Source organism: Promicromonospora sp. NPDC057138 (assembly GCF_042670845.1).
Lineage (GTDB): Bacteria > Actinomycetota > Actinomycetes > Actinomycetales > Cellulomonadaceae > Promicromonospora.
Map to the genome: position 1 here is coordinate 1 of NZ_JBHUUX010000008.1, position 57,671 is coordinate 57,671.

The following is a 57,671-nucleotide window of genomic DNA, read 5'->3' on the forward strand; positions in this document are numbered from 1 at the left end:
GTCGCACTCTGAGCGCTCAGAGTGCGACTACTCCTACGTTCGGCCACCTCGGACGCCCGCGGCGCCTGCCCGTGCGCAGCACGTGGACGGCGCGGCACCGCGGCGCGCCGCTCCGGCAGACTGGTGCCCGTGAAGCGACTCATCGTGACCGACGTGGACTCGACCTTCTTCCGCCAGGAGGTCATCGAGCTCATCGCCGAGCATGCCGGCACCCGCGACGAGGTCGCCGCCGTCACCGAGCGGGCCATGCGCGGCGAGCTGGACTTCGCGGCGTCGTTGCGCGAACGGGTGGCGACCCTCGCGGGCGTGCCCGTCGCGGCCCTGGACAAGGTGCGCGCCGCCGTCGAGCTGACGCCGGGCGCCCGCGAGCTGGTGGCCGAGTGCCAGGCGCGCGGCTGGGCGTTCGGGCTGGTGTCGGGCGGTTTCGCCGAGATCGTCGAGCCCATCGCGGCTGAGCTCGGGATCGAGCTGGTTCGGGCCAACCGGCTGGAGGTCGCCGACGGCGTGCTGACCGGCCGCACCGTCGGACCGGTGATCGACCGCGCGGCCAAGGCCGCGACGCTGCGCGAGTGGGCCGCAGCGCTGGACATCCCGCTGGAGCACACGGTCGCCGTGGGCGACGGTGCGAACGACCTCGGCATGATCGAGATCGCGGGCGTCGGCGTAGCGTTCAACGCCAAGCCGATAGTCCGGAAACAGGCCCCCCACTCGATAGAGACCCGCCTGGACAAGGTCCTGGATCTCCTCTGAAGCCACCTGTCAGACGCCGACGGACGTGTCAGACGCTCAGATCACTCAAGTGACCTGTACGTCTGACACGTCCGTCGGGGTCTGACACTTCCGGTCAGGCGGGGCGGGTTACCTCTCTGAGGCGTGCACTCTTGCGGTCCCAGTCCGACCAGTCGAGGTCGGACTCCAGGACGGAGTACGTCGCCGTCGGGACGCCCACGCGGACCTGCGCGAGCGCGCCGTCCTCCGAGCCCGGACCGGCCAGGAGCTCGGCCGTGCCCGCCATCGCAGGCTCGTGGCCGATCACCAGGACGGTCCGGGTGGCGGGGTCGAGCCCGCGGACCAGCGCGAGGACGCCACGCGGCATCGCCCCCAGCAGGTCGTCGGTGAAGGCCACCGGCGGCTCGCCCAGGTGCTTGCGCGCGAGGTCCCACGTCTGACGCGTGCGTACCGCCCCGGAGACGAGGACGGCGTCGGGCACGAGGCCGGCCGCGACCAGCGCCGCGCCGACCTTCACTGCCTGGTCCCGGCCACGCAGGGCGAGTGGCCGCTTCTCGTCGGGAAGTTCCGACGGCGGCTCCGCCTTCGCGTGCCGGAGCAACACAAGACGGCGCCGCACTGGCTCCGTTGTGGGCTCCGTGCCCGACGCTCTGCCCATCAGTGCCTCCTGCCCATCTATTGACCCATGGCGTGCACGCCGCCGTCGACGTGCACGATCTCGCCGGTGGTCGCCGGGAACCAGTCCGACAGCAGGGCGCACACGGCACGCGCCGCCGGCTCCGCGGTGGTCTGGTCCCAGCCGAGCGGGGCTCGGGTCGGCCAGGCGTCCTCCATCGTCGCGAAGCCCGGGATGGACTTGGCGGCGGTGGTCCGGATCGGCCCTGCCGAGACGAGGTTGCAGCGGATTCCTTCAGGACCGAGGTCGCGCGCCAGGTAGCGGTTCGCGGACTCGAGGCCTGCCTTGGCCACGCCCATCCAGTCGTACACGGGCCAGGCGAACTGCGCGTCGAACGTCAGGCCGACGACGGCGCCGCCGTCCGTCATCAGGGGCTTGGCCGCCACGGCGATCGACTTGTACGAGAACGTGGAGACGTGCAGCGCGGTGGCGACGTCCTCCCAGGTGCCCGTGAGGAAGTTGCCGCCCATGACGGACTGCGGCGCGAACCCGATCGAGTGCACGACGCCGTCGAGCCGGTCGAAGCCCGCCGCGCGCACGGCGTCGGCCAGACCGTCGAGGTTCTCCTGGCTGGTCGCGTCCAGCTCGACCACCGGCGCCTCGACCGGAAGCCGCTTCGCGAAGGCCTGCGTCAGCTTCATCTGCCGCCCGAAGGACGAGAGAACCACCTCGGCGCCCTCCTCCTGAGCGAGGCGGGCGGCGTGGAATGCGATCGACGAGTCCGTCAGCACGCCCGTGATGAGCAGCTTCTTACCTTCGAGGAGACCCATGTTGTCCTTCCGATCGGGCGCAGGCGTGCCAAGGCAACCCCTGCGCTGGGTGTGAGCGTAATGCGGATGACGGCGTGGAACGAAACTCCGCGCCGTGTTGGATGTCGTGAATGTTAGATATGTTCGGGCAAAACCGCTGGTAGCGGCGCCAGAGTACGGCTCAGTGCCCCATCCCGAGGCCACCGTCGACCGGGATGACCGCGCCGGTGACGTAGCCCGCGGCGTCGGACGCGACGAACGACACCACCGCCGCCACCTCGTCCGGCGAGGCGAAGCGGGCCGCCGGGATCGTCTTCAGGTAGCCGTTGCGCACGCCCTCGGGCAGCTTGGCGGTCATGTCGGTCTCGACGTAGCCCGGCGCGACGACGTTCGCCGTGATGCCGCGCGCGCCCAGCTCACGGGTGATCGAGCGGGCCATGCCCACCAAGGCGGCCTTCGACGAGGAGTAGTTCACCTGGCCGGCCCCGCCGGACATGCCCACGATCGAGCCGACCAGCACGATGCGGCCCTTGCGCGCCCGGATCATGCTCTTCGACGCGCGGCGCACACAGCGGAACGTGCCGGTGAGGTTCACGTTCACCACCGACTCGAAGTCCTCGTCGCTCATGCGCATGAGGAGCTGGTCCTTGGTCACGCCGGCGTTGGCCACGAGCACCTCGACGGGACCCATGTCCTTCTCGATCGCGGCGAACGCGGCGTCGACCGCGTCGGAGTCGGTGACGTCCGCCACGTAGGCCTCGACACCCTTGGGCAGGTCGCCGCCGCGGTAGATGGTGGCGACGCGGTCGCCGTCGGCCACGAAACGCTCGGCGATGGCGCGGCCGATGCCGCGGGCGGCCCCCGTCACGACGACTACACGGCCGGTGGGACCTGCTGCGATGCTCTGAGTGGCGGGCATAGTGGTCACCTGAACTCCTCGATGCTGGGATGGCGTAAGTTCGCATGAGGCCGCTCGAGGCTGGGGGGCAGCGGCCGGTACCTGGGTCGATCCGGGTCCGCTGCGACGCTACCCCGCGCGTCGGGTGCGCGCCGCGCGCGCCGGGCCACAGGGATCCACCGGTCCTTGTCGGTTTTCTACAACAACCACCCGCGGCTCGCCACCGTGGGCGGACGCCGGAGCGGTGCCGGAGGGCGTGCCCGACGGCGTCCGGGCGGACGTAGACTGACGGAATGAGCGAGCCGGTCCCGTCCATCACCTCGGCCCCCGAGCCGTTGGCGGTCGACCAGGCACGCCGCACGCGCAGCTACTTCATCCAGATGTCGATCCGCGTGGTCTGCATCATCGGCGCCGTGCTGGTGGACGGCTGGGTCCGGTGGGCGCTCGTCGCCGCCGCGGTGGTGCTGCCGTACTCGGCGGTGCTCATCGCCAACGCCGGGCGGGACCATTCCGAGCACGACACCTCCCCCGTGACGCCCGTGGCCGCGCCTGAGCTTACCGAGCTGCCCGCCCCCGACTCCCCGGACGTGGTGGACGAGGTCCCCGATGCCCCGACCGCCCCCGCCACCCCCGGTGCGTCCGGTGCGCCCGGCGCGCCCGGCGCGCCCGGTGTGCCCGGTGCCGGCCGCGTCATCGACCACGTGGACGACTGAGAGAACGCCAGATGGACCTCCTCGGCCTCTCCGGCCCCGCGCCCGACCCCGTGCCCGACGGCGAGCTGATCTGCAGCGCCAAGGGCTGCCGCGCGCAGGCGGCGTGGGGCCTGCTCTGGAACAACCCGAAGCTGCACACGCCCGAGCGGCGGAAGGTATGGCTCGCGTGCGACGACCACCGCGAGCACCTCGAGCAGTTCCTGGCGTCGCGGGCGTTCTGGAAGCAGACGGTGGCGGTGGCCGAGCTGGACCGGGTGTCGTGAGCGGCAGCGCTGTGTCCGGCTCCTCACACGCGGCCGACGAGTCCCGCGGCCCCCGCACCACCCGGCAGTGGGTGATCCTCGCGGTAGCCGCCGTGGTCCTCGCCGCGCTGTGCCTCGTTGCCGGGCGCTGGCAGTGGAACCGGTCCGAGGCCCGCAACGCCGAGATCGACCTCGTCAACGCCAACTGGTCGGCGCCGGCCGTGCCCGTGGACGAGGTCCTGGACGGTCCCGGCGCGGTCGTGCCGGGCAACGAGATCTGGCAGCAGGTGGAGCTCGAGGGCCAGTACGTCACCGACGCGACAGTGCTGCTGCGCAACCGGCCCGTCGGCGGGCAGGGCGGGTACCACGTGCTCGTCCCGTTCGAGGCGCGGCTGCCCGGGCAGGACATCGTCATGGTCATCGACCGCGGGTTCGTGCCGCTCGGCGCCGACGCGTCCCGACCCGACGCCGTCCCGGCGCCGCCGTCGGGCACCGTGACCGTCACGGCGTCCCTGCGGGCCGACGAGCCCGCCTCCGACCGCCACGCGCCGCCCGGGCAGGTGCAGGCCATCTCGACCGAGCAGGTGCTCGCTGCGGGGCCCGACGGCGGCGCGTGGGCCGAGGGCCGCACCGTCGGCGCGTACGGCGCGCTGCGCGCCGAGGATCCCGCGCCCGGGACCATGCTCGCCGCCCTGCCCAAGCCGGACACCGACCCGGGGTCGCACCTGTCCTATGCGTTCCAGTGGTGCATCTTCGCGATCGGCTCGATCGGCGGATACATCCTGCTGTGGCGCCGGGAGCGCGGGGCGCTCCGCGGCGAGACGGTGTCGGCGGGCGACCTGCTCCTCGCGTCCGGCGACGGTTCGGACGCCGACGGCGTGCGGGCGCGTCGTCCGGCCCGCGACCGCCGTCCGACCGCGGAGGACGAAGAAGACGCCCTCATCGAGGCGCAGCTCCGCTGACACCCGTCGCCGAAGTAGAGCGTGTGTCCGGACGCGCGCTCTACTTCGGCGACGCGCGGCACGCGAGATAGAGCGTGTGTCCGGCTTCGGCGAAGCCGGGGTCAGGCGAGGGAGACGAGCTCCTGGTAGCTGTCGTTCCAGAGGTCCTCGTCGCCGTCGGGCAGCAGCAGGACGCGCTCGGGCTCCAGGGCCTCGACGGCGCCGTCGTCGTGGGTCACCATCACGACCGCGCCCTCATACGTCTTGAGCGCCCCGAGGATCTCGGCGCGGGAGGCGGGGTCGAGGTTGTTGGTGGGCTCGTCGAGCAGCAGCACGTTCGCGCCCGAGACCACGATCGTGGCCAGCGCCAGGCGCGTCTTCTCGCCGCCGGAGAGCACGTTGGCGGGCTTGTCGGCGTCGTCCCCGCTGAACAGGAACGAGCCGAGCACCGAGCGGACCTGCGTGTCCGTGAGGTCGGGCGCGGCGTGCCGCAGGTTCTCGACGACGGTCGCGTCCATGTCGAGCGTGTCGTGCTCCTGGGCGTAGTAGCCGAGCTTGAGGCCGTGGCCGGGCTCGACCTCGCCGGTGTCCGCCGCCTCGACGCCCGCCAGGATGCGCAGGAGGGTCGTCTTGCCGGCGCCGTTGAAGCCGAGGATCACGACGCGTGACCCGCGGTCGATCGCCAGGTCGACCCCGGCGAACACCTCCTGCGACCCGTACGCCTTGGACAGCCCGCTCGCGGTCAGGGGCGTGCGCCCGCAGGGCGCCGGCGTCGGGAAGCGGAGCTTGGCCACGCGGTCGGAGACGCGCTCGGCCTCCAGGCCGGACATCATCTTCTCGGCGCGCTTGATCATGTTCTGCGCGGCGGTCGCCTTGGTCGCCTTGGCGCGCATCTTCTCGGCCTGGGCGAGCAGCGTGCCCGCCTTCTTCTCGGCGTTCGCCCGCTCCCGCCGACGACGCCGCTCGTCCGTCTCGCGCTGCTCGAGATAGCCGTCCCAGCCCAGGTTGTACTGGTCGAGCTCGCCCCGGTTCGCGTCCAGGTGGAACACCTTGTTCACGATGGCGCGCAGCAGGTCGGTGTCGTGGCTGATCACGATGAACCCGCCGTTGTACGCCCGCAGGTAGTCGCGCAGCCAGATGATGGAGTCGGCGTCCAGGTGGTTGGTGGGCTCGTCCAGGAGCAGCGTCTCGACGCCGCTGAACAGGATCCGCGCCAGCTCGATCCGGCGGCGCTGGCCACCGGAGAGCGTGCCGAGCGGCTGGGCCAGCACGCGCTCGTCCAGGCCCAGGTTCGCCGTGATGATCTGCGCCTCCGACTCGGCGGCGTACCCGCCGGCGGCCAGGAAGCGCGTCTCCAGCTTCGGGTAGCGCTCCATCGCGGCCTCGTGCGTCGCGGGGTCCGCCGACGCCATCTCGGCCTCGGCCTGGCGCATCTTCGCGATGATCTTGTCCAGGCCGCGCGCGGACAGCACGCGGTCCATCGCGAGGATCTCGAGGTCGCCCGTGCGGGGGTCCTGCGGCAGGTAGCCGATGTCGGTGCCGCGCACGATCTGCCCGCCCGTCGGCTGGGTCTCGCCCGCGAGGGTCTTGGTCAGCGTGGTCTTGCCGGCGCCGTTACGACCCACCAGGCCGATCCGGTCGCCCGAGGCGACGCGGAAGGTCGCCTCGCTCAGCAGCACGCGCGCGCCGACGCGCAGCTCGACGCCATGGGCAGTGATCACGCAGGTGTTCCTCACGGTCAGGGGGGTGGGTGCTTCGTCGTCCGGCCCACGGCGGCGGGGGCCGCTCCAGTCTAGTGCCCCTCGTCCAGGGATTACGGTGCGTTGCCTCACGTCGTCCCAGCCGGTACCTTCGCGTCTGGTACTACGTTGTACCACCACGCACCACTCCGTCAGCGACGACGCGGAGGCCACGTCACCGACGACGTGGCCCGACCGCCCGAAGGGATGAGACACATGGAGATACGGTTCGTCGCCGTGCTCGCCTCGCTCGCACTGGTCCTCGGCGCCACCGCCCTGCCCGACGGCGGGAGCACCGCCCACGCCGCGGCCGCACCGCCGCCGTCGGACAGGACATCGCCGTCCGGCACCACCTTCACCAACCCCATCACCGAGCCGTTCGCCGACACCTACGCCGACCCCGCGGTGATCCGCGGCAAGGACGGCTGGTGGTACCTGTACGCGACGAGCGACCCGCTGGTCTCGGGCGGGCCGTTCGGGAACATGCACGTGTCCAGGTCGCGGGACCTGGAGTCGTGGGAGTACGTGGGCACGATCTTCGACGGCGGGAACCGGCCGTCCTGGGCCACGAGCGCCTCGTACTTCTGGGCGCCGGACATCCGGTACGTGGACGGCCAGTACGTCATGTACTACACGGTGACGGACACCGCGGCGAACCCCGACGCGTGGGACTACACGATCGGGGTGGCGACGGCGCCGACGCCGACCGGGCCGTGGACGGACTCCGGCGGGCCGGTCCTTCAGCCCCGCCCGGCGAGCGGCGGCGGGTACCTCAACACGATCGACCCGGCGCTGTTCGCGGATGCCGACGGGTCGCGCTACCTGTACTTCGGCGGCTTCAACGGCGGCATCTGGGTGACCCGGCTGGACGAGACGGGGACCCGGGCGGTGGGCGAGCCGACCCGGGTGACGGTCGCCGACCGGTACGAGGGCGCGTTCGTGGTGAAGCGGGACGGCTGGTACTACCTGATGGGGTCGTCGGCCAACTGCTGCTCCGGCCCCGTGACGGGGTACAGCGTGTACGCGGGGCGGTCGCGTTCGCCGCTGGGACCGTTCGTCGACCACGAGGGCGTGAGCCTGAACGAGTCCCGGGTGGGCGGCACGCAGGTCGTGGCGCAGAACGGGAACCGGTGGATCGGGGTGGGGCACCACGCGGTGCTCACCGACGTCGCCGGGCAGGACTGGATGGTCTACCACGCCATCGACAAGGACGACGCGTGGCTGAACGAGCCGGGCGGGGTGAACCGGCGGCCGACCCTGATGGACCGGCTGGACTGGATCGACGGGTGGCCGGTCGTCAACGCGGGCGCGGGGCCGAGCGAGGGCCCGCGGCCGGGGCCGGTGTCCGCGAGCGGGCTCGGCATCGTGAGCGGGGACCCGGCGTCCGGGTCGGGTCTGCGGCGGGTGTCGGGGACGCTCGCCCGGGGTTCCGACGGCTCGGGCGACGCGGGCGCCATAGCGCGGCTGGTGCCGGGCGGGCGGGACGCCGCCCTGGCGCGGACGGCGCCCGCCCCGCGGGACGTGCGCGTCGAGGCCGACGTGCGGCTGCCCGACGCCGACGGGTCGTTCACGGCCACGCTCGGCGGGCCTGGCCCGGCCACCGTGTCGGTGCGGCTGGACGCGAAGGCGCGCGAGCTCGTCGTCGGGCAGGGGCGGCAGCAGCGGCGGACGGCGCTGCCGGCGAACGCCGACCTGACCACCTGGCACGTCCTGAGCGTCGAGGCGCGGGACGGGGTGGTCGCCGCGCGGCTGTCGTCGAGCGGCCTGGGCGACGTCGACGCCGAGGTGTATCTGGAACCGCGCGTCCCGCTGCCGTGGCAGGCGCCGGTGAGCCTCATGGCCGACGGCGGCGAGGCGCAGCTCGACAACCTGACCGTCGTGCCGGCGCACGAGCCGGTGACCCAGGGCATGCCCGAGCCGCGGGCCGGCGCCGTGACGTTCGCCGAGGAGTTCGACGGCGACCTGGACCCGGGCTGGCGCTGGCTGCACGGGCCGGCCGACGTCGAGGTGTCGGGCGGCGCACTGTCCTGGCCGCTGACGGGCCACGACCTGGTCGGGGCCGCCAACGACGCCCCGGCCCTGCTGCGCGACGCGCCGGACGGGGACTTCGTGCTCGAGGCCACCGTCACCCTGCCGCTGGGCGATTTCGCCGTGCGCAACTACCAGCAGGCGGGCCTGCTGGTGCACGCGGGCGACGACGACTTCCTGCGGCTCGCGCCCGTGTCGATCTGGCGGACGCGGCAGGTCGAGTTCGGCAAGGAGCTCACTGCCGACGGCCGCACGTGGTTCGGCGGCCACGTCTCCGGGCCGGTCGCGGACACGATGCACCTGCGCCTGTTCCACACCACGGATCCGGCCACGGGCGAGCACCGGTACCGGTCGGCGACGTCGCGCGACGGCCGGAGCTGGCGCTTCGGCGCCACCTGGACGCTGCCCGCGGACGCCGACCCGTCGGTAGGCATCTACGCGGGCGGCGGCGCCACGCCGTCGACCACGGCGACCTTCGAGCGTTTCCTCCTCCGCACCCTCAACTAGCCGCCAGTCAGACCGTTGAGTGCTGGATATTTGCGCCGTCGGAACGTTTCGACGGCGCAAATATCCAGCACTCAACGAAGACGGCGGGTGTCAGGATGGGGGCCATGTCCGTATCGAGCCAGCCGTCCGCGCCCTGGCAGCCCGGCGGGGTTCGCGACGCCGGCGGTGGGCTGTTCGCGCTCGCCCTCGCGACGTTCGTCGCGATCACCACGGAGCTGGTCCCGGTCGGCCTGCTCCCCCTGATCAGCGACGACCTCACCGTCTCGGAGTCCGTCGCGGGGCTGCTCGTGACCGCGTACGCGTTCATGGTCGCGGCGCTCGCCCTCCCGCTGACGTCGGCCACCCGGCGGCTGCCGCGCAAGGCCGTGCTGCTCGGCGCGCTCGCGATCTACACCCTGAGCAACGTGATCGTCGCCGTCGCGCCCACGTTCACCCTCGTCGCGACGGCCCGCGCGCTGGGCGGGGCGTCCCATGCCGTCTTCTTCTCGGTGAGCATCGGGTACGCGTCGCGCCTCGTGCGCCCGCACCTCGCCGGGCGCGCCCTCGCGCTGGTCACGCTCGGCGCGTCGGCCGGGTTCGTCCTCGGCGTCCCGCTGTCGACGTCGCTCGGCACCGCCGTCGGCTGGCGGACGGCGTTCCTCGTGCTGGCCGGGGCGTGCGCGCTCGCCGGGGTGCTGACGGCGCTGCTGCTGCCGGCCGTGCCCGGCGGCGGCGCTCCCCCGGACGACGCCGCCCGCAGCGCTCGCCGCACCGCCCTGGCCGGCGTCACGACGGCGAACGCGCTGGCCTACCTCGGCCACTACACCGTCTACACCTACGTGTCCGTGCTGCTCCTGGCGGCCGGGCTCGCCACCGCCGCCCTCGGCCCGGCGCTGCTGCTGATCGGCGCGCTCGGCCTCATCGGGGCCTGGTACGCCGCCGCCCGCCTCGACGTGCGGCCCCGACAGACCACGATCGTCACCCTGGCCGTCGTCGCCGGCGGCGTCCTGGCGCTCGGCCTCGCGTTCCCCGGCACCATGGGCACGCTCGCCGCCGCGGCCGTCTGGAGCATCGGCTTCGGCGCGGTCGCCGCCGTCTTCCAGACGGCGGCCATCCGGACGCGCGGCGCCTCGCCCGACGTCGTCGGGGCGCTCGTCAACGCCACCGCCAACATCGGGATCGGCGGCGGCGCGGCGCTCGGGGCCCTCGTGCTCGACGCCGCGGGAGCCGGCGCCGTGCCCTACACCGGGGCGGCGCTGGTCGTGGCGGCGCTGGTCGTGGTAGTTGTGGGGCGCCGGGCGTTCCCGGCGACGCCCGAGTGAGGCTGCCGTGACTTCTTTGCCGCCTGAACCTTCAATGCCGGAGCCCTCCATGTCGGAACCCTCGATGCCGGAACCGTCCGCGCCAGAACAGTCCGCGCCAGAGCAGTCGCCGTCAGAACCGCCGTCGCCGGAGCCTTCACCGCCAGAACGCGCGGGGCACCGCGGTCCGACGTACGGTCCGCACATGGGTACCGACTCACCGAGCGTTCCCGTCACCGTCGCCGACGCGCTGCCGAATCTCCGTACCGGCCGGCTGGCCCGCGGTGACGACCTGACCAACAACCGGCCCGCCATGCACCTGCTCGCCGAGCGGCGCGCGTACCGGCGGCAGCACTTCGCGTCGCTGGTGCGCGGGCGGCTGCGCGGGCGGTACGACCCGCAGCACCGCGCACTCAGCCGCCGCATCGCCGGGGCGCGCGCGTCCGCCAGGGAGCTCTGGGACCTCGTGGCCCAGCGCCCGGTGTGGCGCGTCATCCATTCGGTCCGGTCCGAGCCGCCGGCGCCGGCCCCGGGCCAGCGCCCGACGGCGAACTCCGGGCAGACCGTCGGCCCGCTGGAGCTCGACCAGCTCGTGATCGGGCCGGCCGGCGTCTTCATCGTCCAGGCCGTGTACCGCCCCACGCAGGACGTGACCGCCGACGCCGCCCGGGACGCCGCCCGCCGCACCCAGGAGATCCTGGGCCGGGCCACCCGGGTGCCTATCACCGTGCAGGCGCTGATCGTGTTCGTCCGGGCCGACCAGCCGCGGGTCGTGGGCCCGCGCGACGACGTCGAGGTGCTCACCGCCGACGAGCTCGTGCCCTGGCTCGAGAGCCGGCGGCCGATGCTCACCGAGCGCGAGCTGGAGGTCGTGCACCTGGCGGCCCGCGACCACCGCACCTGGGCGGCCTGACTCCCACCCCCGCTGGTCGAGCCTGTCGAGACCCCGCCCGCCGCCCGCTGGTCGAGCCCGTCGAGCCCCCGCTCACAACGCCACGCGCAGCACCCGGCCCTTCGCCGCGGCCGCGAGCCGGTCGCCCAGCTCCGCGAGCGGCACCGCGGCCTTCGCGCCCGACGCCGGATCGGTCACCGCGAGCACGCCCGCCTCGATCTCGCGCTGGCCCAGCACGCCGAGCAGCGCGTCCCGCCGCTGCCGGGACAGCCGGATCCGGTTGCCCAGCGACCCGTCCCGCTCGACGCGAACCCGCAGGCCACGGCCGCGCAGGTCGGCCGCCAGCTCGTCGACCTCCTGACCGTCCGCCGCGGCGCGCCGTCCCGAGCCTGTCGAAGGATCCGACACCGGAAGCAGGCAGACCTGCACCGGCGCGAGCCAGAACGGCAGGCGCCCGCCGTGCCGCTCCAGGAGGAACGCGACCATCCGCTCCATCGCCCCGAGGGTGCCGCGGTGGATCATGACCACGCGCTCCCGCTCGCCGGAGGCGGCCACGTAGGTCAGGTCGAACCGCTCCGGCTGGTTGAAGTCGATCTGCACGGTCGCCAAGGTCTCCTCGTGGCCGCGCGCGTCGAGCACCTGGACGTCGATCTTGGGCCCGTAGAACGCGGCCTCGCCCGCCTCGGCGTGCCAGTCCACGCCGCGGGGCGCCGCGACGTCCGCCAGGACCGCGCGCAGCGCCTCCTCCGCCGCGGCCCACTGCTCGGGCGCGCCGAGCCACTTGTCCGAGTCGTCCCGGCCGGAAAGACGCAGGTACGACACCTCGATGCCCAGGGTGTCGAGCACCTCCAGCACGGCGACGACGGCGGTGCGCACCTCCGCCTCGACCTGGTCCGGCCGGCAGAAGACGTGCACGTCGTCGAGGTTGATCTGCCGCACGCGGCTCAGCCCGGACAGCACGCCCGACCGCTCCGCGCGGAACATCGACCCGAGCTCGGAGTACCGCACGGGCAGGTCCCGGTACGAACGCGGCTCGGACGCGTAGATCTGCGCGTGGTGCGGGCAGTTGGCGGGGCGCAGCACGAGCGGGTCGGCGTCGGGCGCGCCGTCCGACCCGGCGCCGTCGGCCCCGCCCATGGACCCGCCCAGGGACAGGGGCGGGAACATGTCGTCGGCGAACTTGGCCCAGTGGCCCGACCGCTCGTACAGCGAGCGCTTGCCGAGCACCGGCGAGTACACGGGCTCGCAGCCGGTGCGCAGCGCGACCTCGCGCGCGTACTGCTCCAGCTCGTACCGGACGGCGGCGCCCGCGGGCAGCCACAGCGGCAGACCGGGCCCGACGAGCGGGCTCGAGTCGAAGATCCGCATCTCGCGGCCGAGCTCGCGATGATCGAGGACCGGCGCATCGGCAGGCTCGGGACGCTGCGGCGCCTCGGCCGGGCGGTTCGGTGCGGGGACGTTCATGGTGACTCCTTCGTTCAAGGAGCTGCCCCGGGGCCGAACACGGCAAAGGCCCCGGAGCGAGCTCCGGGGCCTGGTTGCTGAGTGCAGGGTCAGCGCGCGCCGGAGGGGTCCGGCGTCGTCGTGCGTGCGCTGAGGTGCATGCCGTCCACCTTAAGGTCAGAGGCTGGACGCGTCCAGCGCGTTGCAGTCCTGGATGGTGCCGCCCTCGTAGCCGGTCGAGAACCACCGGACGCGCTGCTCGCTGGAGCCGTGGGAGAACGCCTCGGGGTTCACGTCGCCGCCGGAGCGCCGCTGGATGTTGTCGTCGCCGACAGCGGCCGCGGCCGACAGCGCCTGCTCCAGCTGGGCGCGCGTGATCGGTTCGAGGAACGTGACGCCCGTGTCCGGGTCCTTCGTGGTGGCCGCATTGCCGGCCCACATCCCGGCGAGGCAGTCGGCCATCAGCTCGATGCGCACCGAGTCGGACTCCGGACCGGTGCCCGACCGGTCCGCCCGCTCGAACAGCCCGAGCTGGTTCTCGATGTGGTGCCCGAACTCGTGCGCCGTCACGTACATCTCGGCCAACGGCCCGCCCTCGGCGCCGAACTGGCTGGAGAGCTGGTCGTAGAACGCGAGGTCCTCGTACACGGTGGTGTCGGCCGGGCAGTAGAACGGCCCCGTGGCCGACGTCGCCGAGCCGCACCCGGTGTCGACGGCGTCGGTGAAGCTCACGACCTCGGGCAGCTCGTACTTGACGCTGCCCTGCTCCGGGAGGGTGGCCGCCCAGTACGCGTCGAGCGACTGGACCGCCCCGTTCAGGCGGCACTCGGGGTCGGTGTTGGCCTCCTCGGCCGTGCAGTCGCCGATGTAGCCCGCATCGCCCTGGCTGCCGCCGTCGGACGTCGTGCCGCCGAGGATGTCCTGCGGGCTGTTGCCCGTCAGCAGCATGTACGCCAGCGCGATCACGATGATGACGGCGCCTCCGCCGCCCACGGCCACCCCGCCGCGGCGTCCGCCACCCTTGCGGACCCGGCCGCCCTCGAACTGCCCGCCTTCGTTGAAAGTCACGCCGCAACGTTACCGGGGGCCGAGGCGCCCCCGGCGCGGCCGGTCAGCGCAGAATTTTCGCCCGCGCCCGGCGCTCGACCCCGGCCGGCAAAGGCCTGGACAGGGTCGGGCGCCGGGTTGCCGGCCCGGGCCCGACCCTGTGTTGGTTCAGCTCTTGCCGGCCAGGCGCCAGACCTGGTTCTTCTTGGTGGCCAGGGTACTGGCGGAGTCACAGGTCCACTGGTGGACCAGTGCTCCGACGGCGGTGGAGATCCCGCTGACGTCCACGCACTTGCCGCTGTGCATCGCGACGAGCTGGTAGTCGTTGCCGGCGACCTGCCGCAGCGTGAACTGCTGGTTCGTGCCGCCGTGGCAGGTCCACTGGTGGACCGCTGCGCCGTCGGCGGTGGAGACGCCGGCGATGTCGAGGCACTTGCCGCTCTGCTGGTTCACCAGCGAGTAGGTGTCCGCCACCCCTGACACGGGGCGGAAGTCGAACCGCTGTTCCGCACCTGTGCCGCAGGTGTACTGCCGGTACTGGGTGCCGTCGGCGGTGCTCCGGTCGGGGTCGTCCAGGCAGTACCCGCTGTGCTGGGCGACGGCGGTGGACGAGAAGGCGGACTGGCCGGTGGCGAACTGCCACCAGTTCAGGTTGAACAGGTACCCGCTGTCACCCGCGAAGCGCAGGTACAGGTCGTGGGTCCCGGTCGCACCGGTCACCGGGCACGAGACCGTGGTCCAGGTCTGCCAGCCTCCGGTGCCCGGCACGGTGCAGGTCCCGACCGTCGGCCCGGTAGGACTGTCCAGGTGCAGTTCGACCCGGCCGCCGCTGGCGCCTGAGGCCACCCTGGTGGTGAACGAGCTGGCACCGCCGCCGAACGCGACGCCCTTGACCTTGATGTAGTCGCCGTTCTCGACCCAGCTCACGTTCATCCCGCCCTCGCTGGAGGGTTCGGTCTCGATGCCGCTGCCCCACGCGATGGTCTCGGCTTCCTGGCGGACATAGGGATCGAGACTGCCGACCTGCGGCGCCCCCGCCGTCGTCATATTCATCGTCGGGATGGTGCCGTCGGCGTTGTAGCTGAACTTCTCCACCGAGACCGACCGGGTGAAGCCACCGCCGCCTGGCAGAGCGCCGTTGTGGTAGAAGAAATACGAGCTGCCCTGAAAGTCCACGATGCCCGCGTGGTTGGTGAAGCTGTTGCCCTGGGCGGGCATGACCGTTCCACGGTAGGTCCACGGTCCGGTCGGGCTGGGCGAGGTGGAGTAGCCGATGAACTCGGAGCAGCAGTTGGCCGCGAACACGTTGTAGTACAGGCCGCCTCGCTTGTAGACCCACGGGCCTTCCTCGTACAGCGTGGGACGGTCGGCGTTGCCGGTGCGGGTGCCGAACCCCGCGGTGGTGAGCGGTATCTGCGTCGGGCTACCGGAGTACGAGATCATGTCGGCGTTGAGCCGCACGTACCACAGCCTCGGGTTGCCGTAATAGAGGTAGGCCTGGCCGTCGTCGTCGATGAAGACGGTGGGATCGATCTCGGAGTTCTGGATCAGCGGACCGCCGATCGCGTCACGGAACGGCCCGGTCGGGCTGTCCGAGACCCCGACTCCGATGGCTTGCGATCCGTTGTTCATGCGCACCGGCACGTACCAGTAGAACTTGCCGTTGCGCTGGACGGTTTGTCCCGCCCAGGCGTCCGCGCTGGCCCAGCTGAAGGTCGCCAGGCTCATCGGCGAACCGTGATCGGTCCAGTTCACCATGTCCGACGAGGACCACACCCGCCAGTCGCGCATCGTGAAAGACGTCGGCGCCGAGTTGTCCTCGTCGTGTCCGGTGTACAGATAGACGCGGCCGTTGTAGACCAGCGGTGACGGGTCGGCGGTGTAGACGTGCTGCACGATCGGGTTGTCTGCCTGGGCCGCGGGCGAAAGAAATGCCGTGATACAGAGAAGGCTTAACGTCAAGGCGAGGACGCGTTTCGACGACCGCCTCAGTGTGAATGTCATTGTGTGAGTCCCTTATTGGGTTGGAATATGAAGGGGTGGCGTCGGCGAGAGCCGCCAGAAACCGACCCTCTAGCGCTGCAGTGTCAGCACGCCCGGCCGGTACGGCAGGAGGCCGTAGTCCCCGCCGTCGGTGCTGGGGTCGCGTCCCTGGTAGAGGAACTGCAGGTTGCAGGGGTCGATGGTCTTGGTCTGGTCGGGGTTGGTGCGGACCAGATCGCCGTGGCTGATGTCGTTGGTCCAGGTGGCGCCGCTGTTGGCCTTGCCGGCGAAGGGGTTGTTCACGGTGTCGGCCCCGGTCTGCGGTGTCCACGTGCCGTCGAGGCTGGTGGCCGTGAACGCGCGGAAGTAGCGACCAAACCCTGTGTAGTTCTGGGCCTCGACGATCATGAGGTACTGGTTCTGACCCTGGACCTTGTAGACCTCGATCGCCTCGAACAGCCTTTCCGGCGTGTCGCTCATGATCTTGGTGTAGTTCGAGCCAAAGCTGCTCGGGAAGTCCCCGATGGGCATGCTGGCGCGGTAGATGCTGCCGCGGTCGTCGGCGAAGAACAGGTACATGTTCTTGTCGTCGGCGATGAGGGTCTGGTCGATGGGGGCCGCAGGGGCGGGGAGGGTGCCCGAGAACAGCTGCTGCTGCGGGCCCCAGCCGTTGGGGTTGGTGGGGTCACTCGAGGTGCGGTAGGAGAAAGGGTCTGGCCAACCCCACTGGTAGGCGAGCACCCAGGTGTTCTTCGGGGCAAAGTAGAAAAGCGTCGGCGCGATGGCACCGAAGGGCATCCTGTTCTGGGTGGCCGACGCCATGTCGGACCAGTTCGTGAAGGGGCTGAAGACCGTCGATTCCCATTTCCCCTGGTCACCGGCGACGGTGTCGTGCGTCGTGGCATAGACGAGGTGCTTGCCGTTGTAGACGACGTTGGTGAAGTCCTTGAGCGAGGCCCACCCCGCGCTCGGCTGTGCCAGCGGGCCGGTCGATGTCCAGCGGTAGGTCGACGGAAGGGTGCATGTGCCGGCGCCCCCATCCACCTTGACGAGCTGCCACTGCTGGTTGGTGCCGCCCCAGTCGCTGTACTGCACGACGGCGGCGCCGTCGTTGGTCGCCGCGTTCTGGACCTCGACCGCCTTGTTGCTGTTGCGGTTGATCAACCGCACGTAGCCGCCGTCGGAGTCGGCCAGCCGGAACTGCTGGTTGGCGCCGCCAGTGTCGGTCCACTGGTGGATGGCGGCACCGTCGGCTGTCGACCAGTTCGACACGTCGATCAGCTTGCCCGAGTGCCGCGCCTTGATCTTGTAGTAGCCGCCGCCGGCGTCCACGAACTGGAACTGCTGGTTGTTGGCGTTGGTGCGGGTCCACTGGTGGATCAGGGCACCGTCGGCGGTGGACACGCCACTGACGTCCATGGCCTTGCCGCTGTTGCGGTTCAGCAGCACGTACCAGGCGGTGGGGTCGACCGTGGCGGCGGCGGCCGTCTCGGTGACCGCGAAGAGGCCACCACCAGCCAGTAGTGCCGCCACGGTGGCGGCGACGAGCCGCTTCAACCAGCGAGGTCGCCGCGACGGCGGCGCGATCGATTCAGAACGAGAAAGGGCAGACATGATCCTCCTTGACCAAGAGCCGAACGGTTCAGCCGAAGACGGCGCACCGCTACGCATGCCCGGCGCATGCGTTGAAAAGCGCTCACACCCCATAGGGGCGCAGCGGTGCCGCCGCCTTGGAGCGGCGGCACCGCTTGTACCTGTCAGGCCCGCGGCCGGGTCTGGTTCATCGGTAGCCGGCGGCGGCGATGTTCGCCTGGACCGCATTTTCGGTCGCATCTGACGGGTAGCCCGAGACGATGGCACCCTCGTAGAACGTGCCCGCGCTGTCGTTGATATTGCCTACCTCGGGTGAGCAGCAGTCGCCGCCACTTCCCAAGACGATGGCGCCTTGCTTCTTCATCGGGCTGTACACGTTGGGCTCGTTGGGAAGCGCGCCGTCCCACAGGGTGTACAGGTTTCCGGCCTGGGCATCGCTGCCCTTGATCGCGAATCGCGACGTCCCGTTGTTCTTGAGTGTCGCCGTGACGAACTTGCTGGTGAACGCCCGCTGGTTCGAGTTCCACGCGCTGCCGCCACCTGAGAACAGGCCCCATTCGAGGTCGGCCTGCACCCAGGGTCCGGTTCCGGAGCAGCCGCCGAACCAGCAGCTCGTCCCGAAGTAGATGGCGTCCATGGCACCTGGCCCGTCGGCCTTGCGGGTGGTTTCGCTGTTGCCGTAGTCGAAGCAGCAGCCGCTGTTGACATGCGTACCGCTGGTGACCATGTACATGCCCTCGGGTGCGCTGCCCGTCGGGACACCCGTCAGGTGGCCGTCGCGCCAGTAGCTGGTCCCGGGGTTGATGTAGAGCGAGTAGGCCTTGCTGCCACCGACCGTCAGCGATTCGGTGGTCGCTACGGCCGGGCGGGTCTGTGGTGAGCCCGGGACCACGCTGGAACCCTGGTACCACAGGTCGTTGCCACGCCCGGACTGATCGAACACGGCCGTGATGACACACGTGGTGTTTGCGCAGAAAGAGTCCTGGGCCGCCGCGTTGGCGACGCCGCCAGGGGTCAGTACGCCGATGTTGCGGGTTGTGTTGTCTGAGCGCCTGACCTGATACAGGTCTCCGTTGTAGGCGCTGTAGAGGGCGCGCGTTGTGCTGTGCGCCGCCACGCAGGGCGTACCGCCTGCGCCGTAGAGGTCGCACGGGCCGGAGCCGGTGCTCGCATTCACCTTGACGAGCTGCCACTGCTGGTTGCTGCCGCCCCAGTCGCTGTACTGCACGACGGCGGCGCCGTCGTTGGTCGCCGCGTTCTGGACCTCGACCGCCTTGTTGCTGTTGCGGTTGATCAACCGGACGTAGCCGCCGTCGGAGTCGGCCAGCCGGAACTGCTGGTTGGCGCCACCGGTGTCGGTCCACTGGTGGATGGCGGCACCGTCGGCAGTCGACCAGCTGGATACGTCGATCAGCTTGCCCGAGTGCCGCGCCTTGATCTTGTAGTAGCCGCCGCCGGCGTCCACGAACTGGAACTGCTGGTTGTCGGCGTTGGTGCGGGTCCACTGGACGACGCTGGCGCCGTCGGCGGTGGAGAAGTTGTAGACGTCGAGGGCCTTACCGCTGTTGCGGTTCACCAGCACGTACCAGGCGGTGGTGTCCACCGTGGCGGCAGCGGCCGTCTCGGTGACGGCGAAGATGCCACCACCGGCCACCACTGCCGCGACGGTGGCGGCGAGGAGCCGCTTCAACCAGCGAGGTCGCCGCGACGGCGGCGAAATCGATTGAGAACGAGAAAGGGCAGACATGATCCTCCTTGATCAAGAGCCGAACGGTTCACTTGAAGACAGCGCACCGCGACGCATGCCCGCAGACGAAGTTGTTAGCGCTAACATCCCCTCTGCGGCAGGCAGCCTTTATCCAAGCTTCGACGAAGGAAAGTCTGCCCGGTATGTCAGGCATCGCCGGCTTGACCAAATTGTGAGCGCTAACAACGCTCTCCGTCAAGAGGCGATATTCCAGACCCGCAAGCTGTGGCGCACCGCAGCGGTGCCGTAAGGGTCGGCTCCATCGTCCCCCTGATACGGGGTGCGATCACACGAGCGCAGGGGCCGGCTCCTACCCACTGAGCCCGCGCGCCCGGAACTCCTCGACCGGCCACGACGTCATGGCACCGATCCGAGCGGAGACGACGGCGCCGTCGGCGTCGCGCTCGACCTGGACCGGCTCGCCGACCGTGCTGAACCCGGCGACGGGCTCCTCCACCAGTCGGCCCTCGGACACGACGAGCCGCAGCGCGTCCTCGGCCGGCTCCGCGGCACGCGGGTTGATCACGTGCACGATCCCGCCCAGGTCCACGACGTCGGACACACCCCAGAGGTTGGCGAAGCGCCCGAAGGGCGCGTCCGCCGGGACGGGCGGCACGCCCTCCTTCGCGGCCGCGAGCGCCAGGTCGATGAGCTGGATGACTCCGACGGCGATCTGCTCGGCCTTGCCGTCGACGGCGTTGGTCAGGGAGGAGACGACGAGCCCGTCGACGGGGTCGATGTAGGTGCGCGTGATGTGCCCGGGGTAGCCGCCGGAGTGCCCGACGACCTCGCGGTCCCCGATCTTGCCCATCCCCATGCCGACGCCGTACCGGCCGACCTCCTTGCCGCGCACCACGAGGCGGGATTCCTCGCGCTGCATGATGCGCTTGCTGGCGTCGCTGATCAGGGTGGTGTCGCCGAACACGTGCGTGGCGCCGTAGCGGACCATCTCGAGCGCGGTGGAGTACCAGCCGGTGGCGGCGGCCATGGCGCGGGTGTCGACGTGCGGGAGGACGTGGCGGGCGTCCTTGTGCGTGATGCGGCCGGTGTGGCCGGCGGCGTACTCGGCGGCGCGGGCGGGCTCCAGCTCGGTCCCGGTCCGGGTCAGCCCCAGCGGTTCGACGACGGCGGTGCGCGCGGCCTGGTCGTACGTCTTGCCGGTGACGCGCTCGATGATGATGCCGAGCAGGCTGTAGCCGATGTTCGTGTACTTGAAATGCTCGTTGGGCTCGAACACGACGCCCTCGGTGCGCACGCACTCCAGTACTTCGGCACGATCGAGGAAGGGCTTGTGGTACTGCCAGAAGTCGCCGTCGGACGAGTCGCGGATGATCCCGGCCTGGTGCCCGAGCAGCTCGCGGACGGTGATGCCGGCGGCGCGGGAGCCGTCGAGCTCGGGCACGAGGTCGCCGACGGCGTCGTCCAGGCGCAGCTTGCCGCGCTCGACGAGCTGCATCACGAGGACGCCGGTGAACGTCTTGGAGTGGGAGGCGACGCGGAACAGGTGGTCGCTGGTGAGGTCCTCCCCCGTCTCGAGGTTGGCCTTGCCCCAGGCGAGGTCGACGAAGACCTCGCCGCGGCGGCCGACGGCGAGCTGCAGGCCGGGGATGCCGTGGTACGCGGCCTGGAACGAGGCCCAGTCGGCCAGGTAGGGCGCTATGGAGCGGAGGGTCTGTGCGGTGCGGTCGTCAGTCACGGGACGACTCTGTCAGGTCCGAGGCCAGGAAGTCACCGTGGTTTCTGACCTGCGCGCTCGGGCTATCCGAAGTAGATCGAGGAGTGGAGTGCGCAGCGCGGGTTGAACGCGGCTGCGCAGGCCGGGCACCGCGCGGCGCCCCGGTACTCCGTGACGGTCAGCTCCGTCCAGCAGGCGCCGCACAGCACTGCCCGCTCGGCGCCGGCTCCGGCCGGCCACGGCCGCGACGGGTGGTCGGCGGTCTGGTCATGGCACAGATGGCACGGGTAGTACTGGCCGCAGCACGCGAAGCGGATCGCGACGATGTCCAGCGGCGTCCGATAGTGGACGCACCTGGTCTGCTCGTCGACCGTGGGGCCGAGCACCGCGGGCTTCATCGCACTCCGCGTGCGGCGAGGGCGTCGCCGAGCTCGTCCGCGTGCTTGAGCGCCATGACCAGGAACGGCATCGCGAAGTGTCGAAGGCTTCGTCCGCCGCCGCGGGCGCGCTGGGCCTCGCGCACGTCGCGGGCGAGGCCGGCGAGCACGGGCAGCGTGCTCAGCGTCACGGACAGCGTCAGCGCGGCGCGCCGCGGGTCGATCCGCAGCCACGCCAGCGGCCCCATCGCCCGCTCGATCGTCTCCAGCAGCTCGGTCGCCCGGGTGGTCAGCGCGAGCAGCGCGGCGAGCGCGCAGGCCGCGGCGACCCGCGCGGTGTTCGCCGCCGCGCTCTCGGGGCCCTGGAAGATCAGCTGCCCGGTGAGGGTCAGGCCGAGGATCCAGCGGGTCGCGACGAGCTGGCGGCCGAGCTCGCGCATCCCCACGTCCGGCACGGCGTAGCAGGCGAGGCAGACGCCGGCCATGACCCCGGCGGCCCACCAGGTCGCCGGGAGCAGGCAGACGCCGAGCACGATCAGCAGGAGCAGGGCCGTCTTCGGGCCTGACCGCAGCCGGTGCCACGGGCCGTCTCCGGGCCGGTACAGGGTCACCATCGGATTCCCTCCTCGTACGTGGCGATCACGCGCGCGGGCGCCCCGACGGCGGTCACCGTCCCGTCCTCGACGAGCACCGCCGTGTCGCAGCGCCGGGCGAGCCCCAGGTCGTGGGTGACCAGGACCAGGCGATGCGCTGTGTCGGCGAACAGGTGGTCGGCGACGCGGCGCGCGTTGCGCGCGTCCAGGTAGGCGGTCGGCTCGTCGGCGACCACCAGGTCCGGGCGCCGGACGAACGCGCCGCACAGGGCGAGAAGCTGCTTCTCGCCGCCGGACAGGTCGTGCGATGACCGGGCGGCGAGGTCGGTGAGGCCGAACCGGTCGAGCGCGGCGGCGACGCGCTCGGCCTTCTCGTGGCGCGGAGACTTCTCGGTGCGCAGCGAGAACGCGACGTCCTCGGTCACGGTGGGCATGACGATCTGCGCGTCGGGGTTGCTGAAGATCACCGCGACGCGGCGGCGCAGCTCCGCGGCCTGCCGCACCGGGTCCAGGCCGAGGACGCGCACGGTGCCGTCGCTCGCGGCGACCAGGCCGCTGAGCAGGCGCGCGAGCGTCGACTTGCCCGAACCGTTCTCGCCGATGACGGCGACCGTCCGCGCGTTCAGCGAGAGCGTCACGTCGCGCAGCACGTCCGTGTCGCCCAGGCGCACGCCCACGCCCTCGAGCGCGATCCCGTTCATCGGATCACCTCGACGACCGCCGCGACGCCCATCCCGCCGCCCACGGACGCCGCCGCGACCCCGAGCGTCCCGGCCGGGGCGCCCGCGCGGACGAGCCGCCCGAACAGCCGCACCACGCTGATCGCACCGCTCGCACCCCAGGGATGGCCCAGCGCCAGCGCTCCGCCGTCGGCGCACACGCGCGGGTCGTCGTCGTCCAGGCCGAGGCGGCCGAGCACGGCCAACGACTGGGACGCGAACGCCTCGACGATCTCGAACGCCGCGATGTCGCCGACGTCGGCCCCGGCGGAGTCGAGGGCGGCCCGCACGGCCGGCGCGGCCCCGACTCCCGGCAGGGCGGGATCGCAGCCGACCACCGCATGCCCCCGGACGGCGAGGCCGGGTGCCCGCCCCGCGAGGCGGCGCGGCACGACGGCGACCGCCGCGGCTCCGTCGCTGATACGTGTGGCCGTCCCGGCGGTGAGGGTGCCGCCCGCGAACAGGACGGGCAGCCGGGACAGCAGCCTCTCGGCGACCCCGATGGAGTCGTCGGCGGCCAGTCCTGCCACCGGGACGAGCTCGGCGGCGAATCGTCCCGCATCGCGGGCGGCGCGCGCCCGGCGGTGGCTGCGTGCGGCGTGCGCGTCCTGCCGCTCCCGGCTGATGCCGTCGGTCGCGGCCAGGTCCTGGGCGGCCTGCACCATGTCCGGGTCGGGCCACCCCTGCGGCGTGAACGGGGCACGGTCGTAGCGCACGCCGTCGACCGACCGGGCCGGAGCCGTCGACGCGCTCTCGACGCCGCCGGCGATCCGCGGACGGTCGTCCCCGGCCCGGATCGCCGTCGCGGCGTCGAGCACCGCGGCGAGGCCGCTGCCGCACTGCCGGTCCACGGTCGCACCGGTGACCTCGATACCGAGCCCGGCCGCCAGGGCGGCGACCCGGGCCGGGTTGCCGCCCGGGCCCATGCAGTTGCCGAGCACGACGTCGGCGACGTCGAGCCGGCGCCCGGCCGCGGCCTCGGCGTCGGCCCGCGCGGCACGGATGACGGGCGCGGCGAGCTGCTCGACGTTCAGGGAGGCCAGCGCCCGCCCGCGGGTGCCGATCGGCGTCCGGCGGGCGGCCACGATGACCGCGTCATCCGGCAACCCGGCTCACCTCCCCGGCGAGCGCGCGGCGGACGATCTCGGCCCGGGCGGGCTTCCCCGACGCGTTGCGCGGCAGCTCGCCCGTGAACCAGATCCGGGGCCGATGCGCGGGGCCGAGCCGGCCGGACACGATGCCGCGCAGCGCGCCCGTGCCGATCGCGGGGAACCCGGGGGCCGGTTCCAGCATCGCGGCGACGAGGGCTCCGACGCCTCCCGCGGGGTAGCCGAAGACGACGGCGTCCCCGATCGCCGGGATCTGCCGGAGCTCGGCCTCGACCTCCTCGGGGATCACGGTCGCCGAGGCGGTGAGGATGGCGCCGTCCGCCCGGCCGCGGAGGCGCAGCGTGCTGGTGCCGGCCCCGGCGTCGGCGTCGGTCCCGGCGGCGGTCCCGGTCCCGGCGGCGGCGTCGGCGGCGGCGGCGGCCGCGGTCTCGAGCTCGGCGAGGTCGCCGACCGTCGCCCAGGCTCCGTCGGTGCGCAGAGGTCCGCCGTCGCCGAGGTAGCCGAGGGCCGCGAACGGGGATCGCACCCACAGCTCGCCGTCGCGCACGTCGAGGTCCACCCCGGGGAAGGGGCGCAGGCCGGCGCCGTCGTCGACGGCCACGAACGAGAGCTCCGCCGCGCCGTAGTAGGCGATCACGCGGATGCCCCTGGATTCCGCGAGCGCGCGCACCTCGTCGTCCAGGTGGGAGCCGCCGACGAGCGCGGTCCGCACCCGCGGGAGCTGCCCGCCGTCGAGCAGGGTGCGCAGCGCCTGCGGTGTGCCATGGAACGAGGTGGCCTCCGCAAGGTTCCCGTCGTGCCCCGGGAACACGGGACGCGGGCCGCCGCTCAGCGCGTGCGCCACGGAGAACAGGGTGAGCGAGGACGACGGCGGCGCGGGCAGGGCGACGACCCGTTCGGCGTCGGGCACGCCGGGGTCGTGCAGGAGCGCGGAGACGGCGGGAAACGACCGCTCCCAGGACGCGGCCGTGCGCAGCACAACGCGCGGCGTGCCGCTGCTCCCCGAGGTCAGCGACGCCCAGGCCGCGCCCGCCGGCGGGCGCGCGTCCCGCACTAGATCGTGCACGGCTGCCCGTTGCGCCTCGGGCCAGCGCCCGTCGCCGACGAGCGGGATGTCGCCCGCGGCGCGCACCGCGCGAACGGCGTCGACCACCTCGTGCGCGGCGACGTCCAGCACGACGATGCGCGGCGTCACTTGGCCGGCTGCGTCGGGGTGTCGACCGCCGGGGCGTCGGCCCCCGCGGCGTCGGCCCTCGCGGCGTCCGCCTCCGGGGCGTCGGCCCCCGGGGCGTCGACCTCCAGGCGTTCGCTCGAGAGCCAGGTCCGCCGGAACGCGCGGGGATACGCGCGCAGGAGCGTGCCGACGGTGAGCGTCGCCAGCGTGGCCTTCACCAGGTCGCCGGGGATGAACACGAGGCTCGACAGCGCCGTCTGCCCGAGCGACAGCCGCATGACCAGGCTCTGGACGGGGATGCCGAAGGCATAGACCACGACGATCCCGCCGACGAGCATGGCGAGCGCCGTCCGCCACACGGCCGGCTTGCGAGCGGACGAGTGCACGATCAGCCCGATGACGAACGCCCCCGCGATCCAGCCGATCAGGTAGCCGGCGGACGGTCCGACGAAGACGCTGATGCCGCCGCGCCCGCCGGCCAGCAGGGGAAGCCCAGCGGCGGTGAGGGCGAGCAGCGCGACGACGGAGAGCGCCCCGCGGCGCGGCCCGAGGATCGCGCCGGCGAGCATGACCCCGAAGGTCTGCGCCGTGATCGGCACGCCGCCGAAGACGCTGAAGCTGCCCGGCAGGCCGAGGGCCGCGATCAGCGCGGCGAAGACGGCCACGCGGGCCAGGTCGGTCGCGTCGAACACCCTGCGCCGTGGTTCGTGATCGTCTCGCACTGGCTTCTCCTTAGCGTTGTTACACCTGAACGGTGTTCACCTGAACGGCGTTCAGCACCATACTGGGGTGATGAGCGGATCCCCAAACGGACGGCGGCACAGCCGCGACGACGTGTCCGAGATGGCCCTCCGCCTCCTGGATGAGTACGGGCTGCCCGACCTGACGATGCGCAACATCGCCACGGCCCTCGACGTGCGGGCCAGCGCCCTGTACTGGCACTTCCCGAACAAGCAGACGCTGCTCGCCGCGGTCAGCGCGCGGATTCTCCGGCCGATGGAGGACGTGCGCGTCGAGGAGCTGACCGTGTCCGAGGCCGTCCGCCAGCTGGGCGCACGCCTGCGCGAGTGCCTGCTCGCCTATCGCGACGCCGCCGAGCTGGTGTCGAGCTCGCTGGCGCTCGGGCTCGTCGACTCGCCGATCTGGCCGCAGCTGATCGTGGTCACCCGCCGCGACGGGGTGCCGGACGCGCTGTCGCGGGTCGCCGCGGAGGCCGTCATGCACTTCGTGGTCGGGTACACGTTCCACGAGCAGCAGCGCTTGAGCGCGGACGCGTTCGGGCTGCTCGCCGCGGACACGTCCCTGAACCCGGAGGACGCGGGCACGCAGCCGGCGGAGGACGGGGACTTCGGGGAGGCGCTGACGATGATCGCCGACGGCCTCGAGGTATCGGTGCGGCAGTACACGGAGGCGCCGACCGGCTGATCGGGAGGCTGGCCGATCGTTAGATCGGGCGGTTCGTCCTCAGCGCTTCCGCACGTGCCGTGGCGTGTCCTGGTCCTGGCGGCCCCGGAGCGTCTTCACGAGCCACCAGACGACGAGCAGCGCCACGACCACGATGACGACGTTCTGGAACACGCCGACGCTCTCCTCGACGATGTGCCACTGGTCCCCCAGCAGGTAGCCGGCGCCGACCAGGATCGTGTTCCACACGCCGGAGCCGAGCGTCGTGAACGCGAGGAATCGCCAGATCGGCATGCGCTCCACGCCGGCGGGGATCGAGATGAGGCTGCGCACGATCGGGATGACGCGGCCGACGAGCACCGCCCAGTCCCCGTGCCGGTTGAACCAGGTCTCGGCCTTGTCGACGTCCTCCAGCTTCACCAGGGGCATGCGGTCCACAATGCTGCGCAGGCGGTCGCGGCCCAGCCACGCGCCCAGCCCGTAGAGGAGGAGGGCGCCGACCACGGACCCCGCCGTCGTCCAGACCAGGACCTGCCACAGGACCAGCGAACCCTGCGAGGCCGTGAACCCGGCCAGCGGCAGGATCACCTCGCTGGGCAAGGGCGGGAACAGGTTCTCGAGGGCGATCGCTACGCCAGCGCCCGGTGCGCCGAGGGTCTCCATGAGCCCGATGGCCCAGTCGGCGACGGTCGTGGCGAAGCTTTGTGTCGTCATGGGCCCTACGCTATTCGGCCGCGAGGGGGTGGGCGGACTGCGGTCCTCCCCAGGTCGCGGGGGTGCTCCGCAGGGCGGGGTGTGGTTTTCCGCAGTCCGTGTGGGTCTTGTCGTCTTTATCCTGGCGAGGTGGATCCCACTCCCGCCGTTGTGCGCAGCTCTCCTGTTCGCATGCTGTGGGGTGCTGGTCTCGGGGCGGTCGCGTGGCCGGTGGATGTGGTCCTTGCGGTGGTGGGCGTGGTGTCGTTGCGGCGTCGCGTGCCGCTCCGGGCCGTCTCCGCGGTGGTGGGGTTCCACGGCCGTCGCACCATGCGCTTCCTCGGGTGGGCCGACGACGGCGCCGCGCTCACCTCGTCGCGGGCCGCCGGGTATCTGGTGATGCGGGTGGGCGTGGGGCTGCTGGGGGTGCTGGTGCTGGGGTTGCTCGTGTACGGGCTGTTCGCGGTGGTGGCCGGGCTGGCGTCGTGGCTGTTCGACGTGCGGTTCACGGTTCTGGACCCCGACCAGAGCGAGGGGCTGACGACGGGGGCGCTGCTCGCGATGGTGCCGCTCGGCGGGGTGCTGCTGTACCTGGACCTGATGGGGCTGTTCGGCGTGGGGCGTGCTGGACCGGGGCGCTGCTGCGCGGTGGCTGGCGCCGAGCCGGAGCGAGCGCCTGGCGGCGCAGGTCGAGTCGCTGACCGTCAGCCGGGCGGAGCTGCTGGCCGCGCTGGATGCCGAGCGCGGGCGGATCGAGCGGGATCTGCACGACGGGGTGCAGCAGCGGGCGGTGGCGCTCGGGTTGTTGGTGAACCGGGCGCGGCGGGCTGTTGGTCCGGGGTCTGCTGGGGCTCTGTTGCTGGAGCAGGCTGGTCGGGAGGCTGAGCTGTTGGTGACGGACCTGCGGGATGTCGCGTGGCGGGTGCGGCCTACTGCGCTGGACACGCATGGGCTGGCGCCGGTGCTGGCGGAGCTGGTGTCGCGGGCTGCTCCGCCGACTGTGCTGGACTGGCCGGATCCGGTGCGACTGCCTGGTGAGGTAGAGACGACGGTGTACAACGTGGTGGCGGAGGCGCTGACCAACGTGGCGAAGCATTCTGGGGCTGGGAAGGCGTGCGTGTCGGTCGCGCTCGCTGGTCCCGTCGCTGGTCGAGCTTGTCGAGACCCGGAAGACGACGATATCCCCACCCCCGCTGGTCGAGCCCGTCGAGACCCCGATACCGTCCGCGTCGTGATCGCCGACGACGGCGTAGGCGGCGCTGCGCAACAACCCGGCCACGGCCTCGCCGGCCTAGCCGGCCGAGTAGCCGCCGCGGGCGGCACCCTCACGGTCGACAGCCCCACCGGCGGCCCGACCCGAATCGAGGTGACCCTCCCGTGCGCGTGATGCTCGCCGAGGACTCCGCCCTGCTCCGCGAGGGCATCCGCAGCCTCCTGACGGACGAGGGCCACGACGTCGTCGCCGCCTACGGCTCCGCCGACGGCCTGATGAAGCGGCTGGCGGCCGAGCGGCCCGACGTCGTCGTGCTGGACGTGCGGATGCCGCCCAACCACACCGACGAGGGCGTGCGGGCGGCCGTGGAGATCCGGGAGCGGTGGCCGGAGGTGGGGATCCTCGTGCTGTCGCAGTACGTCGAGCGCGAGTTCACGCAGGTGCTGCTCGGGGATGACGCGCGCGCCGTCGGGTACCTGCTCAAGGACCGGGTGATGGGCGTGGATGACTTTCTCGACGCGCTGGACCGGGTGCACGCCGGCGGGCTGGTGCTGGATCCGGATGTGGTGCGGCAGCTTTTTCGGGACACGTCGCATGCGCTCGGTGGGCTGACGGAGCGAGAGCGGGAGGTGCTGGGGCTGATGGCCGAGGGGCGGACGAATGCGGGGATCGCTGCGGCGTTGTATGTGTCGACGTCGGCGGTGGAGAAGCATTCGAACGCGATCTTCGACAAGCTGGGGTTGCTGGCCGAGGACGGGTACAACCGGCGTGTGTTGGCGATATTGCGGTGGTTGGAGTCGTGAAATGACCTTCGGCCGCAACCAGGTCCGCTCCCAGCGGGCCACGCCGTAGAGCTTCTCGACCTCCCACGGCCGGATCCTCTCCCCAAGGCTGGCCAACCAATGTGCGATCTCGCTGACGTGGAGCACAACGATATCGGAGGGCGCCTTCGTGCCCCGAGAAAAGTTGCTTGAGCCTGCGACGACCACAACTGGTGTTACGCCGTGCGGAGTCGAATGGGCCGCGTCGAGAAGTTCTTTGACCTTCCTGGCCACGGACCGGGTGGCTTGATGCGGCGTCACTCGCCTTCACGGCGGCTGGCCAGGTGCCAGGCCAGCAAATGCCTGCCGGTCCTGCCGGTGGCATATCCCGTGCCCAGACTCGCCGCCCACAGGTTTCCTGCATTCCCCTGCAGTCACGCATACCTATTGGATAGACCATCCCCAGAAGCCCTATTAGTACAACATCTCCCGCCCAGCAGCGAAGAAGAACTGTGAGGCAGTGTAAACGTCGGAGCGCGCTGCCAACTTGCTTGCCCGATAGCCCAGTGCCGACCGCTCCGCCACTGGAAGAAATACAAGTGCTTGCTGGAGAGCTCCGTATATTGAATCCCGATCACCGGACACGTCAGCGCCCATGCCGACGCCGATCTTCCCCAGGTCAGCATCCACGTCACCACGGGAGACCGCCTCCGCGCCCGTCGTAATGCACCGAACGAAAGAGACAAGTTCAGGTGAGCAGAACTTTAGTAGGCGCTGGACGTCCAGCGGCCACTCCCGAATAAGCCGGACGGCGGTGCCAACATCCAAGTGAATCGCTAGCCGCAAAAGCCCATCCTTCTCAGGAGCCGCCAGCCAGTCCGAAATACATTGGGAAGCGTGATACCCGAAGCTCTCGACTGATAGCCTCCTTCGACGTCCGAGCTCGTCGAGAGCGCTTATCGACGTTCTGGCCAAGAGTTCGTCCGTATCGAACAGCCCGAACCAAGACAACGGAGTATACCCGCCGACCCGATTTGTCAAGGAATCGATCGTAATCCGATCAATCAAGCGAAGTGCGTCAACGCTGGCCTCTCGGACATCTTCAGACTCGTAACTTCCAATTTCCGGCATCAATGTGTGGACGATGTTGCCCACAATGTTTGCGCAATAGGACCGGATCGCCGTCGCAGAGGAACTGTCACCCCAACTGTCGGCGAGATCGAGCAGCCGGTCCAGCGATCTCATCGTTGCATCGCGGTCCTCGTCCGAACTCGGGAAATGATAGACCAGATCCAGCGCTTCGAACGGAAGCGCGCCTTCCCTGATACCAGGCCATACTGGCAACCAATAGTCAATGCCAGACCTGGACCCCCTGGGCGCCGGCTCAAGGATATCGCCAAGGGCGGGCGCAGCGAACCATTTGGCTTCGGCTGCCTCCCAGTCAGACAGCTCCCCAAGTTCTCCTGCGTCGGCTGCGTCCGCCAACGCTGCGAGCACATTGCTGGGACTTGCCTCTCCAGCAAACCGCGCAGACTCCAAAGCGGCCGACAGGGGCCAACTAATTGTTGACCCCATTCTAAACACCCAACCAGTTCTGCCGATCGAGGCCAACTTACGCAAAGCGCTCGCCAAACTGGCTGCGGTGGGCGACACCTGAAAAGCGCCGATCGCACCGAACGCTTGCCATTCATCACCAGTAGGCAGCGCAGCAATCACGCGCTCCCAGATCGCGCGTCCGTGATTGAGCCGCCTGATGCCCGCATCTATCTGACGTGGGCCCCCCTCACGGAATAGCGGGCCACTGGGCCGGGCCTCGATCGCAAATGGTAAGGTCGTTGCGGCAAACGCATCGTACCAGGTTGAAGCAGAGCCGTCGTCGTTGCGGAAGGAGCCGCGAAACCGCCTAGATCCCCGCACTATCTCTATCGCGCCCGGGACGGACATTTCCGCGACCCTGGAAGAGATTGCACCCCGCAGGGAGTCCCACCGTTCAAATTCCACGGCGTTTGATATCGACACGAGGTTCGCCTCAGAAAACAATCCAATGGCCCGACCAAGGCTTACTCGAGCCCAGCTTATCCTTCGGTCCGCCAGCGCACCTAGCACCATTATGCGATTTGCGCTCGCCGCTTCATCCGCGAGATTCCAGGATTCTAGGCGCTCCAAAGCCAACGCTTCCACGGTTGGCGAGGTTGCGCACAGGTGTGCGATACCTTCCGCGTCTATGAGAGGTGGTATATCCAAGAGTGTCAACGCGCGTGCGGCGAGCAATCTTTCGTAACGCGGCTGGGTCTCGCATGCCCCGTCTTGTAGCACGCCTAGTGCAATTTCGGCTCCAGTGCGAGGTAGACCGGTAGATCCGGTGGCCAGATCGAGATACTCACAAAGGACAATGATCGAGTCCTTCAGCACATCTCGCTCGGCGAATATTTTCCCGGCCGCGAACAGAATAACGTTACGCCAATGTGGATGCGCAGCGACACTCTGCAAATGTTCCGGAATATCCCTCTCCGGCAACCCTATAATGAATTCTGCTGCCATAAACTCTTGAAGGCTGCGAATCTCAAACGCAATGGTATCTGCTCGAACTGAGGCTAAGAATACGAGTCGATCCGTCGCTAGCGACGCGAACTTTGCCGTCAAATTGACGGCAGACTGCTCGTCGTAGCCTTGATCGCGGAGCCGAGCTTTGATCAGGTCGTTCAGGTCATCCTTCGAAAGAGCGCTCGAAGTCTCCCCGGCCTCGGCGCTCCTTTCCTGCAGCAGGAATCCGACCCGTCGATGGATGTGATCAATGTCGTTCTCATGGCGTCGCAGCAACTCAGCGAGCTCACCCTCCTTCTGCTGCTCTCGCTGAAAGATCACGCGGTAGTACGAGTTGAACAGGCGCCACCGATCTCGCGGCGCTTGCCCGAGTCGCTCAAGGAGAACTACCATGATCGTGACCTGCAACGGAGAACCTAGTAGCCGTGAAGTGGCGCTGTCTTGTGCCGCCCGTTCGAACTTCGCTATAAGGTCGGCGGATCGTTCCGAATGAGCCCCTGACCGCAGTGCAATGAAAGACGAGGCGAATCTGACTGCAGCATCGGATTCCAGTGGCGTAAGCACGAGGTGTTCATACTGGTTCGGGTCGAATTCGTGGCTATACCCCTGTGGCCGTGTCGTTGCTATCGTCACCACGTCGCCACCCAGTTGGGTCGCATCGAAGAAGAAGTCTCGAATGGACTCGAGCACTTGATCGCGATTGCTGCTCGGCGGCACCTCATCCAGGCCGTCAATGAGCAGGAGCCAAGGGTACTCCTTTAGCCAATAGCGCATTTCGGAAGCGTCAACCACCACACTGCCTCTGCTACTAACCTGGCTGGCGATAAATTCAAGGAGGGTTGGACTGGAACCCGAATTTAGTGCATCGGCCAACTTCGTCATCACAATGCGAATTGGCCAACGGCGATTATTGGGAGGAGCGACCCCAAGTTTCGCAAGACTAGAGTTGATCGATTCGATCGCCGGTGCAATATCGGCTTCAGCAGCGAGGCGCGTTCCTTTGAGGAGACTCGCACGATACACGAGAGCCAGGTACTGCGTGACTGTGCTCTTGCCTTGACCCGGACCGCCGAGAAGTACGGTTCTGCGTTGCGACTCATGTGCCCGAGTGTCGCTATATGAAGCGTCTGCTTTCCCGATGAGGAGCGGTATCGCACCTTGCGTGTTGCGAACTTCCTCGATTTCCCATTCTTCCGTCTCTTCTTCGACGGACCTATCCGTTGCGACCGGGACATCGGTGAAGACTTCCGCGACCGTCATGGGTGTATCAGCTGCACTCCCGGCCTGCGTTAGATTCAGGGCGTTGTCATCCAGAAGAGTGCGTGCTGCGTGCGCATATAGGGCATTTTTAAGTTCCACGCGGCGATGTTCAGATGTATCCAGCAGCCTCGCCAGAACATCTCCGGGAGTTGTAAATGCCGCAAACGATCGGCGAATGTCTTGATTCCGGTCGAGACTAACCCTTATGTCGTCATAGTGCCAGATGCGGAATCCCTTGATCCCCAACTCGCTCTCACGAATCATGCCTTCGACCAAGCGGTTTGCTTCGTCGATGCCGGCGTCAGGATGAGCAGAGAGTCGCACGTTCGTAGCTAACAGATAGAATTCCGGTACACGGTGGCGATTTCCGTCTGGCTTTTTCCACAGACTTAGTTCTTTTTCCATTTCCGACTTGAACCACTTAAGGTTGTCGGATACCGATTTGATATCACGGCGGGCCTTCGCTTGGAGAACGCCATAGCCATCCCAAAGGGCACCAGCCGCCTGCGCTGGCGCTGGGCCATCCCAGGACGCTTCGCGACCACCGTCCGGCCCGTCTCCGAACGTTCCGACTAGTGGCCCTAGCGCTTCACGCGCCAGAGCCTGCACGAGATGCTCGAACTCTCTGGGGCCCAGCCTATGCAGGTCATAGTCCACGCGCTGATCTTGCCCGCGAACACGCACAGATTCAATCGTTGTGCCCTACCTTGTCATAATTTCGCCCTGTCCGATCGTATTTGCTCTACACACCCGTCCGGTGTAGTGGCCACCTGCCACTTCGCATCGCCCCAGCAGATGCTGGAGTTTCGTGCGACGTAGCAGAGGTGCTGCCGAGCGACGATCCGTCCGGTGCGGATGCCCGACACGGGTGCCAGAGGTCCTGTTCGAACCGGTAGCCCATCCAACTGGCCCGGCCACCAAGGCCCGAGCCTCCGTCACGACAGGGCACTGACTGCGGTCACGCTAGGCGCGGAACCAGCCCGGCATGCTTTCCGCTCGACGTATGACGGATCAGGCTCGGTTGGCAACAGGAATGACGCTGTGGCTAGTACTACAGCCGTAGATCGGGCCGGTGGGCTGCGGTGATGCTGCCTTCGTGTCGTTGGTAGTGGGCTCGTTGGGCGCGGTGCTGGTGGCGTCGTCGCCATCGGGACCAGGCCAGGACCCTCTCGATACCCCGAGCCAGCGTCTGGCGCGATCCCGCTCTGACGCTGCAATCCAGGCGCCGCGTGGCCTCCCGCGCGACGCTCACGGAGACGCCCAAGGGCGGGAGCAAGAAGCGGCGCGTCGACTTCCCTAGACCATGACCGATCTGATGGACCGGTTCTACGCGCTGGACGCATGACACAGACACGCATGCGGCCCGTCCCATAGGGTCATCCGGTGCGCATATTCCTCGCCGGGGCGACCGGCGTGATCGGGTCCCGGCTGCTGCCCCTGCTCCTCGCTACGGGCCATGACGTCACGGGGACCACGCGTTCCCCCGAGCGCGCGGGCATGATCGAGAAGGCCGGCGGCAGTCCGGTCGTCGTGGACGTGTACGACGTCGACGCGCTCACCACCGCCGTCGTCGCGTCCCGGCCGGACCTGGTGATGCACCAGCTCACCGACCTGCCCGACGATCCCGCCGAGATCCCGGAGCGGGCTGCCGCGAACGCGCGCATCCGGACCGAAGGAACGGCCAATCTGCTTGCGGCCGCGCGGGCCGCGGGCGGGGCGCGGATGCTTGCGCAGTCCATCGCGTGGACGCCACCCGGGCGAGCCGACGCCGTCGCCTGGCACGAGGCAGCCGTGCTGGACGCGGACGGGGTCGTGGTTCGTTACGGGCAGCTCTACGGTCCGGGGACGTACTACGAGACGGAGCCGCCCGCGCACCCGCGGATCCAGGTGGACGACGCCGCTCGGCGGACGGTTCCGCTGCTGGAGGCTGCTTCGGGGGTTGTCGTGCTGGCCGATCCGGAGGACTGACCTGGCTGCCCGTCATGTCAGGCAGTACGCCGCTCCCGTGGCGGCCGCGAAGGGGACGAAGCCATCGTCCCTGCCGGAGGCGAGCAGCATGGTGAGGCTCCGGCCGTCGTCGCGCCGGTAGGCGTAGGTGACGTAGCCGAGCAGCTGCCCGCCGTGTCCCCAGAGCTGGCCGCCGCACGGCAGGTCGAAGCGTTCCAGGCCGGGTCCGTAGTGGAAGCCCATGCCGATCGGGACGGTGGTGCGCATCTGCGCAGGGACTTCTCGCTGATCAGGCTCCCGCCGAGGAGCGCGTCGAAGAAGACCTGCAGGTCGCGGGGCGTGGAGACCATCTCTCCGGCCGCCCAGTCCAGGGAGACGTTCTGCTCGGTGACATCTACGCTCCGGCCGTCCGTCATGTTGGCGGTCGCCTGGATGGCAGGTTCCGGGAGCGATGAATCCGAGACTGGGAATGATGTGCCGGTCAGCATCAGCTTCAGGAGAATCCTGTGCTTGATCACGTCGCTGCACGGAGTAAGGCCTGTCTTCAGGCTCCGATGGGCTCGTAGAGCACGTCCTCCGCGTCCCGCATCTCCCGCTCCACCCGGTCTGCAAGGCTCGGGTCATCGATGCGCACGCCGAGCTCGATGTTCCCGTACTCGGCGCTCCACGAGAAGTTCGCGCTCGTGACGACCACGAACCGGTGGTCCACCGAGAGGAACTTCGCGTGGTTCCGGACCGGCCTGCCGTCGAAGTCCCGGGTCCGAAACGCCTCCCCCGGCGCCAGCCACTCCGCAACCTCACCGGCGGAGGGACCAGATCCTCCTGCGCTCGCACCGGCATCGACGTACACCCGCACCCCAACCCCCGGCCGTCGCGAGGCTGCCCGCAGTGCGCCCCACATTCCCGAGGACCGCTGGAAGTTGAACGTCGAGCACACCACCGACTCCCGAGCGCCTTCGACGAGCGGCACCAAGGAAGTCGTCAGTCCACCGCCGCCGGCCAGGTGGCCGGGCATGGTCCAGAGCGTCTCAACGCGTCGCGTCACCGAGTGGGCACCCTCAACGCCCCGTAGGACCGCGGCGAGCAGCTCACGGTCCGCCCGCAACCCGGCACCTGTTACAAGATCCAGGGCGTGCGACCGACGCCCCAGGTCCACCATCGCGAACGCCGACGGCACAGACTCCTCGTCCTCGAGCGCCGTTGCAACGAGCCGCGCCTCGGTGCCCGTCAGGAGGGCACCAAGTGCGCGCATGGCCTCGCCCCGCTCAGCCGAAGAAGCCAAGGCCCGCTGCCCCAGGGAGGTCCACAAGGAACCGTCGGTCCAGGAACCGATTCGCACGCTCGCATGACGTCTCCGACGCCATGGCGCACGTGTGGCAGGCCGCGCCGTGCAGGAAGTCCTCGGGGTCCTTTGGTGTCCGCTGTGCGCACACCGGGTCCGACGAGCACCGCTTCGCCCGCTCCAGAGCACGCTTCGTCACCCGCCAAAGTTGGTCGGGCCTAGAAAGCTGCACCAGCCCGCCAAGGGTTCCGTCGGAGTCCGAGGCCGTCGTGATGATCATCAGCCCAGCGGCGGCCGGCCGGTCTTCGGTCGGCTTCCATGCGTAGATCCGCTCGGACAATGACGCCGCCGAGTACCCGGAGTACATCGCCATCTCGCGGATCAGCACGTGCGACAGCGTGTGCAGCAGCCAGTACCTCGGGGGCAGCAGACGAGTGTCGGGGTCAACGTCCTTCGACGTCTCCGAGTACCTCGCGTTGAAGTTCCGTTCGTTGGCAGCCCGGTGGGCCTCCCACAGCTCGGTCGCCTCGACCTTCGTTTCCCACCGCCCGACGGCGCCCTCGTCGAGTTGCAGGTAGATGCCCTCGCCGCGGTCCTCGGTCGCGACTGCCCACGTGGGACCGCCGGTTCGGGTGAGCGGCGCAATGCGGGCGGGCATGTCGTTCGCCCGCTCCATCTCGTCGATCCGCGTGAAGCCGACCACGGCGTTCACCTTCCGCAGTCGGTCGATCGATAGCACCCGCGACACTGACCGCTTCTCCAGCTCCGCGTGGACGTCCTGCTTCGTCAGCGCGAGCCCGCTCTTCTTGTCGGCCTCGTGCTGTGGTCCGAGCGGGTCCTGCAGCAGGTGATTCCACTCCGGGACGAGCAGTTCGATCGGGTCCCATTTCTCCAGCGCCTCGTACACCTCCTCCTCGGTCGGCTCGGGCGTCAGTGCCTGTTCCACCGCCGTGCGGAGCTGTTCGTCCGACCATGCAGCGAGCTCGGAGTCCTCGTCCTCCAGGAACTCACGGATTCGGTCAAGCCTGTCCTGGTACTTCTCAACCCGCTTGTGCCCTGCCACCGCAACGAGCGCACACCCGAACCCGTTGGCAACGACGCCAGCCGATTCGGACTCCGGCATGACCACGATCGACTGCGTCGCCGCGAACCAGAGGTTCGACGCGCCAAGCAGCATCAGCCGCGAGGCGTTCTTGCAGCCCTTGGAGTCGAACATGCCGAGGTGCGGGTGCCGCCCACGGCAACGCGGCAGCTTGTCCCGACCAGCCTCACCCTGTGCGGCGTTCATCGGCCGCGACTGACCGCAAGCGCCGCAGTGCACGGTTGCCGACGCGCCCTTACCAACCGTGCGCTCGGTCATCTTCAACGGTGCCTGCTCGACGCCCGCAGGGCAGGGCCCACCCTCGTGAACCCACCAGTCGTACGGGAACTCGTCCACATGGCCGTCAGGGCACGCCAAGAGGAACCGGGCGGGGACAGCCTGCCGAGCGACCTTGCTGGGCTTTCCGCGGTGCCCCGGGCATTTCGGATGCTCGAAGCGAGCCATGTCAGGTCGAAACGGGTTGGTGTTGACGTAGTCGAACCGCGTCAGCGGAGCCAGGAGGTCACAACCCGTGCACCGCAGCCACTGCGGGAATACCCTCGATGGCACTCCGAGGTCGTCTCCCTCCTTGGATGCCTGGTTTCGCTTCGGCGCCCATGGAAACGGCCTCAGTTCCTGGACACCGAACTGTCCTGGAAAGCGTCGAACAGCATCAAGCAGGCGTGGAGCATAGACCGTCGGGATGCTTCCACGACGCGCCCAGACCCGGTCCCAGTCATCGAGCCCAGCCGGCATCACCGTGAAGTGCGGCAGGTCCATGATGGCGCCAGGACCGTAGTTGTAGAGCAGGTTCGACGGTCGTGCCGAACCCACCTTGGCGCGGTTCTTGGTCGCCTTCTGAGAGTCAGCGGCATCGAGGTCGCCAAGTGGATCGAGGACGTCGCCCACAGGTCCATCAAGGACGTCAGTCATCTACCCCACCGTTCGTATCACTGGGTGCCGCCATCACCCATTCGGGTGGCGCCATGTACAGCTCCGTCGCCATCAGCTTTTCCTTGATCGGGCTCACGAGCAGGTTGATTTCCGGCTGCACCTCACGCATCGAGTTGGCCACCGTGAACGGCACGCTGTCGATGCCGTGGCCAGCTTGCGAGTTCTCCGGCGAGAGCAGGAGCGCACTCTGCTTGGACTCGTCGCGCACGCGCTCGTAGACGAGTTCGTGCTGCTTCTTCGCCACGATCTTGCGACGTGCCAGCCACTGCCCCAGCCGGTTCTTGAGCCGCTCGGAGACCTCGTGCGCGGCGGCCTCTCCCCCCGCGACAGCAGCTCGGGCAACGATGCGCTCGATCAGGTCCTCGACCCGCGGCACGGCGTCGTCGATTCGGTTGGCCGATCTCTCCGACGAGAGCCCGTCCTCGCGGGGCGCGTCCAGCACCCGTGCCGCGCTAACCAGCACGCCGTCGAGTGACCGCTCCAGCGACGTCAGCGAGTACGGCGTCACCGAGAGCGGTTCAACCTGGGAATAGAACGTCTCGTGGTAGTGCCGGAACTGTTCGAAGTGGGCCAAGTCGCGGGGGCGCGCCCAGTTCCCGAGAGTTACCACCAGTCCCGGTCGGCCGGCGTCAAGTCCCGGTCGACCCGCGTCACGGCCAACACGAGAGGACGCCTGGATGTACTCCGCTGTGTTCTTCGGCTGCCCCACCATCAGCATGAGGCCGAGCCGGGTCACGTCGACGCCCACCTGGAGCATCGACGTGGCCAGCACGACGTCGAACGGGTTCACGTCCCGATACTCGACGGTCTCCCCGGCTTTGCGTTTCTCACCGAGTGCCTGGCGGCCTGCGGACGAGTCGGCTCCCACGTCGAACCCCACGGCCATGTGGTCCAGCGTGGCGGTAATTTCACTGCTCGCCACGCGCGACGTCAGCTCGGCTACGTTCAAGGATCCGTACGCGGTGCCGAATCTCGTCGGGAAGTACTTCCCGGGCCGCTTCTTGCGGATTGCCGTCTGCACATCGTCCGCGACGTACCGTGCCATGCCGGCCAGCTCGCGGGTGGCATTGAAGTAGCCCACGAGTGTCATGTACGGGTCGGCAGCCTTGCCCGCTCGGTCGATCAGCAGCTGCCCTGCCTGGAGCAGGTTGCTCGCGACGACGATCTCCGCCGCGGTCAGCCGAACACCCGTGGTGCTCACGCCCACGTACCGCCGCCCAGGCGTCTGAGGCGTCACCGGCAGCTCGCTGGAGAAGAACGTGTCGGCCACGTCCAGCACCTGCGGCGGGAACATCGTGACCTTGCGCCCGTACAGACCGCGGATCTGGTCGACGGCGTTTCGCACCGTCGCAGTGGACGCCACCACAAGGGGGCGCACCGGCGAACCAGAGGCGTCCTTCCACGTTGTGAGCACGTCGATCGCCATCTCGAACGCGCCAACGGCAGTGCCGAGCGCTCCGGTAATGAGGTGCAGCTCGTCCTGGATGATCAAGTCCGGAGGCCGCAACCGGTCCGCACGGCGTACGCGCGCCGACGGGTGGGTGTCTTTACGCGGATGCATCCCGCCCACCTGGACGTCGCACCCGTCGTAGTCCGGGTGCACGTAACCGTGCCGGTCGCAGCGCCGACCCACGTACCCGAACAGCGCCGCAGCCTCACCCTCGCGGGCCAGGCGCGCGAACTTGTCGACCGTGGCGATCACGAACGCCGGCGCCAGCCGGTAGATCTCCTCGTCGACCGTCAGGACAGGCAGCCCCTCACCGTCGCCCGCGCCCTCTGCGAACGGACAGTCGCCGAAGGCGTCCCCACAGAACACGAGAACCCGCCGCGTCACCGGGTCGCCCTTGATGTGCTTGGCGCCCTCGATCGGTGTGCCGCACCACGGGCAGCGCTGTAGCTGCAGCACCGTGAGGCCGTACTTGCTGTTCAGCTCGTTGGCCTTCTTGAGCTGCTCCTCTGCCTCCTTGTACCGCTTGGGCGATACCGACGTCCCGACCCACAGGCCGATCCGGAACGGCTTCTCGCCCCAAACCTCAGGTGCCCGGCGACGCTCCACCTCCGCTGCGCAGATCAACGCCGTCGCCCGCTGGAACTGCTGCGCCGTCAGGAGCCGCAGCGTGTAGCGCATGAGCACGGCGACACCGTCGCCGCCGTCGAGCTTGCCATCGACGCTCTCGACAACACCCTGCCGACGACGCACCGCGAACGTGAACGCCGCAAGGCCGAGGTATGCCTCGGTCTTGCCACCACCGGTGGGGAAGAACAGGAGCTCCGCGCTCGCGGCCTCGCCGGAGCGGCGTGGAAGCCCCGGCACCGCCAGGGCCTCGATCTGCATCAGCACGAAGGCGAGCTGGAAGGTGCGCCAGGAGTGGGCCTTCGGCCCGCCTTCCAGCACCTTCGCACGGGCTGCCGCAAGGTCCAACCCGGGCTCCTCCGCCCGCAGCGCCGCGACCTGGGACTGGACGCGCTGGTCGGCCATCACGCGGTTCATGAACCCAAAGCAGCGCAGCGCCTCCTCGTCGCCAAGTAGAAAGTCCAACCCGCGCTCGAGCTGCTTGGCGACCTTGCGTGCGTCCTGGATCGCGTCCTCCGCCACCTCGCGTAGGTGGTCGGGTAGGTCCGCCGCGACGGCGTCCTGGGACTCGAGCCACGCCCGGTATCCGGTCACGATCGGCCGCAGGCCCGCGTCGAGCTCAGCGGCCGACGCCGACGCCAGTCGCTCCATGTCCAGCAGCGCGCCTTCGATCTCCCGCGCCCGTGTCTGCGGGGTCTCCGAGACCGGGAGCCACCGAGTCCGAACCTGCGTTGCCCGACGCGCCCCCGGAGCCACCGTCCAGTCCACCGAGCAGGTCCGGCCGATCGCGAACTCCAGCCGGTCCCGGTACTGCAGCTGCAGCCGGGCCAGCTCGTTCTCGGAGTCCAGCGTCGAATCCTGCAGCACGTCGGTGACAGGCAAGAACACGTCCCTACCTTCCGCCTCTACGTGGATCTGCGTCTGGTACATCCACGCGTCCGTCGGGATCTTCCGCGGAGTCTCCCTGTCGTTGCACAGCGCGACCTCGACAATGCGGCAGCGCTCCGAGTCCACGACGTCGATCTGAAGCAGTACCTTCTCCTCGAGCCAGACCTTCTTCGTTTCACCAGGGATCAGCGAGCCGACCTCAACCGACTTCGCGTAGTCGTGCGTGGTGCGCACGTACCGGCGGATCTGCCTCCCGCTCTTCGTTACCTCGTCGGATACCTCCGCCCGGTACGTGCCCCAAGAGGCACGCACTGTCACGCGTTCCTGAGTCAATGCCACCTGGAACCGAAGCCCCATGGACGCGGGAATCATCAGCCCTTTGCGGATGGGGGCGTCCTCGACACCGTCGTCGTCCGCCGAGGCCGGGTCGTGGTCGGTGTTCGCCACCGGCACCCCACGCCCCTGGTCGGCCTCCTCGCCGGGGACGATGTCGTCGTCGGCGTCCTCCGCGTCGGCCTGCGTGACCGCACCCTTACCAACCAGCTTGGCCGGTGCAATCCGGCCCACCAGGTAGAGGGCATCAGGCTGGGCCTCGAGCACCTCGTCGTCGCCGTGAGCCGGCCCCAGGAGCTCCCGCTCAAGGATGTCTGAGAGGTTCTCCCGAACGGTCCATGAGTCCCACTCCCCCTTGGGGGCGTGGGAGAGCTCGTATTCGCGAGCGTCCTTAGGGAATCCCGATTCGGCGGTCGAGCCCGTCGAGACTCCGGTCACCTCGGTCATTCGTCCTCCGCCGGTGGTGAACTGGCTGGTCATCGTCACCGTACCTGGAGCTCGGCGTCCTCGGCGGGCGAACCGACCAGGCATCGGGAACTTCGGCCGCGTGATGCTGACGCGCTACCGCGCCACCTCCGTAACGGACTAGAGTTCCTGCAGCAACCCGACGAGACCTGACCGCGGTTCATCCGGCGGCACGAGAGTGGTTGAGTTCCAGAAGCCGGTCCAGGATCTCCACTCGGGCAGCTGGGCTCACTGTCCAGCGCTCCATCTGACGGTAGGTGTGGAAGCCGTGGTCCAGCGGCACCGCCGGTAAGCCGTCGGAGCCGTCCCAGCCGTAGGCCGCCATGACCGCATGATCCAGCTCGACGTGGATCTGGCGCAGGCGCTCGACGTCGCGATCTCCGCAGTCCTCCGGGTCGTTGACCCGGTTGTAGAGCTTGGTCAGACCCAGATCGAGCCGCAGCATCGTCTCGCGGCGCTCGGTGTCGAGCATCCTGCCGATCTCAGCGAGGCGGTCGGTAGGTGCTGGACGGGGAAACGTCTCGAAGACATCCGACGGCGTATAGACAGGGTCGACGCGCATGGAAGAGCCGAAGCAAATCGCCCAGGTCTGATGAACGTTCGACGACAAGACCGCCTGCAGGTTATAAGAACCAGATGCAAAGACAACGAGCTTGTGGGTGAATATTTGGCCCGTGGGCACCCGCACCGGCATCAAACCCTTGCTTGTCTGCACAAGCACGAGCACCTCGTCGAAGTTTTCAATGGTGCGCCGGAGCTTGGGCCGCTTCTCCGCATACTGCCACCAGTAGTCCCGGTAGACCTTACGATTGTTCGCCATCCGCTCCGGCTTCACTCGGTCAAGCACTCGCGCAAAAGGTGCCTCGTATTTCGCGGACTCGACCTCGCTGCGGTCGTTGAAATCGATCACCCACCTCGACGCCGAGCAATCAGGGTTCCCGTATAGATTCGTCCCGCCCAGCAGCGGGCGCAGTACCTCGGCGTTGCGCGGATCGTCGGCGATCCATTGCTGGGCCTCGTCCGGCTCAAGCACGAACCCCATGCCGAGCACGTAGCATCCGATGAAACCGAGGTCAGCGTTCTCGACCAGCCGCATCGGGTTTCCGGTCGCCCGCCCCGCTGGTTCCAGGAGCGTCGAGATCGCCTGCACCGTCACGCCATCTGACACTCGCTGGACACTGTCGGGCACCAGGCCAACGCTCCCCCACACCGCCGCATACTCCAGGTTGGCGGACTGTGCTGGCCACGACCGCGACTGGATCGCGCGCGTGATCGTCAGCCCCGACTCCACCATGCGGTCGAGCCCCACCTGGCGCGTGTCACCTTGCGCGATGGTGTTGGTCGCGATCAGGCCGAGCGTTCCATGCGGCGACAGCAGCGACTGAACGCGCAGGAAGAAGTAACCCACCAGGTCAGCGCTGCCGCGAGCGCCGTCGGCTAGGACGTTGACGAACCAGTCGCGGACATTGGTGCCCATTGCGCCGGTCAACTTCTGTCCACCGAGGAACGGCGGGTTGCCGATGATCGCGTCGAAGCCGCCATGAGACTCGGAGCCGCCCAAGACGTCGGGCACGGCGAGGGCCCAGTGGAGGGGCTTCCAGCGGTCGTAGTCGGTGACGGCATCGGGGGTAAGGCCTGCGTTGATGACGCGGTCAAGCATCGCAGAGTCGCCTACTCCGTCGGCCAGGAACGCCCGGTCCACCGCGATCCGCAGGTCGTCGTAGGCCTCGTTGAGCTTCTTGCCGGGTTTACCACCGTGACGCAGCCCGGCAGCGATGACTCCGTCGGCCACCTTGCTCAAGGTGGCGGAGCGTTCGTGGATGCGGTCAAGCAGACGGCGCTTGGCCTTGGCCGAGCGGGCGGGGTCGCTCTCCTCGATCGGGCTGGCGAGGTCGCGTCGGGCCTCGATGACATCGTGGATCACACTGCCGACGTCGAGCATCTCGATCCCGGTGGCTTCCGAGCCTTCGCCGAACAGCGCGCCGGTGGAGAACCCCATCATGGCGTCGCCGTGGCCGGTGAAGGTCTTTGCCTGCGTGGGGTCGATGTGCAGCGCATCGAGCTGCCTGATGTCGGTGACGCCGAGCAGGGAGTTGCCGTGCAGCACCTTGTCGTCCACGAAGGAGAACGGCTGGCCAGGGTCCAGTGACACGAGCCAGAGCGAGAGTTTGCACATCTCGACGGCCATGCCGTTAATGTCGGCCCCGTACAGACAGCCGGCTACGACCTGGCGCCGGGCGCGGATCTCCAGCTGGTGCGGGGTGCCGGTGGCAATCCCTTCTGCGTGCCAGGCCTCGACCAGCTTGCCAGCCAGATACTCGGCCGCAGCGACGAGGAACGCACCGGATCCACACGCGATGTCAGCGACCTTGAGGTCGAGGATCTTGTTCCAGCGGATAAGCCGCCATTGATCACGGTCGGCCGTCTGGTGTGGACCGGGCGAGTAGACGAGCGGCTCCAGTGCGTGCAGCACCACTTCCTGAGCCAGCGACTTCGGCGTGTAGTGGGCGCCCGAGTTCGCCCGCGAGGGCGTCTCAACCACGGCGAGGCCGCCGGGCTGGATCACAATGGGCCGGTCGCGCAAGTCTCGGCGGATGATGCCGACGTAGGGGCGCAGACGTGCCAGCAGTTCCTCATCGCGAGTCACCGCGAGGAGGGCGCGCTCGGCGTCGTCGGGCAGGGTGACTAGGGCCTTCTTCAGAGCGGTACCGCTCCTCGCCTTCGCGCCGGACTGGTTCTTCTTCAGCCAGTCAAGCAGGGCCGTGATGAAGCGAGCGTCGTCGCCCGTCTCCTCGTACAAGTCGTCCAGAAGGCCGAGCGGGACCTCGGGTTCTTCGCCGTCCTTGCCGACCAAGCCAACCGTAACCTCGGTGACGTCCTCGGCGGTGTAGCCGAGCAGGCCCTCATAGATGTAGCCGATCTGCTCCACGTCGATGTCGCGGAACGAGATGCGGCGCCGCTCGTTGCCGACGGTGGCGTACTGCACCGACTTGAGGACCTCGAGCATCACGCGGTCGCTGGCGGTCACCGAAAGGGCACCGTCGCCGGACACCGTGGTCAGGAACGCGAAGCGTTCCGCGTCGAAGAGCGAGCCGCCGTAGGCGGGGAGCCGCATGTCCTCGGTGCTGACGCCCGAGTACAACGCCTGCGAGGTCGCCAGAAGGCGGTGCCAGGTGTGGTGCGTGCCGTCCAGGGCCTCAGCATTCTCATCCTGGAAACGAGCCTCCAGCACGTCGAGCTGGTCGCTGATGCCGTAGCCCTCGGTGAACAGAGCGCTCTGCGGCATCATCGAGCGTTCCTCGGCGAAGAGGAGGAACACGACGCGCATCATCGCGGTGACGGCGCCCTCGTAGACCTGGTGCCGATCGGCGGGCAACGGATCGGGTCGGCCGGCATCGCGGGCGTCGATCGCGGACTCGGAGAACGCGGAGACCAGGAGCTCGACAGCGCGGCGCACCTGGGTGCCCAGTGCGACCGTGATCTCCTCGGCCGCCGTGACGGACTCGCGGAACAAGGCGGGGAGGCGATCGGACTCCGCACCACCGAGCAGACGCTTCGGCTCGGTCAGCGCGAAGAACGCGTCGCGGACCGCACCCTCGTCGATCCACGTCTGGGAGTCGACGATCCCCGACGCAGTCATGACGTCGGTCTGCGCGGAGACGATGGCCCACCAGCGGCCGTCGGTCACAACGCCCACCGGGTGACCCGAGGCACGCAGAATCGCGTCCATGCGGTCGATCGGGTTGGCGGACCAAGCGTCGTCGTACGGGTCGCGCAACGACGACACGGGGTCCACCACGAGGACGAGCGCACCAACGTCCTGGCCCCGCACGAAGGCTCCCGTCGCCTCGACGGTCACAGCGTGGTCGGGTGACGCAGCGCGCGGGACGCCATCGGGCAGCGACGCCATGTCCCAGGTGAGGAAGTTGCCCCAGCCAGCCACGTCCTGAAGCACCGCGGTGACCCACTTGTCGCGAGCGCCACGGTAGCCCGCGAGGACGTTCTCGTCGCCGGGCTTGTTGAACCACTGGTCCCAGGCCCGGTCAATGTCGGGCTTGGCGTCGCGGAGCGCAGCCTTGGCGGACTCGGAGATCTGCCCGATCCCCTGAGGCCAGACGCGCTTGAGGGCGGGGACTGCGACGAACGGGCCCTCGCGGTCGACCAGCTCTAGCCAGCCGCGGTGGCGGTCGGTGACGCTGGTGAGGCGGCGCGTGTACGGACGGCTCATGTGAGGTCTCCCTGCTGAGCGTCTGCCGGGGTCAGCGCGAAGACGACGGCTGCGGCGGCGACGTACGGCTTGATATCGGTGTACCGCTCGCGGATACCCGCGATCTCGCGGGTCTCTTCGGCGTCGAGTTCGGCGAGGCGGTCCTCCATGGCGCGGATGTCGCGCTGGAACTGGCGCTTCTCCTCGTCCAGAGTGAATAGCGCTGCCGCCGACTCCTTCTCCATCTGGCGCAGGCGCGCCAATGACTCGGTGAGGTTGCGGCGGAAGGCCGCGAAGATCTCGCGGGCGCGGTTCACGTCGGCCTCTTCACGGTGCTTGAGGCTGTCAGTGACGGTCTGCTGCTTGCGTTCGGCGGCCTTGCGCATCGCGTCGTCAAGGCGGTCGCGCAGGCCGCGCTCGGGCGCGTTCCACTCGGCGGCGAGCTTCTCCCGAATCTCAGGCCCAGCAAGGGCAAGGTCACTGAGGTCAAGAGTCCGCTCGACGAGTGCCTCGGCCTTGGCCTCCGCGAGAACGCGGCCCTTCACGCGAATGCCGGCAAGGAAGACCTCCTCGTGCAGGCGCAGTCCTCCGCGCCCCACCAGGACCAGGCGGGCGACGGCAGCAACGCAGGACTGCTCAATGTCGTCGACCACCACGGCGGTCACGCGGTTCATCGAGGACTCTGCGCTGAACAGAGACGAGCGCAGGATGCGGCTGGCCTTCTGCATGAGTGCATGGCCGAGGTGGACGTGCACCACGTCATCGTTGACAGCTTCCAGGGCCGCCTCAGAGCTGAACGTGATCGGACGGTTGACGCCGGGAGCGAGGCGCGTCGACAGACCGCGCAGGGCGAGCTGCCAACTCTGGCCGAGACTGGGAACTTCGAAGACGGGCTCGTCAGTGTCCTCAGAACCGACCTCACGCAGGACGGGCTGGCTCGTCAGCGCCAGAGCCGTATCCAAAACGCGCCGGGAGTTGTCCGGCGTCAGGTGCATGCGTTCCTTGAGCGTGTCGTACTGGCTTGCCAGCCGGGTCAGGGCGCGGTTGAGCTCGGCCGAGCCGGCCATGACCTGGTTGACGGCGTCCTTGTCCTTGCTGATCGCACCCCGCGGCGCGACGTTGATGCGACCGAACTGATTCTGGATCTCGGCATCGATCACGGGGTTCACGGACCCGAGGTCGCCCTGGACCGTAGCGACCTTCTCCGCGATGCGACGCATGAAGTCCATGTCCTCGCGGAACGTGCCGCTCCCCCGCTCGGGGAGGAACTGCACGATCTCGGGGTTGTGGGTCTGGCCATAACGGTCGATGCGGCCAATGCGCTGTTCCAGGCGCGACGGGTTGAACGGCACATCAAAGTTCACCAGGCGGTGGCAGTGCTTCTGGAGGTCGATGCCCTCACCGGCGGCGTCGGTGGCCACCAGGACACGAATCTTCTCCTTGCTTGGGTCCGCGTTGAACCGAGCTCGAGTGAGTTCGCGCTGCTCGGTGTCCGTAGAGCCCTGGATCGTTGCCAAGCGCTCAGAGTCATATCCACGCTGACGCAGGTTCTCAACGATCCACTCGAGTGTGTCGGCGTACTCGGTGAAGATGACCACGCGCTCGTTGGTCCAGGTCGCCTTGTCCGGGCGGCAGATGCTGTTCAGCCAGCTGATCAGCGCACTCAGGCGAGAGTCGGGCTTTTGCGCGTACCCGATACCCCACTGGACCAAGCTCTCGATCTCTTCCTCGGTGGCGGTCACGAGCGGGTCGGTCGCCTTGGACTGGCGCAGGGCACTGAACTCAGGGTGCTCCGTCGCGCCCTCTTCCTCGTCCGACTGGCCGCTACCGAGAACTTCGGAGTAGTAGTCGTCCTCGTCGTCCTCCCACTCCGGAGTACCGCCGAACTGTGCCTCGCGGTAGCCGGCCAGGGTGGTGCCAAACGCATACGGGCTGGACAGGAAGCGCTTCTTCAGAAGCATCGAGACGATGTCGCCCGAGCGCTTCTTGCCGTTGGCACGCGCGCTGTCTTCGAGAATCTTGGTGAGGCGCTCGAACTGCTGCTGCTCAACCGCCGATGGCTCGAACGGGATCGTCGAGAGCTCGCGGGTCTTGAAGTTCTTGGCCTCGATGTCGCCCTTGAGGCGGCGCACCGTCACCTCCTTGAGCGCCTTCGGATCGACTGATGCACCGCGGCTGAAGCGACGGTTGTCGATCATCTCCAGCAGAGCGGTGAATGACTCGCTGTGCCCGTTATGGGGCGTTGCACTCAGGAACAGACGGTGCTCACAGGTCTTCGCGAGCTCACGAACCGCGACGGTGCGCTTCGAGTCAATCGCGTAACCGCGAGCCTGGCCGACGCTCGTCGGGCTCGACGGGGCGACGTGGTGGGCCTCGTCGACCACCAACATGTCGAAGGCATAGCGCCGGGCACTGTTGATCTTGCCCACGTTGGTCGTGGCCTCGCGCAGGAGGCGCTGAGCGCGCACCCCCGGTAGCCAGGCCATGCTGACTATCACGCGGGGAAACAGCCGGAACGGGTTGGCGTTCAGGCCGTGCGAACGACGCACCTGTGACATGAGGTCGCTGTTGACGATCACGAACTCCAGACCGAACTTCTCCCGCATCTCGTCCTGCCACTTCAGAGCCAGGGAGGGCGGGCAAACGATGACGACGCTCCGCGCACGGTGGCGGAGCAGCAGCTCCTGGACCACGAGGCCAGCCTCGATGGTCTTGCCGAGGCCGACGTCGTCTGCGAGAAGGAGGTTGGTTCGCGGCGCCTGGAGTGCACGACGCAACGGCTCGAGCTGGTAGGCCTCGACGTTCGCGCCCGAGCGGAACGGAGCCTGGAACTCGTCCGGGTTCGCCGAGGTGATGGCGCCCCAACGGACTGCGTCCACGAATGCGGCGAGGCGGTTCGGGTCGTCGAATTCCTCTGCGGTGATGCGGTCCGGAAGGCCTTGATCAGGAGCCACCGAGTGACCGACCTCGAGCTCCCAGACGACACGTAGCTCCTCGCCAAGACGGTCCTCGTCCAGGGACTGGAGCGCCACGACGTGGTTGCGTGTTGGGTGCGCCTCGTCCGCTGGGCTCCGCAGTAGGCCCTGCTCGCGGACATCCGCCACAGCCCATGTAGAACCACGGACCTGAACGATCTGGCCGGGCTCGGGAACAGGCGGCAGGCCCGTAGACGTGGATGGTCCCTGATCGGTGGCAACGGTCACGCCGTCGATGCTAGTTCGCCATGACCGTCGTGCGAGAGCAAAGCGCCTGGCGGGAGACAGGATCACCCCCGACCGGTTGGCTTCCGAACCTCACCGATGAGGAGATGTCAGAGGCTCAGGGCAGACTTCGCATGGCCCACCACCGAGGAAAGGTCTGCACTGCGTGGAACTCGCGAAGGAAGCCCGGAGCTACATCCTGACGTTGTTCGGCCTGTCCTGGGATCGTGCCCTGGCTGGGTTTGTTTGCGGCATTGCCAGCCTCTGGTTCTTCTGGTCCCTGATCACTCAGACCGCGGGTGCCGAGGAGGGCGCTGCTACTCCGCTCGACGGGCTCTCTGCGCTGCTTACCAGGATCAGTGCATCGGAGCCCGCGTGGGTCACAAGTGTCTCTACCTGGCTCAGTGCACCAGAGCGCGACGGTCTGGTCGTATTCTCCGCAGTTGCAGCTGGGATCACTGCAACCATCTACGCGCGGACGCTCAGCACCGGCTCAGAAATAGCCAGTGTCCTTCTGGCGCTGACGGTCATCCAGGCGCATGGATGGTCCACGTTGGCACTGACCGCCACAACAATCGTCGTCCCGGCGGCAATATCCCTTGGCATCGCGCTAGCCCAACGTGATTCCGATCAATCTGACCACGGCGTCAGGCACCGCTTGTCGGCGACAGTCCAACGGTTCCCTTACGCGCTGATTCCATTCGCGCGCGTGGTAGTCGCTCCGGCGGCGGTCCTGTGGAGCCTGGTGAATGCTATGCATCTGACGAGCTCCCGATGGATCCCGGCCTCGACCTGGCGAAGTCTGCCCTCGGTCGACTGCTCGACGGTGAGGCCGACGACAGGCGCGCCGGACTGCAGGCGAGCGTCCTGGCCGGTGTGCTCCTCTCAGACCGGCAAGACGCGACACAACGAGAACTGAACGCTATTTTGCTCGGGACCAGGGTGACGGGCCCTACCGGTGCGCGGGTGGTCCAGTTGGGTGAAGGGCTCGCCGTGCCGGTTAACAGTTCAGGTCACTACCTGCCCGTCGACCCCGCGATCCCCCGTGATCCGAGCTGATAAGAACTCATGGCCATCAGGATGGATCCCTCGTACGTCAACAAGGGCATCAACCGTGCCGCCGAGGCCGTGGTGGAAGCCACCGACTCGGCCGGCGGCCTATGGGTTCCAACCCAGCCAGAGCGCGCGTCATGAGTCACGCCAGGGCAGCGCGGAGCTCTTCACCGACCGGGACCACGCGCCAGCCGCCCGCGCCCAGCTCCGCGGACGTCTCCGCTGAGATCTCGAACTCGGCCGCGACCTTCCGGGCAGGCCAGCCGATCGGGATCGGAACGCCGTCGGCACCCTCGCCCCCGATCTCGGGGCGCGGCAGTCCCATCGCTGCCAGGCGAATGAGCACTGCCCGCTCCTCATCCGTCGCGAGAGCGTGGAGGTCCTCCCAGTCGTCGGGTAGGTCCGTGGCTGTCTGCGCGACCTGATACTCCTCGAACCGGCGAACCGCCTCCGTGAAGGTCTCCGCCGTGGCCTCGTCCATCCAGTACTGCACCGGCGGCCCCTGGATCCAACGTGAGGGCAGGTGATGCCCCGTGCGGGCGGCGAACCTGCTCGGCCAGGTCAGGAGGCCCGCGACGATCTTGCCGTCGCTGGCGAATCCTGCACGTTCGGCCAGCTTCGGGATACCTACCGGGTCGGGTGATGCTTCCATCAGCGCGCTGAAGACCTCGCGTGCCGCGGTGCTGAGCGAGGCCCAAAGCTCGGTGGCCTCTTCTACGTTGGTCTCGACATCCCACCAGGCGAACTCACCTGCCTTGGCGTCCGAGCCTGGCTTCTCACCACGGAATGCGGCTCGCACATCGGCCAGATTGCGCCCGTCCTCCAGACGCCAGAACGTCCAGCCGTTCGTGACACTGCCCTTGACGTGCTTGCCTGCTGCGGATGGGGAGGTGAAGACCGTCCCGCCGACATCCAGCGCTCCGCTCGGCGTGACAGCGGCGAGAGTATCCGCCCAATTTCCGGGGCGAGCCTTTAGAACCGTGCCCGGCGCAAGCAGGCCGGCCGTGACGAGGTCATTCACCTCGACCCAGGTCTGCACACTCGTCCTGGAGTCGGTTATCTCGCCCGTGTGCCCGGTGGGCACGGGCCAGATGCGCAGCAGGATCTCGATCAAGTCAACCGTGCGCTTGTCGATGCGGGCCTCATCCCAGCCGTCTTCGGAGGCCTCGCGGAGCCGCTGGTTCAGCTTGAGCACGTCATGCTGGGCGAGTTTCGCGTACTTGCCACTGCGGCCGAGCCAACGCCCGTTGGACACCGCCGAGTTGAGATTCGCCGTCAGAAGCGTGAGGTTGCCGAGCCGGTGCACGTGCGCCGCCCGCTCAGCGAGCGCCACCTCGCCATCGACAGACCAATGGGACTCCCATTTCTGCGGTAGCAGGTGCTCGATCGGGTACCCCCTGCGATCTACTTGGTGGGCGTGGTACTCATTTCGCAGGTGATCCTCAACCGCTTCCAGCACCATCCGCAGACGCGCTCTCGGAAACCGACGATAGACCGGGGCAGTGGACAGGTAGGTCCGAATCTCGGCGTCGCCCGGCCAGTAGGAGCTGGCGACCTTCTGCCCCTGCAAGAAATGTTCGACGGTCGGAGCCAGGTCTTCGTGGCCCGCGCCGCGTGCGGTCCGGATGAGGTTCGCGACGACGGCCCCAAGGTTGCTGGTGGTGAGGCGAAGCAGGCTGCGCCGTACCACCCAGCTCTCGACCAAACCGATCACACGATCGATCACCGGCTGAGGCAAGCTCCGCCCAGGCTCGTACAGCCAGAGCAGCACTGGCTTGAGCAGCTCGATCCCGTTCGCCTGCATTCGGCAGACGTTCATCTCTGTGACCGTGAGGTTCCGGTCGGGATCCGCAGCCGCAGTCGTCCACGCCTCGTACTGCTCGGCCTGCGCCTTGATGGCTCGCAGCAGGTCGATCATCTTCTGCTTCGACTCGTGCTCGACGAAGTGCTTGAACCTTGTGAACGTCGACTTAGTGGGGATCTCCTCTGCCGCCCTTGCGACTAGCCACTGGTTCAGGAAGAGCGCTCCGCGCGTGTAGGTCACGCGCCCGACGGCGAGCTCGGTCTCCCAGAACTTCGACTCGAACGGCCAGTCCTCGGCGTACACCTTCGCGGTGTCCGCACCGTCCGACTCCAACTTCTGGAACACGAAGTTTTTGATCAGGTCAGCCGCCGTCAGCGGCGTGCCTCGGGCGTTCAGGGTCTCGAAGATCTCCTGAGAGTTCTCGTTCACCTGAAGGTCGATCACCACGATCTGCAGGCCCTGCTGCAGCACGTGTGCCAGGGCCTGCGCACGCTGACCGAACTCCGCAGCCTCGACAGGACCGGGGCCGAGCCACACCTGCACCTCGTCCGTGAAGTACCGGTGCGCACTCGCCAGGCGCGACGTCGCGTGCGTCAGTCGCTCATGGTCGATCGGCGGGTCGGCTCGCATCACTTCCTCGAAGGCGGCCCGGTCCCGGTTCGTGTGCCGGATCTTGAGACGGTCAGCCTCGTCCTGGACGAAGCTCGCCGAGTTGTGCGTCAACGTCTCCATCTGCGATGCCAGGTGATCCTGCCCGGCTTCTTCGAACACGGCCGCGGCCGCGTCCATAAGCAGCTGGAGCGTGGTCAGGCGCTGCTGACCGTCAATCACATTCCGGGCCGGCACAGAACCCACCGACGTCTCCTGGACCTGCAGCACGACGGCTCCCAGGAAGTGTGCAGCGCTGCGGAACGGGTCGCTCAGCCGCAGCTCCGCCATCCGCCGCACGTCTGCCCACAACGGAGACCACTGCTCCGTCTCGTCCCACACGTACGGGCGCTGGAAGAGCGGCACCACCAGGTGGTGGGGCAGGTTGAAGATCTCCATCGGCGTTCGGATGTTGGTGTCCACGCGGACACGCCCCCTCGGGTCGGCTACATCGATCCTGCCTACGGACACGGCGAGCCGCAATCGCCGTCATCCGATTCATGCCCTGCGGCCATTGCCATCGCGCCAACTGTCCCTGGAAACGACGGTGCGGCAGAACGAACGCAAGCGGTCGATCGCGTCGATAGGTCCGACCGTCCTGGCCCTCAGCGACCATCGCCAGAACCATCGTCTCGTCCCGCCTGCCACCAACCTTCTGGACATCGGTGTGACTCGCTGCAGTACGTCTGGGTCTTCGTCAGCAGATCCGCCCGAGGCCCCCTGGTCGCCGGCGCGCCAGAGGCTCAGCCAGCCAGCCCGGACGGAGGCTCTGAAGCGGCTAAACATAGCCCTCGTCGATACGCGTGGACCCGTCGGGCGTCACGAGGTGCTCCTGCCCGGAGCCCTCAACCACGCGGCTCCAGCTCGCCACCTCAAGGCCCTCGCTTGCGGGCGCGATTTTGAACCCTCCATACATCCCGGGGACTGGGAACCAGAGCGTGTCGGTGAGCTCGTTGAGCACGGACGTCTGCGGGTAGAGCAGGGCCGTGGTGATGTGAGGCCGGATTTGGGAGTCCACTAGGGTCTTGAGCTGCTCGTCGAGCAGCAACCGCATCTTCGCTCCGAAGGGGTCGGCCGTGGGCACAAGGTGCGGTAGCAGCCTCGTGTGGCCCTTCGACCTTGCGATGTCGTACGCCGTTCGGCCCTCAGTCGTACGAAGCGTCCGCCATGCCCCGAGATCAAGCAGTTCTTCGACGACTTCGATGGGCGCATTGTGCCAAGCGGCCTGATGCAGCGACGTGAAGCGCGACTTGCCGCCGGGGCGCCAAGTGTTCGGTCCCATTTCGGTTTCTCGGCTGAACTTCAGGACCTGCTCCCAGTCGCCTCGACGAGCAGCGTCCGCCTGCGCGACCGCCTTGGGCAACCGTCTCTCGGTGCCATCCCAGGTGTCCGATCCCTTCTTGTTCATGGGCACGGTGGTAGACGCCGCCACGACACGCACGTCCCCGCCTTGCCCCCACTGATGAGCTTCCTCGGTGGCGCAGTGCCACAGGGCCGTCGTCGCAGATCTGCGAAACGTGCCCAGCCGCCCGATCAACGCACACTCGACATCGACCACGTCAACACCGCGGTCATCGGTGTCCTGAGGCAGGGCTCGGAACGGGAGCGGAAGTTCTCGATACGAGGTGTAGCGGACACACACGCGGTCGCCGTGCCGGGAGACGTGAGCCGCCGCATTTTTCCCAGCATGCACGATCCAATCCACGTGCGAGGTGAGGTGCATCGGGTCGGTTCCTCCGCGCCATACCTTCAGCCACGCCGCATCCACCGTCCCGTCCAGGACCTCCCGAACCATCTTTAGGTCGACAGCCAAGCGATCGTCGGCGGACGCGGTAACTGCTGAGATCGCGCCCGACATCAGACTCCAGGCCAAGAGCTCGTCGAGCCGCTTGCCTGAGTACCACGTCCGCAGCACGCCAAGGACCGGATCTGCACCCGGCTCGAACGCCATCTGCTCACGCCAACGCACCAGACCCGCGACTGGATCAGTCCAGCCCAGGCCGCGAAGCATCAGGTGCAGCGCGGGGGCCCAAAAAGCAGTGCGATCGTCGTTGGGCGAGATGCTCTCCTCATGACGCTCTGTGAACACCGGTTCACCTCGCGGAATCGGCACCGCACCATGGCCGCGGGCGACGGCGTGCCACGCGTGCGGGACGAGCCGGATCCAGGGTCCGCTGTCGCCCAAGGCGTCGACCCATACCGGGTTGGAGTCGTTTGTCTCCATGGAAACTCCCCTGCTCTTCGGCTTGAAGTTCCGCGGCCACGGCCGCGATCTCACGTTCCAACCGGATCGTGGGTTCCACCCCTCGGGCACAGTCCACATGGACGGGCGTGAGATCACTCGCACTATTCATCGTGTTCTCCGTCCTCGCATTGTGGCTCTGACAACTCCACGGTGCGGCTCGTCACAGCGTGACTTCCGCTTCCCCCCGCATGATCAACGCCAGCGTCCCCCACTGTCCCTGTTCATGGTCGGGTCCGAGAGCTCGAACTCACTGGGACTGCAGCGCTGGTTTCCCTGCGTGATACTTGCCGTCGACGCGCGATGTTGCGCGGCCGCCCCTCGAATCGAGTGCGGGACAGGAGTTGCTGTCGTGAGCCAGAGCGAGTTTGCAGCCGCGTTGAACGTCTGGCGCGACGGTCTAGTCACTTTGTCAGGGACGAACCGGCTCATCCGATTCCGGCCTTCAAGGACCGGCTCCGTCCAGATCGACGCTCCCTCGGCCGACGAGATAGTTGCGGCACTCAACGCCCGGAAGCTGTGGACCTTAGAGGGTGATCCAGAGCCTTCCGATTCCTCAGTGCCACTAGTACCCGAGCCGCCCGGCGCGGTGCTGCACTCGCCGCGTCCTGACAAGGACCTTGGGCCGGTCCTGCGGAACTTGATGCGGCGTGCTGAAGCTGAGTATCTCGACCGCGGACTCTCGGTGCTGTATCTCGCCTTCGGGATGCTGCACTGGAAGGACGTCGACGACTCTGCAATGGTCAGCCCGCTCCTGCTCGTCCCCGTAGCCCTCGTGCCACAAGGCCCCAAGGGGACACCGAGGTTGGGTGCTGGCGAAGACGACGCCGTCATCAACCCCGCGCTGGCACTGCGGCTGCGAGAACTCAACATCGAACTCCCCGACGTCGAGATGATCGACGGCATGAGCGTGGCCGAAGTTCTCGAGACGGTCGCACAGTCGCTAGCGACGAGCAAGGACACCACGGACTGGGAGATCCGTCCCAGCGCGTACTTGTCGACGTTCTCCTTCGCCAAGGAGGCGATGGTTCGCGACCTCCAGGAGAACGAAGAACAGATCCTCGCTCACCCGATCGTCCAGGCTCTGGCAACGAGCGACCCGACGAAGCAGAGCGCGGAGTTCATCTTCGATCCGATCGAACCAGCGGACATCGACCGGCTCGCGCCGCCGGAGAACACCCCGCTCGTCCTCGACGCGGACTCGTCACAGCGTGCTGCCGTGGCAGCGTCCATCGATGGCAAGACGTTCGTCATGGACGGCCCGCCCGGCACCGGAAAATCCCAGACGATCGCGAACATGATCGGGGCGTTGCTTCACGCAGGGAAGACCGTTCTGTTCGTCTCGGAGAAGATCGCCGCACTCGACGTCGTTCGAAACCGCCTGGCAGACGCAGGGCTCGGGAACTATTTGCTCGAACTGCACTCGCACAAGGCGAGCCGCAAGGAGGTCGCCACCGAGCTCACACGCGCCCTCGATAACGAGACCGTCCCGCCGAAGGGCATGGACGCAATCTCGCGTGCCGACGTTGCCGACCGCCGCAAGGGCCTCAACGCCTACGCCGAGGCCATGAACACCGTTCAGCAGCCGCTGAACATGTCGCTACATCATGTCCTTGGTTTACTGGCGCAGTACGAGCACCTGCCTTCAGCCCCGATTCCCGAGCAACCCTTGACCGACCTGTCCCAGGAGCAGTACCGCGAAATTCAAGGGACGGAGCGGCGGTTGCAGCGCGCGTGGCGCCCTGCGGCGCAAGGCCGTTCGTTCCTCTGGCGCAATGTCATCGATGAGACGTCGCTTGAAATCCGACTGTCCAGCGCCCGCGACGCGCTCGAGCAGCTTCGAGGAACGGTGGAACTGAACGCCGACGTGGCGCTCGCTTTCGGCCTCGACCGCCCGAACCACACGCCCACCCTGGCAGCGCTGACGTCCCATCAGCACAACCGACCCGGAGGCGTGCTCCAAGCCTGGCTCACAGCCGACGACTGGCCGTCCCTGGTGAACTCGCGCACGTTGCTCGGAACTCAGCTCGCCAGGATTACTGCTGCTGAACGCGCCGTTGTCGACTATGGCGGTGTGGTGTGGACCGACCTTCCGCCCACGGGTTCTGTACCGGAGAGACCCGAACCGATCAGGTTGAGCGTGGCGGCACTCGATCTCGAGCAACTACACGAGGGCGAGCTGACCGAAGTTGCCGACCGGTTCGAGGCGACCTCGCGGCGCATGAGCGAACAGCTCCGGGCACTCGGGCGGCTCTCTGACTCACTGGGGATGGCCACGGCCACGACGTACCCAGAGATCGACCGCGTTGCAGCCGTTGTGCGCCTTCGCAAGCAGGCCAAGCATCCGGACCGGCGGTGGTTCTCGCCCGAAGGGTTGCTGTCCGCACGCACTGCCGGCAATGCACTGCATGCCCGCGTGGCCGCACTGTCTGAGGCTGAGTCGACAGCGTCCGCACGCTTCGCGGACGCGGCCCTGCGCGCCCCTCTCGCCGAGCTTCAGGACCGGTTCACGAACCTGCACAAGGGCTTGAAGAAGCTTTCCGGCACCTACAGAGCCGACAAGAGGACCGTCGCGAGCCTCCTCACCAGCGCTTCCACGGTTAAGGAGGGCATCCAGCACCTGACCGAGGCGATCGCATGGAGTGCGCGCACAAGGGAATTCGAAGCAGCGGTCATCGAGCACAGCCCGATCCTCGGGACGCACTGGCACGGTCGTGAGACCGACTTCGAATCGCTCGCCCGCGCCATAGCCGTCGCCGAGCAG

At 68.5% G+C, this 57,671-nt stretch carries 40 protein-coding genes (1 of these 40 running past the window's edge); 14 read left to right on the plus strand and 26 right to left on the minus strand.

The annotated features are described in order from the left end of the window. Positions 1–123 precede the first annotated feature (123 nt). Positions 124–750: a phosphoserine phosphatase SerB gene (gene serB / locus ACFT2C_RS07470; RefSeq protein WP_377206399.1), complete on the plus strand. Its 627-nt coding sequence runs from the start codon at positions 124–126 to the stop codon at positions 748–750. A gap of 94 nt (positions 751–844) precedes the next feature. Here the strand turns inward: serB and ACFT2C_RS07475 are convergent, their stop codons facing one another. The 3 genes from ACFT2C_RS07475 to fabG form a co-directional block, all read right to left on the minus strand. Further along, positions 845–1,387 (minus strand): SixA phosphatase family protein, encoded by a 543-nt coding sequence (locus tag ACFT2C_RS07475; RefSeq protein ID WP_377206400.1) that lies wholly within the window; start codon positions 1,385–1,387, stop codon positions 845–847. Positions 1,388–1,404: 17 nt separating this feature from the next. Next, the gene (gene fabI / locus ACFT2C_RS07480; RefSeq protein ID WP_377206401.1) at positions 1,405–2,175 is read right to left on the minus strand and encodes an enoyl-ACP reductase FabI; all 771 of its coding nucleotides are present in this window, start codon (positions 2,173–2,175) and stop codon (positions 1,405–1,407) included. A 160-nt stretch (positions 2,176–2,335) separates the two neighbouring features. After that, entirely contained in the window at positions 2,336–3,073 is a 738-nt protein-coding gene (gene fabG / locus ACFT2C_RS07485; protein WP_377206552.1) for a 3-oxoacyl-ACP reductase FabG, read from the minus strand. A gap of 272 nt (positions 3,074–3,345) precedes the next feature. On the opposite strand from fabG, the gene ACFT2C_RS07490 reads away from it, so the two are divergent. From ACFT2C_RS07490 to ACFT2C_RS07500, 3 genes are read left to right on the plus strand one after another with little or no spacing between them, the layout of a single operon-like run. Continuing rightward, a complete protein-coding gene (locus ACFT2C_RS07490) occupies positions 3,346–3,765 on the plus strand; it encodes a DUF3099 domain-containing protein (protein WP_377206402.1) in 420 nt (139 codons plus the stop codon). 11 nt (positions 3,766–3,776) lie between these two features. Continuing rightward, complete coding sequence (locus ACFT2C_RS07495) at positions 3,777–4,028, plus strand: hypothetical protein (protein WP_377206403.1); 252 nt, start codon at positions 3,777–3,779, stop codon at positions 4,026–4,028. Then, the gene (locus tag ACFT2C_RS07500; protein ID WP_377206404.1) at positions 4,025–4,969 is read left to right on the plus strand and encodes an SURF1 family protein; all 945 of its coding nucleotides are present in this window, start codon (positions 4,025–4,027) and stop codon (positions 4,967–4,969) included. Before ACFT2C_RS07495 ends, ACFT2C_RS07500 begins: the two co-directional genes overlap by 4 nt. A gap of 101 nt (positions 4,970–5,070) precedes the next feature. Here the strand turns inward: ACFT2C_RS07500 and ACFT2C_RS07505 are convergent, their stop codons facing one another. After that, positions 5,071–6,669, minus strand: coding sequence for an ABC-F family ATP-binding cassette domain-containing protein (locus ACFT2C_RS07505; RefSeq protein ID WP_377206405.1), 1,599 nt, complete (start codon positions 6,667–6,669; stop codon positions 5,071–5,073). Between the two features lie 234 nt (positions 6,670–6,903). Between ACFT2C_RS07505 and ACFT2C_RS07510 the strand changes: the two genes are divergently transcribed. From ACFT2C_RS07510 to ACFT2C_RS07520, 3 genes are all read left to right on the plus strand, one after another. Further along, entirely contained in the window at positions 6,904–9,222 is a 2,319-nt protein-coding gene (locus ACFT2C_RS07510; RefSeq protein WP_377206406.1) for a family 43 glycosylhydrolase, read from the plus strand. Positions 9,223–9,326: 104 nt separating this feature from the next. Continuing rightward, entirely contained in the window at positions 9,327–10,523 is a 1,197-nt protein-coding gene (locus ACFT2C_RS07515; RefSeq protein ID WP_377206407.1) for an MFS transporter, read from the plus strand. Between the two features lie 184 nt (positions 10,524–10,707). Next, positions 10,708–11,415, plus strand: coding sequence for a hypothetical protein (locus ACFT2C_RS07520; RefSeq protein WP_377206408.1), 708 nt, complete (start codon positions 10,708–10,710; stop codon positions 11,413–11,415). A 72-nt stretch (positions 11,416–11,487) separates the two neighbouring features. Here the strand turns inward: ACFT2C_RS07520 and thrS are convergent, their stop codons facing one another. The 12 genes from thrS to ACFT2C_RS07580 all read right to left on the minus strand — a co-directional run bounded on the left by thrS (position 11,488) and on the right by ACFT2C_RS07580 (position 25,576). Continuing rightward, positions 11,488–12,858, minus strand: a complete 1,371-nt coding sequence (thrS, locus tag ACFT2C_RS07525) for a threonine--tRNA ligase (RefSeq protein WP_377206409.1) — start codon at positions 12,856–12,858, stop codon at positions 11,488–11,490. A 156-nt stretch (positions 12,859–13,014) separates the two neighbouring features. After that, entirely contained in the window at positions 13,015–13,905 is an 891-nt protein-coding gene (locus tag ACFT2C_RS07530) for a neutral zinc metallopeptidase (protein WP_377206410.1), read from the minus strand. Between the two features lie 147 nt (positions 13,906–14,052). Then, positions 14,053–15,780 (minus strand): family 43 glycosylhydrolase, encoded by a 1,728-nt coding sequence (locus tag ACFT2C_RS07535; protein ID WP_377206411.1) that lies wholly within the window; start codon positions 15,778–15,780, stop codon positions 14,053–14,055. A gap of 177 nt (positions 15,781–15,957) precedes the next feature. After that, complete coding sequence (locus ACFT2C_RS07540; protein ID WP_377206412.1) at positions 15,958–17,481, minus strand: non-reducing end alpha-L-arabinofuranosidase family hydrolase; 1,524 nt, start codon at positions 17,479–17,481, stop codon at positions 15,958–15,960. A gap of 166 nt (positions 17,482–17,647) precedes the next feature. Then, the gene (locus tag ACFT2C_RS07545; protein ID WP_377206413.1) at positions 17,648–19,150 is read right to left on the minus strand and encodes an arabinofuranosidase catalytic domain-containing protein; all 1,503 of its coding nucleotides are present in this window, start codon (positions 19,148–19,150) and stop codon (positions 17,648–17,650) included. A gap of 367 nt (positions 19,151–19,517) precedes the next feature. After that, complete coding sequence (locus tag ACFT2C_RS07550) at positions 19,518–20,903, minus strand: serine hydrolase domain-containing protein (protein ID WP_377206414.1); 1,386 nt, start codon at positions 20,901–20,903, stop codon at positions 19,518–19,520. 62 nt (positions 20,904–20,965) lie between these two features. Continuing rightward, on the minus strand, positions 20,966–21,280 hold the full coding sequence (locus tag ACFT2C_RS07555; protein ID WP_377206415.1) for a CHY zinc finger protein: 315 nt from the start codon (positions 21,278–21,280) through the stop codon (positions 20,966–20,968). Then, on the minus strand, positions 21,277–21,873 hold the full coding sequence (locus ACFT2C_RS07560; RefSeq protein ID WP_377206416.1) for a CbiQ family ECF transporter T component: 597 nt from the start codon (positions 21,871–21,873) through the stop codon (positions 21,277–21,279). Before ACFT2C_RS07560 ends, ACFT2C_RS07555 begins: the two co-directional genes overlap by 4 nt. Then, entirely contained in the window at positions 21,867–22,553 is a 687-nt protein-coding gene (locus ACFT2C_RS07565) for an energy-coupling factor ABC transporter ATP-binding protein (protein WP_377206417.1), read from the minus strand. The genes ACFT2C_RS07560 and ACFT2C_RS07565 overlap by 7 nt, the downstream gene beginning before the upstream one ends. Continuing rightward, positions 22,550–23,677 (minus strand): thiolase family protein, encoded by a 1,128-nt coding sequence (locus tag ACFT2C_RS07570; protein ID WP_377206418.1) that lies wholly within the window; start codon positions 23,675–23,677, stop codon positions 22,550–22,552. The genes ACFT2C_RS07565 and ACFT2C_RS07570 overlap by 4 nt, the downstream gene beginning before the upstream one ends. Beyond that, entirely contained in the window at positions 23,667–24,875 is a 1,209-nt protein-coding gene (locus tag ACFT2C_RS07575; protein ID WP_377206419.1) for an AMP-binding protein, read from the minus strand. The genes ACFT2C_RS07570 and ACFT2C_RS07575 overlap by 11 nt, the downstream gene beginning before the upstream one ends. Next, complete coding sequence (locus ACFT2C_RS07580; protein WP_377206420.1) at positions 24,872–25,576, minus strand: biotin transporter BioY; 705 nt, start codon at positions 25,574–25,576, stop codon at positions 24,872–24,874. The genes ACFT2C_RS07575 and ACFT2C_RS07580 overlap by 4 nt, the downstream gene beginning before the upstream one ends. A 70-nt stretch (positions 25,577–25,646) precedes the next feature. Between ACFT2C_RS07580 and ACFT2C_RS07585 the strand changes: the two genes are divergently transcribed. Then, complete coding sequence (locus ACFT2C_RS07585) at positions 25,647–26,279, plus strand: TetR/AcrR family transcriptional regulator (RefSeq protein WP_377206421.1); 633 nt, start codon at positions 25,647–25,649, stop codon at positions 26,277–26,279. A gap of 39 nt (positions 26,280–26,318) precedes the next feature. Here ACFT2C_RS07585 and ACFT2C_RS07590 read toward each other — a convergent pair whose 3' ends face one another. Continuing rightward, on the minus strand, positions 26,319–26,972 hold the full coding sequence (locus ACFT2C_RS07590) for a DedA family protein (protein WP_377206422.1): 654 nt from the start codon (positions 26,970–26,972) through the stop codon (positions 26,319–26,321). Between the two features lie 129 nt (positions 26,973–27,101). Between ACFT2C_RS07590 and ACFT2C_RS07595 the strand changes: the two genes are divergently transcribed. From ACFT2C_RS07595 to ACFT2C_RS07605, 3 genes are read left to right on the plus strand one after another with little or no spacing between them, the layout of a single operon-like run. Beyond that, positions 27,102–27,836, plus strand: a complete 735-nt coding sequence (locus ACFT2C_RS07595) for a hypothetical protein (RefSeq protein ID WP_377206558.1) — start codon at positions 27,102–27,104, stop codon at positions 27,834–27,836. Further along, positions 27,742–28,338 carry a sensor histidine kinase gene (locus tag ACFT2C_RS07600; protein WP_377206553.1) on the plus strand — a complete coding sequence of 199 codons (597 nt, stop codon included), beginning with the start codon at positions 27,742–27,744 and terminating at the stop codon, positions 28,336–28,338. The genes ACFT2C_RS07595 and ACFT2C_RS07600 overlap by 95 nt, the downstream gene beginning before the upstream one ends. Then, the gene (locus ACFT2C_RS07605) at positions 28,338–28,967 is read left to right on the plus strand and encodes a response regulator (RefSeq protein WP_377206554.1); all 630 of its coding nucleotides are present in this window, start codon (positions 28,338–28,340) and stop codon (positions 28,965–28,967) included. The genes ACFT2C_RS07600 and ACFT2C_RS07605 overlap by 1 nt, the downstream gene beginning before the upstream one ends. 432 nt (positions 28,968–29,399) lie before the next feature. On the opposite strand, the gene ACFT2C_RS07610 is transcribed toward ACFT2C_RS07605, so the two are convergent. Continuing rightward, a complete protein-coding gene (locus ACFT2C_RS07610; RefSeq protein ID WP_377206423.1) occupies positions 29,400–33,386 on the minus strand; it encodes an NACHT domain-containing protein in 3,987 nt (1,328 codons plus the stop codon). Between the two features lie 726 nt (positions 33,387–34,112). Here ACFT2C_RS07610 and ACFT2C_RS07615 point away from each other — a divergent pair. Then, positions 34,113–34,697 carry an NAD-dependent epimerase/dehydratase family protein gene (locus ACFT2C_RS07615; protein WP_377206424.1) on the plus strand — a complete coding sequence of 195 codons (585 nt, stop codon included), beginning with the start codon at positions 34,113–34,115 and terminating at the stop codon, positions 34,695–34,697. A 12-nt stretch (positions 34,698–34,709) separates the two neighbouring features. Here ACFT2C_RS07615 and ACFT2C_RS07620 read toward each other — a convergent pair whose 3' ends face one another. The 6 genes from ACFT2C_RS07620 to drmD all read right to left on the minus strand — a co-directional run bounded on the left by ACFT2C_RS07620 (position 34,710) and on the right by drmD (position 49,163). Then, on the minus strand, positions 34,710–34,943 hold the full coding sequence (locus ACFT2C_RS07620; RefSeq protein WP_377206425.1) for a hypothetical protein: 234 nt from the start codon (positions 34,941–34,943) through the stop codon (positions 34,710–34,712). Between the two features lie 277 nt (positions 34,944–35,220). After that, positions 35,221–35,928 (minus strand): DISARM system phospholipase D-like protein DrmC, encoded by a 708-nt coding sequence (gene drmC, locus ACFT2C_RS07625; protein WP_377206426.1) that lies wholly within the window; start codon positions 35,926–35,928, stop codon positions 35,221–35,223. 13 nt (positions 35,929–35,941) lie between these two features. Then, positions 35,942–37,972: a DrmB family protein gene (gene drmB, locus ACFT2C_RS07630; protein ID WP_377206427.1), complete on the minus strand. Its 2,031-nt coding sequence runs from the start codon at positions 37,970–37,972 to the stop codon at positions 35,942–35,944. Beyond that, positions 37,965–41,768: a DISARM system helicase DrmA gene (drmA, locus tag ACFT2C_RS07635; RefSeq protein ID WP_377206428.1), complete on the minus strand. Its 3,804-nt coding sequence runs from the start codon at positions 41,766–41,768 to the stop codon at positions 37,965–37,967. Before drmA ends, drmB begins: the two co-directional genes overlap by 8 nt. Before the next feature lie 145 nt (positions 41,769–41,913). Then, positions 41,914–45,981, minus strand: coding sequence for an Eco57I restriction-modification methylase domain-containing protein (locus tag ACFT2C_RS07640; RefSeq protein ID WP_377206429.1), 4,068 nt, complete (start codon positions 45,979–45,981; stop codon positions 41,914–41,916). Next, a complete protein-coding gene (gene drmD / locus ACFT2C_RS07645; protein ID WP_377206430.1) occupies positions 45,978–49,163 on the minus strand; it encodes a DISARM system SNF2-like helicase DrmD in 3,186 nt (1,061 codons plus the stop codon). The genes ACFT2C_RS07640 and drmD overlap by 4 nt, the downstream gene beginning before the upstream one ends. A 163-nt stretch (positions 49,164–49,326) precedes the next feature. Between drmD and ACFT2C_RS07650 the strand changes: the two genes are divergently transcribed. Continuing rightward, a complete protein-coding gene (locus ACFT2C_RS07650) occupies positions 49,327–50,079 on the plus strand; it encodes a hypothetical protein (RefSeq protein WP_377206431.1) in 753 nt (250 codons plus the stop codon). Positions 50,080–50,355: 276 nt separating this feature from the next. Here the strand turns inward: ACFT2C_RS07650 and ACFT2C_RS07655 are convergent, their stop codons facing one another. Beyond that, positions 50,356–53,088, minus strand: coding sequence for a DUF262 domain-containing protein (locus tag ACFT2C_RS07655; RefSeq protein ID WP_377206432.1), 2,733 nt, complete (start codon positions 53,086–53,088; stop codon positions 50,356–50,358). 355 nt (positions 53,089–53,443) lie between these two features. Then, positions 53,444–54,889 carry a hypothetical protein gene (locus ACFT2C_RS07660; RefSeq protein ID WP_377206433.1) on the minus strand — a complete coding sequence of 482 codons (1,446 nt, stop codon included), beginning with the start codon at positions 54,887–54,889 and terminating at the stop codon, positions 53,444–53,446. Between the two features lie 370 nt (positions 54,890–55,259). On the opposite strand from ACFT2C_RS07660, the gene ACFT2C_RS07665 reads away from it, so the two are divergent. Next, positions 55,260–57,671, plus strand: the beginning of a protein-coding gene (locus ACFT2C_RS07665; protein ID WP_377206434.1) for a DUF3320 domain-containing protein. 2,985 nt of this gene lie beyond the right edge of the window; the window shows 2,412 of its 5,397 coding nt (coding positions 1–2,412); it begins with the start codon at positions 55,260–55,262; its stop codon lies beyond the right edge, outside the window.

What these genes read in the sequence shown, in the direction of transcription:
- ACFT2C_RS07475 (WP_377206400.1), bottom strand. Translation starts at nt 1,387, where the DNA reads ATGGGCAGAGCGTCGGGCACGGAGCCCACAACGGAGCCAGTGCGGCGC.
- fabI (WP_377206401.1), bottom strand. Translation starts at nt 2,175, where the DNA reads ATGGGTCTCCTCGAAGGTAAGAAGCTGCTCATCACGGGCGTGCTGACG.
- fabG (WP_377206552.1), bottom strand. Translation starts at nt 3,073, where the DNA reads ATGCCCGCCACTCAGAGCATCGCAGCAGGTCCCACCGGCCGTGTAGTC.
- ACFT2C_RS07490 (WP_377206402.1), top strand. Translation starts at nt 3,346, where the DNA reads ATGAGCGAGCCGGTCCCGTCCATCACCTCGGCCCCCGAGCCGTTGGCG.
- ACFT2C_RS07495 (WP_377206403.1), top strand. Translation starts at nt 3,777, where the DNA reads ATGGACCTCCTCGGCCTCTCCGGCCCCGCGCCCGACCCCGTGCCCGAC.
- ACFT2C_RS07510 (WP_377206406.1), top strand. Translation starts at nt 6,904, where the DNA reads ATGGAGATACGGTTCGTCGCCGTGCTCGCCTCGCTCGCACTGGTCCTC.
- ACFT2C_RS07515 (WP_377206407.1), top strand. Translation starts at nt 9,327, where the DNA reads ATGTCCGTATCGAGCCAGCCGTCCGCGCCCTGGCAGCCCGGCGGGGTT.
- ACFT2C_RS07520 (WP_377206408.1), top strand. Translation starts at nt 10,708, where the DNA reads ATGGGTACCGACTCACCGAGCGTTCCCGTCACCGTCGCCGACGCGCTG.
- thrS (WP_377206409.1), bottom strand. Translation starts at nt 12,858, where the DNA reads ATGAACGTCCCCGCACCGAACCGCCCGGCCGAGGCGCCGCAGCGTCCC.
- ACFT2C_RS07540 (WP_377206412.1), bottom strand. Translation starts at nt 17,481, where the DNA reads ATGTCTGCCCTTTCTCGTTCTGAATCGATCGCGCCGCCGTCGCGGCGA.
- ACFT2C_RS07555 (WP_377206415.1), bottom strand. Translation starts at nt 21,280, where the DNA reads ATGAAGCCCGCGGTGCTCGGCCCCACGGTCGACGAGCAGACCAGGTGC.
- ACFT2C_RS07560 (WP_377206416.1), bottom strand. Translation starts at nt 21,873, where the DNA reads ATGGTGACCCTGTACCGGCCCGGAGACGGCCCGTGGCACCGGCTGCGG.
- ACFT2C_RS07565 (WP_377206417.1), bottom strand. Translation starts at nt 22,553, where the DNA reads ATGAACGGGATCGCGCTCGAGGGCGTGGGCGTGCGCCTGGGCGACACG.
- ACFT2C_RS07585 (WP_377206421.1), top strand. Translation starts at nt 25,647, where the DNA reads ATGAGCGGATCCCCAAACGGACGGCGGCACAGCCGCGACGACGTGTCC.
- ACFT2C_RS07590 (WP_377206422.1), bottom strand. Translation starts at nt 26,972, where the DNA reads ATGACGACACAAAGCTTCGCCACGACCGTCGCCGACTGGGCCATCGGG.
- ACFT2C_RS07605 (WP_377206554.1), top strand. Translation starts at nt 28,338, where the DNA reads ATGCTCGCCGAGGACTCCGCCCTGCTCCGCGAGGGCATCCGCAGCCTC.
- ACFT2C_RS07620 (WP_377206425.1), bottom strand. Translation starts at nt 34,943, where the DNA reads ATGCGCACCACCGTCCCGATCGGCATGGGCTTCCACTACGGACCCGGC.
- drmC (WP_377206426.1), bottom strand. Translation starts at nt 35,928, where the DNA reads ATGCGCGCACTTGGTGCCCTCCTGACGGGCACCGAGGCGCGGCTCGTT.
- drmB (WP_377206427.1), bottom strand. Translation starts at nt 37,972, where the DNA reads ATGACTGACGTCCTTGATGGACCTGTGGGCGACGTCCTCGATCCACTT.
- drmA (WP_377206428.1), bottom strand. Translation starts at nt 41,768, where the DNA reads ATGACCAGCCAGTTCACCACCGGCGGAGGACGAATGACCGAGGTGACC.
- ACFT2C_RS07640 (WP_377206429.1), bottom strand. Translation starts at nt 45,981, where the DNA reads ATGAGCCGTCCGTACACGCGCCGCCTCACCAGCGTCACCGACCGCCAC.
- ACFT2C_RS07660 (WP_377206433.1), bottom strand. Translation starts at nt 54,889, where the DNA reads ATGGAGACAAACGACTCCAACCCGGTATGGGTCGACGCCTTGGGCGAC.